Genomic DNA, 57,671 nt, shown 5'->3' with positions numbered 1-57,671 from the left:
TGAAATGCTGATTAACAAACAGGATTGACCGGTAGAGATAGAACAATGGAAAGACAACAAGAAATTGAAGAGCGCTCCCGGGATTTAATAAGAAAGGCCGATGAAAAAGAAAGGCAAGAATTGAAACGTTTTAAACTGCGATATGGTATTTTTTTTTGGTTTTTCTTTTTCTTGTGCCAGCTGGATGTTTTTTTGTGCAATATGAAGATTTTCGTGATATGCAGCCCGCCACTCCAGAACAACTGAAAAGTATTATTCATGACACACCTTGCGCGGCTGAGGCTTTTCGGATGGTTCTTCAAGCTAATACTGTCACTTCGTCAGCGACATTAACTTTTGGTGACGCCAAAAAAATGGCCTCAGAATGCAAGGATAAAGAAGAGGTTAAAGCAGTACGTGAAAAACAACTTAACGCACTGAACTCTATGAGCAAATAATCAGGGGGTGGATATGATGCTGTTTTTTAGAAAGTATGGATTTTTGTTTATCCCTCCAGTCTACTGGCTCATCTATCTGGGAGCCAGGCTGACTTACAATGGACTGGCAGGAGAGTATTCTCCTGATTTCTTTCAGGGTATTCGACATGAAGGCATCTATATTATCTGTAGTTTGTGTATCTTTTATTTTTTCTGCTTAGAGGTGGAAGTTAGTGATGGGGAGTTCTCAGCGAACATTCTGTTCCTGATTGTTTTCTTTCATGTGGTTTTATTATTTATCACTCTGCTTATTTGTTTGTGGCAAGGGGCGATGTTATTGGATGCGATCTTTATGGGTCAGATTATTGCCTCCATGTGTTTATTGTTTTTCATTCCTGTGCTTTCCATTATAAGAAGGAGTTTCTAGTGCGGCTATGAATATTCTTCTTGCCATTTATTACCCTTGTTATTTTGAAATGCTTTTAAAGGAACGACCGCATGAGTAATAACATCATTGATACCGTCACCCAGGCTGTGAATTCACTCGTATCAGCACTGAAGCTGCCCGACGAATCCGCTAAAGCCAATGACACGCTGGGTAGCATGAATTTCCCCCAGTTCAGCCGTATTCTGCCCTATAAGGATTATGATTCCGCGACCGGTCTGTTTATTAATAACAAAACCGTCGGTTTTATGTTTGAGGCGCGTCCTTTACCCGGTGCGGATAAAAGTATCGTCGCCACACTGGAGCATTTACTGCGCAGCAAACTTCCCCGGGGCGTCCCGGTCAGTTTTCATCTGGTCTCCAGCAAACTGGTCGGCAATGATATCGACTATGGTCTGCGCGAATTCCGCTGGAGTGGTAAACAGGCTAAGAAGTTTAACGCCATTACCCAGGCCTACTACCTCCGGGCAGCGGAGACGAAGTTCCCCCTGCCTCCTGAACTGGATTTGCCCCTGACGCTGCGTAACTACCGCGTGTACATCTCCTGCTGCGTACCCAGGAAGAAGAACTCCACCACGCAAATTGTGGAGATGGAGAACCAGATAAAAATCCTGCGGGCGTCACTGGGCGGTGCCTATATTCCGACGCGTATCCTTGATGCTGCCGGGCTGGTCGAACTGATGCGTGAGCTGATAAACCCGGACCCGCACGAGATGTACCGCGTACCGTATAAGCTGGACCCCTATCAGGATCTGAACTATCAGTGTGTCGATGACAGCTTTGATATGCAGGTCACCGCCGGTCATCTGAAAATTGGCCGCCTGGGGCGCGACGGGAAAGAGTGCGTGACCCGGGTGACGAGCTACCATCTGGAGAGTGATCCGGAAATGGCCTTCCTCTGGACCGCTGCGGACAACTACGCCAACCTGCTTAACCCGGAGCTCTCCATTTCCTGTCCCTTTGTCATCACGCTGACGCTGATGGTGGAGGACCAGGTGAAGACCCAGAACGAAGCCAACCTGAAGTTCATGGACGTGGAGAAGAAAAGCAAAACCTCCTACGCGAAGTACTTTCCGAACGTGATAAAGGAAATGCAGGAGTGGGGCGATATCCGCCAGCGACTGGCGACCAACCAGACCTCCCTGGTGTCCTATTTCTTTAATATCACCACGTACACCGCAGACAGCACAGAGGCCTCTCTCGCCGCTGAACAGCAGGTGCTCAACAGCTACCGTAAAGGCGGTTTCCAGCTTATCCCGGCCCGCTACCATCACCTGCGTAACTTTCTGGCCATGATGCCGTTCAAGTGTGGTGAGGGCCTGTTTAAAGAGCTGCAGGCGGCAGGCGTGGTTAAGCGGGCGGAGACGTTCCAGGTGGCTAACCTCCTGCCGATCGTCGCTGACAGCCCGCTGGCGCCGGCGGGACTCCTTGCGCCCACCTACCGAAATCAGCTGGCGTTCATCGACCTGTTCTACGAGGGAATGAACAATACCAATTTCAACATGGCGGTCTGCGGGACGTCCGGGGCAGGTAAAACTGGTCTGATTCAGCCCCTCATTCGCAGTGTGCTCGACTCAGGTGGGTTTGCCTGGGTGTTCGACATGGGGGATGGCTATAAGTCCCTGTGTGAAAACATGGGGGGCGTATATCTCGATGGCGATACCCTCAAGTTTAACCCGTTCGCCAACGTGCTGGATGATGCTCACTTCGACATGTCAGCAGAACGTATACGCGATCAGATGTCGGTCATGGCCAGTCCGAACGGCAACCTGGATGAAGTCCATGAAGGCCTGCTTCTGCAGGCAGTGCAGGCGGCCTGGTTAAGCAAACGTAATCATGCACGCGTTGATGACGTAGTGCAGTTTTTACAGGACGCGAAGGACAGCGATGAATATGCTGATTCCCCAACAATCCGGGGCCGTCTGGACGAGATGATAATCCTGCTCGATCAGTACACGGTAAATGGGATCTACGGGGACTATTTCAACTCAGATAAACCAACACTCCACGAAGATGCCCGGATGGTGGTACTGGAGCTCGGTGGCCTGGAGTCGCGGCCATCTCTGCTTATCGCTGTGATGTTCTCATTGATTATTTACATCGAGAACAGGATGTATCAGTCACCGCGTGGCCTGAAAAAACTGAACGTCATCGATGAAGGCTGGAAGCTCCTTGATTTCAAAAATGAAAAAGTGGGTCAGTTCATCGAGAAAGGCTACCGTACCGCGCGTCGACATACCGGCGCATACATCACCATCACGCAGAACATCGTGGACTTCGACTCCCCGACCGCCTCCAGCGCCGCACGTGCAGCGTGGGGGAACTCATCGTACAAGGCCATTCTGAAACAGTCAGCGAAGGAATTTGCCAAGTATAACCAGCTGTACCCGGATCAGTTCAGCAAGCTGGAGAAAGACATGATTAACGGCTTCGGTTCGGCAAAAGAGCAGTGGTTCTCCTCTTTTATGCTCCAGGTGGAAGCGAACTGCTCCTGGCACCGCCTGTTCGTCGACCCGCTCAGCCGGGCGATGTACTCCTCAAAAGGCCCGGATTTTGAGTACATGAAAGCGCGCCGGGAAGAGGGGGTCGATATCCACGATGCGGTGTACGGCCTCGCGTGTCGCAACTTTAAAGAAGAAATGGCTGAGCTTGAATCCCGAATACCGGTGAATGACATGGAGGATAAACAGTGATGAAAAACTACACCGAACAACCGGTCAGTACGACCTCTCATACCTTTCGCCGGATACCCGTCATCGTTGCTCTCGTGCTTTTCGCCCTGGCAACCAGCGCGTTTCTCTCACGCGTGGTTCTGGAGTACTCCACGCCTCGGGTGGTGGCTTTTGATATGAAGAAGACGCTCGACAGCTTTATGGACAGTGTCAGTCAGAAGCAGCTGACAGAGGCGCAGTCAAAAGCGCTCTCTGATCGGTTTAACGACGCGCTGGAGAAGAGTCTGGCGGAGTATCAGCAGCAGCATCATGTGGTCATTCTGGTTTCACCTGCCGTGGTTCAGGGCGCGCCCGATGTGACCCGCAACATCCAGCACGACATTGCCCGCCGGATGAAAGGAGAACAGTAATGTTACGACTGAAAGGCTGTCTGCTCGCCGCCTGTCTGCTATCGCCGCTGACTCAGGCGGCTGATCTCGGTACCTGGGGGGATTTATGGCCCGTCCGGGAGCAGGACATGCTGCAGCTCATCACGCAGCGTCTGCAGTCACTGCAATCCTCTGGCCAGTGGGACCAGACGATGGATGCGTTTAAGCAGCGGGTTATCGAGAACAGTCAGCGTCCGGCGCCGGTGGAAGGCATTAAGCGTGCGGAGAAATACGAGCAGCGCTGGTTTGATCCCAGCATCCGCCTGACCGAAGACCTGAAGGACAATGAGGGGCGGGTGTTTGCCCGCAAGGGCGATGTGATGAACCCGCTTAAAACCGTACCGTTTGTCCAGACTCTGTACTTCATCAATGGTGACGATGCCGACCAGCTGGCCTGGATGAAGCGTCAGGTGCCGGAAACCCTGATGAGCAAAATTATCCTGGTGCGTGGCAGTATCCCGGACACCTCCGCAGCGCTGGACAGCCGGATCTATTTCGACCAGAACGGCGTACTGAGCAAGCGATTTGGCCTGACGGCGGTCCCGGCGCGGATCACGCCGGCGCCCTCCGGTGAACGGCTGAATATTGAGGTGTTTCCCGTCCGTTGACCCGTACGATTCCGTATTACGATTATTTGTCAGGTGATTATATGACTATTACCGAGATTGCTCTCGCAGCATTAATTGTTGTTCAGTGGCTTACGGTGGTTCGACAAAATAAAGAAATTAACCACCGACGTGAATGTGAAAGACTTCTGAAAGAAAGAATTGACGATTATGAAATACAGAAGGGGCGGTATTGTCGGTATGTTGAAGGAAAAGCAAAGTATCTCATCAGCGATATGGAAAAGGATTTGGATGAGCTTTTTCTTTTAAAACCACATGATGAGGACTCGTTCTGGCGTAAGGTTTACAGGCTGGAGTTTATTTCCAACGTGCTGAAGGAGTTCGCTAAGGGACAGGATTTAAAAAAGCAGAAAGAAATAATCGATGGTGTAAACAACATCTGGGAAAAATTCAGGGGAAGGGATAATCAATGAGAAAAATATCATTTTTGTTTATCCTCCTGTTTTTTTCGTTAGTCCCTCAGGTACATGCAGATCCGTCGTGTGAAGGTCGATTCGTCAACCCGATCACCGATGTGTGCTGGCGCTGCATATTTCCTTTATCACTCGGCAGCGTGCAGGTTGGTAAAGGCGATCTGCCTGATACCAGCAATCCGGGTAGTCCCCTGCAGCTGTGTCCGGCGCCGCCACCGCTTTTTGTTCGTCCCGGCCTGGCCATCGGGTACTGGGAACCGATGGCCATGACGGACGTCAGCCGTTCGCCAGGCTGTATGGTCAATCTGGGGGGCTTCAGTATCAATCTCGGCAAGACCGGCATGGGGACCGCGAGAAAGGACGATAAGCAGGTGAACGGCGCCTTCTATCACGTTCACTGGTACAAGTACCCGCTGACGTACTGGCTGAACATCATCACTTCGGCAGGGTGTCTGGAAGGCGGAGACATGGATATTGCCTATCTGTCCGAGATTGACCCGACCTGGGTGGACAGCAGCCTCACCACCATCCTGAATCCGGAAGCCATCCTGTTTGCCAACCCCATCGCGCAGGGCGCCTGCGCAGCGGATGCGCTGGCCAGTGCATTCCATATGCCACTGGATGTGCTCTTCTGGTGTGGTGGAAGTCACGGCTCACTTTACCCGTTTAACGGCCAGGTCAGTAATGAGTCCAGCCCGCTGCAGTCGTCGGTACTGGTCAGTGAGCGTATGGCCTTCAAGCTCCACCGGCAGGGACAAATTATGGAGAGTATCGGGAAGGACAAGGCAGTCTGTTACGAATATCCCTCCCCGATCATCCCGAAAGAGCGCTGGCGCTATCAGATGGTGAACATGTATCCGGACAGTGGTCAGTGCCATCCGCTTGGACGCAGCGTGATGCGCTGGGAGGCCGGCAAAAATCCACCCAACACCCGCAAGAACTACGGCTATCTGATGTGGCGTAAACGCAATTGTGTCTTTCTCTGACAGGAGTCTCTCATGAAATTAATGAATCTGTTTATGGTCATGCTTTTGCTGAACGGACGAGCAGTGTTGGCTGAAACTTCCTCGGTTACAGACAGGGAATGGCTGAAGCAGCAGGAGAACCTCAGCGAACAGCTGCGCCAGCATCCGGATAAACAGCTGCAGCAGGAGCTTGAGGCGCAAATCAGCCGTAATCCTCTGCCCAAATCTGACCGCCAGTTTATCGATAATCTGGTCAGCCAGCAGAAAGCGGCGAATCAGGAAAAGCCGGCAGAAGGGGCGCTGTACTTTGTCTCCTTCTCGATACCTGAAGAGGGGCTGAAGCGGATGCTGCACGAAACCCGGCTGTATGGTATTCCGGCGACACTGCGCGGGCTCGTCAATAACGACATGAGGACTACCACTGACGCGGTGCTGCAGCTGGTGAAGGATGGCGTGACCGACGGGGTGCAGATCGACCCGACACTGTACACGCAGTACGGCATCCGGAGTGTGCCGTCTCTGGTGGTGCGGTGTCAGGCCGGGTATGACGTGGTACGCGGTAACATTCACGTCAAACAGGCGCTGGAGAAAGTCGCACAAACCGGTGACTGCGCACAGGTGGCCCGGCAGATGCTTGATGCGCCCTCGAATGCCGCCGGGAGCCTGCCATGAAAGATAAACCGTACTTCATGGCGTTACCGGAAATGGTGAGGGATGAGGGAGGGTGGAAATGAAGACGGTTATTTCCGTGCTGACCGCGCATTTTTTTGTCCTGAGCGCCTTCATCTGGCTGGCATCCCCCGCCTGCGCTGACAGTGGAAGTGACTATAAAGCCGGTTCGGCTTTTGCGAAACAGGTGCAGGGCAATGGTCTGAACTCACTAAAAAATTTCAGTGGTGAGCAAAACCTGCCGGGGTATACCGACAACCCGGATCAGATAAAATACTACGGCGGCGTCACTGCCAGCGGAGACAGCTCTCTGAAAAGCGATTCAGCCCTGGAGTTCAGCCAGGGGGATACCGGCAAAACGATTACGGAGTCGTTTACGAACCGGCCACCGGATCAGATATCTCAGGATGCGCCGTTTATTCAGGCCGCAAAGGATACAGAATCCCGTGCCGACAGCATTGTCGGTGATACCGGACAGTCCTGTACCGCCCAGGTTGTGAACCGCAGCGAGTTCACAAACCATACCTGCGAACGTGAACTGCAGGTGGAAAATTTTTGCACACGGGAAGCGACCCTGAAGGATAACGCCACCACGCAGAAAGTTAACCGAACCTATCAGCAAGTGGTGACGCTGAATTATGCCCGGAGTACCCGGCAATGGAGTGGCAAACTGACGATCCCGACCAACGGTCGTCTGCTGAATGCCTCGGTGGATGGTGAGCCTCTGGTCATCCCCTGGATTGAAGAATGCGACGCCGAAGGGAAGGTGCGGGATAGCTGCAAGAGTGCAGTCAGTGAAAGTCTGACTCTCTTTGAACGAACGTTACCCATTGATGTGATCAGCTGGCCACGATCAGAATCGATATGTTCAGGCGGCCAGAACACGCATTGTACGAAATATACCTATGACGGGCAGGGGAATATTCATCAGTCGTTTGGTGTGGACAAAGCGGTCACTGCAGGGCAGAACTTTGCCGTAAGCAAAATATCACGAACCGTATCATCGGCCAGCCAGAAACCCGTACAGGTCACGGTCACCCTGGTGATGGAGGAAACCGAAACCGTCTACGCACCTGAAGTCATCTGGGTTGAAAGCTGTCCGTTCAGTAAGGATGAAGGAAAAAAAACGGGCGAGGAATGTATCAGTCCGGGAGGAACGCGAACCATCACCCTCGGAGGCAGGGATTACTCGTTCACGGAAGCCTGCTGGAAATATAAGGATACCTGGCTCACGCAGCCGGCGGACAACGGCTCCTGTGAAAGCCTGATGAAAAATACGGCCTGTACTCTGTCATCCCGCCAGTGCGCCTTCTCCAGCGAGGAAGGCACGTGCCTGCATGAATATGCAACGTATTCCTGCGAAACCAGGACGAGTGGCAAGCAAATGATCTGCGGCGGTGATGTCTTCTGCCTTGATGGTGAATGTGACAAAGCCACGTCCGGGAAGAGCAATGACTTTGGGCAGGCGGTGTCTGAGCTGGCGGCACTGGCAGCCGCGGGGAAGGACGTCGCGGCACTGAACGGGGTGGATGTCCGGGCCTTCACCGGAAAAGCGAAGTTCTGTAAGAAATTTGCTGCCGGCTTCAGTAACTGCTGCAAAGACAGCGGCTGGGGCCAGGATGTGGGGCTGGCACGCTGCAGCAGCGAGGAAAAGGCGCTGGCCAAAGCGAAAAAAGACAAGCTGACGGTCAGTATCGGGGAATTCTGCTCTAAAAAGGTTCTGGGTATTTGCCTGGAGAAAAAAAGGAGCTATTGCCAGTTCGACTCAAAACTGGCGCAGATCGTTCAGCAGCAGGGAAGAAACGGTCAGCTGCATATCGGTTTTGGCGGCGCCAGCAGTCCTGACTGTCGGGGCATTACCGTCGCGGAACTCCAGGGGATTGATTTTAACAAGCTGGATTTCACCAACTTTATGGACGACCTGATGAAAAATCAAAAAATACCGGAAAACGATGTGCTCACCAATAAGACCAGAGAACGAATTAAGGAAATCATGAGTCAGCAATCCGCGCAATAAACCATGCTGCCTAATAAAGAGACCGATAATCATGAAAATGAATTTTCACAAAAAGCCTGTTATTGATTTTGTCCTGAGATTAACGCTGACAATAATCATTATTTCTCCGGTGATTTATTTCTCCTGGGATGCCGTTAAAGGGACATCGGGGAGTGATTATGTTGAAAGTGTGGTCTTTATTCTCTGCATGGGCGGTGTCGGGCTTATGAATTATCTGTTTTTTTCGGCGCTAACCAGACTTTTACAGAAGGGAAAATAAAGGAGCAGGGATGGAAGAGAGAAAATCGTATGGAATGGTGGTGCTGTTTGTCAGCGTGTTTGTTGTTTTTCTGGTGAGCATTATGTCGTACAGCCTGTGGCGGGACAGACAGGTTAACGCATTTATGACCACCAACCGGGCCTGGGGGATCCAGTGCGACACTGTTTCTCAGGCCGCGTGGGTGGTCAGGGACGGGGAGCGGGTGGACCTTCAGATAAATCATCTGCCTCTGTACTGCAGCGGTTACCGCTTTGAAGCCCGTGATGATGCAGGAAAGATACAGCGCCAGCTCGATAAATACAGTGTCTATCAGCATCTGTCACGCCAGTCGCATTAATTCATAAAAGGGTATTTGCCATGCGAACAATACATGCCGCCATGCTGGCGGGGTGCCTTTGCTGCGCCCTGATGCCGGCTTTCGCCAAAGATGCGGGCTGGCAGTGGTACAACGAGAAACTGAAGCCTCGTGATGAGGAAAGGCAAGCCGCACCAGCGGCACCACCGCCGCAAATGGATATTCTGGAGAAACTCGCCACACTCCAGGCGGCCACCAAACGGTCGCTGTACGAAGCCATTCTGTATCCATCGTCTGAAAACTTCGTGAAGTACTTCCGGCTGCAGAACTACTGGACGCAGCAGGCAAGTTTGTTCTCGATGAGTGCGAAGAAAGCTATGCTGGAAAACCCCGAACTCGATTACAACCTGCAGTACAGCCACTACAACGGCACGGTAAAAAACCAGCTCGCCGCTGACTATGCCGAACAGCGACAGGCTATCTCCACCCTCGCACAGCACTACGGCGTGATGTTCTTCTACCGGGGCCGGGAAGCGATCGATGGCCAGCTGGTCCAGGTGATTAAAAATTTTCGCGAAACCTATGGCCTGAGCGTGATACCGGTGTCGGTTGACGGAGTGATTAACCCCATGCTGCCCGACAGCCGGACGGACCAGGGCCAGGCAGAGCAGCTTGGCGTGAAGTTCTTCCCCGCGATGATGCTGGTTAACCCGAAAAGTGGCCAGGTGAAGCCTCTCAGTTACGGCTTTATCAGTCAGGACGACCTGGCGAAACAGTTCCTCTATGTCTCCAGCGACTTTAAACCAAACTTTTGAGGTGCTTATGCATTATGTCACAACGGTATATATTGCTGCGTTCCTGGCTATTCTGTTTGTCACGTTCACTGGATATATATTCGCTCGTAATATTAACGTTTCAGAGTATTTCAGGTGCACATTCGTTGTCATACTCATACAAAGTATTTTCATTGGTTATGTGGCAAAGCAGGGTGTGGCCTGGGACGTAGTATCATTTATGGCTGCCAGTATTCAGTGTTGTACGCCTTTGCAGACCATGTTTATTCATCGGGCCATTTATACCCGGCAGGCCTGTAAGGTGATATTCAGAGTTTGTATTATGGCTGGAATGCCATTACTTGCGTGGTTGTCGATAGCTTTGAGATTTCAGTGAACAGGTTTTTTTGTGAATATCTCATAGACCTTTATTAATAAATTCACATGCACACAAAAAAACCATATTATGAATATGAAGCCTGATGATTTTTTGATGATGCTTTCGGTATAATCAAATATGATAAACATCATCCAGAAAAATATAAAAATCACAACCAGTGCCAGAAATGCTATGAAAATTACATCAGCGATATCTTTGGCCGGGAGACAGAATGAAATTGCATATAGCAATGTAACAATTGCTGCGTTCCCCAGTAATGTTTCACGAATGATATCCCTGATAGTCAACAAGGTGTCTTTAAATTTTTTGTTATCCATTTTCACTCCTGTCATTCCTTTTGACTTTCTGGTGTGTACAGCTTGCTGTATTCAGTTAAACACAAATGAGAACTCAGATCCAAAAAATTGAAAGAGGTCATATGCGAAAAATACAATTTCCCGATTTAGATATTACCGGGATGTGGGTGCTGGCCGTGGGCGTGTTTTTCCACCTGATAGCCAGGCTTGTCAGAAAACAGCCTGAAATGGCCGTGCAGGCCGCTGAAATTCTGGGATTAGGAATGGTGGTGTTTGGGGGATACCGCATTCTTAACGCCCTCATTGCTGAAGCCGAAAAAGAGGAGAAAGCCTGTGAAAAGCAGCCTGAAGAACATCGCTAAGACGCCGCTGGCGGCACTGGCTCTTTCCCTTGCTCTGGCCGGGATGGCACAGGCGGGAACGCTCGATGAGGTGAAGTCGCTCTGGGATCCGCGGGGAATCTCCGGTAGTGAAACGGCTTCCCCGCAGAGCGACACTCCCCAGGCGGTGAGCGGGGCATCTCAGTCACGCTGGTTACGGCTCAGCAACGGAAAGCAGGTGGACCTGCGCGACTGGAAAGTGGTGCTGTTCATGCAGGGACACTGTCCCTACTGTCATAAATTTGACCCGGTGCTGAAGCAGCTGGCCGGACAGTATGGCTTCTCCGTGTTCTCTTACACCATTGACGGACAGGGTGATGACGCGTTTCCGGAGTCTCTGCCGGCGCCTCCTGACGTGATGCAGACCTTTTTCCCCAATATCCCGGTGGCCACCCCGACCACGTTTCTGGTCAACGTGAACACCCTGGCAGCGTACCCGATCCTGCAGGGTGCCACGGATGCACAGGGCTTTATGGCCAGAGTGGATACGGTATTTCAGATGATGCACTGAGTCTCTGTTATATCCGGTCTTATCAAGTGATTAAGGAAAATAGCCATGAACAAATATATAAGTTCGACGGGACTGTATGCGTTTTTATTTCCAGCCAGTTTAAAAGCACCCGGACAGACAGCAGCAGAAAAAATAGAACAACTGAAGCCGGAATTTATCCACCGGGAAAGGCGTCTGGAAATCTATCTGGAATTATTCATTGTGTTTCTCACTGCAGGTGCTCTGCTGTTATGGATAATGAGATTTTTATTTAATCTCTGCGTGGCTGACTGGATAGCCAGCGGTGACCTGCGAGTAAAAGACCTGTGGAATATTATGATGTACGCCATCCCTTATGCGCTAATCGCTGTTGGGGTGGGGTTCTTTGTTGCCGGAGTGACATTAGCGATCCGCAATTTTTTCAGTTATCACCTTAAGTCCCTTTTTATTCTGAGAAACGACAGAGTTAAAAATAATGCTGTGCGTAATGGAGGACAGGATGCGAATTAAACTACTGTCACTTTTCTGCGGTGCCGCGCTTGGCCTGTCATTTAGCGCCGCCGCCGATGTGAATGGCGACATGAATAACTTCTTCAATAAGCTGGGGTTTGCGTCCAATACCAGCCAGCCGCAGGTCTGGCAGGGACAGGCTGCGGGCTACGCCTCCGGCGGTTCGCTGTATGCCAGAACGCAGGTGAAAACGATCCAGCTGGTCAGCATGACCCTGCCGGATATTAACGCCGGCTGCGGCGGCATCGATGCGTACCTGGGGTCGTTCTCCTTTATCAACAGCGAGCAGCTGCAGCGCTTTGCCAAACAAATTATGTCCAACGCCGCGGGCTACTTCTTTGACCTTGCCCTGCAGACCACGGTTCCGGAGATCAAAACCGCGAAGGATTTCCTTCAGAAGATGGCGAGCGACATTAACAGCATGAACCTCAGCTCCTGCCAGGCCGCACAGGGCATTGTGGGCGGTCTGTTTCCACGGACCCAAGTGGCGCAGCAAAAGGTCTGCCAGGACATTGCCGGCGAGAGTAACATTTTTTCGGACTGGGCGGCTTCCCGTCAGGGCTGTTCGGTGGGGGGGCAGATGGACAAAGTGCAGGATAAAGCCAGCGATAAGGACAAGGAGCGTGTGATGAAGAACATCAACATCATGTGGAATGCCCTGTCCAAAAACCGGCTCTTTGACGGCAATAAGGAGCTGAAGGAGTTTGTGATGACCCTGACCGGGACGCTGATTTTCGGGGAGAACAGTGAGATCACGCCGCTGCCGGCACGCACCACTGACCAGGACCTGATTAAAGCCATGATGGAGGGCGGCACGGCTAAAATCTACCACTGCAATGATTCGGATAAGTGTCTTAAGGTCGTTGCTGATGCCACCGTGACCATCACCTCCAATAAGGCGCTGAAAAGCCAGATTTCCGCTTTGTTAAGCAGTATCCAGAATAAAGCAGTGGCTGATGAAAAACTGACGGATCAGGAGAAAGGGTTTATCTCCAGCACCACCATTCCGGTATTCAAATACCTGGTCGATCCGCAGATGCTCGGGGTGTCTAACTCACTTATTTACCAGCTGACGGACTATATCGGCTACGACATTCTGCTGCAGTACATTCAGGAACTTATCCAGCAGGCCCGGGCGATGATTTCAACCGGTAATTATCCCCAGTCGACAATGGATATGATCATGGAAAACCTCAATCAGGCGAGTGTCCAGATTGCCGCTTTTCAGTCCCGTGTTCAGGTTCAGCAGGACGCCTTGCTTGTGGTTGACAGGCAAATGAGTTACATGCGCCAGCAGGTCTCTGCCCGCATGATGACCCGCTACCAGAATAACTATCATTTTGGGGGGAATCTGTAATGCTTGAGGTATATGCCATTGCTGGCGGTGACTGGTTACGGGGCAACCTGAACGCGATTGCGGCGTTTATGGGGACCGGCACATGGTCGACCATAGAAAAGATGTGTATCGCCATCTCGGTACTCATTGTGGCGGGGAACTGGGTAAAAAAACACAACGTGATGGACCTTATTGGCTGGGTCTTTTCCCTTACCCTGGTCTCTATGCTGGTTGTCATTCGCACCCCTGTGCAGATCATCGATTACAGTAACGTTGCGCAGGTCTATGAAGTTGATAATGTACCTATTGGTCTGGCCATTCCGGCGTCGCTGACAACGCGGGTGGGAAACGCTCTTATCCAGAGTTATGAGATGGTCTTCGCGCTGCCGGACAGTGTCACGTACAGTAAAACGGGGATGTTATTTGGCAGTAATCTGGTCGCGAAAAGTACGGATTTTTTATCACAAAATCCTGAAATTACGACGCTGTTCTCCGATTACGTACAAAACTGTGTGATGGGCGATATTTTCCTTAATCATAAGTACTCTTTTGAGGAATTACTGAATTCACCTGATCCGTATACCCTGATTTTTGCAAACCCGAGCCCACTGCGTGGCGTGTTTGATAAAAACAACCAGTTCCAGACATGCGAGGAGGCCTCACGGGATCTGAAATCGGCTCTTGCGCTTGATACTCAGACAGGCGGTAAAACCTGGAATTACTATGTTCGTCAGCTGTTTGGCGGCAAACCTAATCCCGATCTGCTTTTCAGCCAGATGATTGGCGACAGCTACAATTACTTCTACAGCTCGGGACAGAGCGCCGGGCAGATTATCCGCCAGAACGTCACGATGAACGCCCTGCGCAGCGGGATCCAGAGTTATGCAGCCCGCAGCGGCGATACCGCCAGTCTGGTCAATATCGCTAACACATCATCCCTTGAAAAGCAGCGGCTGGCACAGGCCACAATGGGGCACCAGGCGCTTCGCGCACTTCCGCTGACGCAGACCGTTATCATGGGGATAATGATTGGGATGTTCCCGATCATGGTGATGGCCGCCATGTTTAATATGATGACGCTGCAGGTGCTAAAGGGGTATGTGTTTGCGCTTATCTGGCTGCAGACGTGGCCATTACTGTTCGCCATCCTGAACAGCGCAATGGCCTACTATGCGAAGCAAAATGGCGTCCCGGTCGTTCTCTCTGAGTTGTCGCAGGTTCAGCTCAAAAACTCGGATATTGCGACCACCGCGGGCTATATTGCCGTGATGATACCGCCTTTGTCGTGGGGGATCGTGAAGAGCATGGGAGCAGCCTTCTCCAGTGCCTACAGCCATTTTTCTTCTTCCGGGCTTGGTGCAACATCGCAGGCGGCTTCCGGCGTGGTGGATGGCAATTACTCGTTTGCCAACATGCAGATGGAGAACGTCAGCGGCTACAGCTGGGGTACCAACAGCACAACCAGTTTCGGACAGATGTCGCGGCAGCTGGCGAATGGAGGCATGAGCACGCAGACGCGGGATGGCTCGATGGTCTGGGACAGTGGTGGTGCAATGTCAAAACTGCCGGTGGATATCAACGTCGGTCGTCAGATAGCCAGTGCGCAGCAACAGATGGCCCGTGAGTCTGATGTCCAGGCTGAAAGCGCGCTGCATGGCTATAACAGCAGCGTGACAAGTGCCTGGAATAGTCTGCAGCAATTTGGTACCAATAAAGGAAACAGCGCCTCAACAACGACCGGAGCTGATACTACCGAGTCTTCGCAGGACTCGATGGCCAGAAGCAAGATGTGGAATGCGGTTGTTGCTAATGCGAAAGCCAACAGCATCAGTAATGAGGAGTCTTTCCAGCAGTTGATGGATGATTCAGCTAAAAGTACGCAGGGCGTTGATTTATACGGATCTGGTAAGTGGAGTTCAGGGGATCAGCTGTTTGGTAAGCTAGGTAAATGGGGAACTGGATTATCTGCTGAGGCCGGAGTTAAAGGCAGTGCGGGTTGGACCCACAGCTCAGGTAATACAGATAATGTTGGCACTTCCGGTCGTGAATCGAATGACAGCCGACATGATACCAGCAGTCAGGCGGCCAAAGACTTTAAGGAAGCATCCGATTACTTTACCAGCCGCAAAACCACCACATCGGGCAATATTACCGATAATAATGCCAGCTCGCGTGTTGACCAGTTTGCCGCGTCACTCTCCAGTGCCAAAAACAGCTATGACCAGTATACAAGCAGCCGGACACGCAGCCATGAGTACAGTGAGATGGCATCACGCACAGAGAGCATGACTGGCCAGATGAACGAAAACCTGACTCAGCAGTTTGCGAACTTTGTTCAGCATCGTGCTCCACAGGATGCCGAGGCCATTCTGACCAATACCAGTTCTCCTGAAATTGCGGCGCAGCGTGAAGCCCTGGCGCGTGAATTCGTCAAAGAGCAGGTAGAACCCAGGGTTGATGCTGCGTATCAACAGGGTCGTGAAAGCATCGGACAGAATATGGCTGGGGTGTCAGGTGGTGGTGACAATGGATCGGTAATGGCCGACTACCGACAAAATTCTGGTCGTATCGATGCTATGACGCAAGATTCGGGTATTAAGGATAATGTGGATCAGAAAGTTGGTGGGATGATTACAGAGAATAAACAACAGCAGCAGGAAACCCGCGAAAACATACAACGGCAAGGCGAAGAGGTGAAAAATGAGAATGCTGAAATGGAAAAGGACCATAAAACAAAAGCAAATGAGTTTAAAGGTGATTATAATGAAAGAAAGAGTAAGGTGAAATCTTTACCAGGAGCTGACTCGCCTGCTGAGTTAGAGGAAAAAGCGGCGAAAATTCAAAAGGATTATCTTGATGGTAAAAGGTAAAAATGATGATTACGAACAAACTACTTATTGAGGAAGTGGAGGAGCTGAAAAGTCTACTTTCACAAGGGAAGGCTGAAATTCCATCTTTTTGGGAGTGCCTTTGGCCAGGCGTAGTGTTAGTTGTATGGAATATGCTTTGCGCTGTAATTAGTGTGGATGCTGTTTATTTGTCCGGAAAGTATATGTTTCATGTTTTGGTTTTTCCTGTCGGGGTCAGTATCATTATGCTCCTGGGTATTGCCAGTTCACGCTCTCTCTTTTTGTCAGTTCCTAAAAACTTTAGAGAAAAATCGAATATATATCGCTTTTTTTCTAAGAAGCTTATGATTTATGCTGTTGTGTACATGGCAGTGATTATGTTATTAGCTATTTGTAATAGAGTGGTTTATGACTCGCCATTTTCTTTTGCATTTATGGTTATTTTAACGTCTGTTTTTTTTGGTTTTGTCATGAACCTGGATTTTGGACGCTATCAGCTATCATTGCTCACCTCTGCAATAAACTCTTTCCGAGCGGAAAAGTTGGGGGGGTAATCACCCAGATGCAACCTATCAATTATGGTGGTTTATTAACAGGCTAAAAGTTTCTTTTTGTTATTATTGGCTGTCTAGGTTTTAATTGATTTTTACATCTCGCTTAAAATTCGTATATAGTGAATGCGCATTCCGACATTATAAGAGAATGTGTATTCACTCGTATTGATTATGTCACAAGGATTCAGGATGAAGCTTAATAAAGTCATGGCTGTGATGGTCGTCAGCTCTGCGCTGGTGTTATCTGGATGTAGTGCAATGGGAACCGCTATTAAAAAGAGAAATCTGGAAGTAAAAACCCAGATGAGCGAAACAATCTGGCTGGAACCTTCAAATAATAAGACGGTTTATCTGCAAATCAAAAATACCTCTGATAAGGATATGAGTGGCCTGCAGGCAAAAATTGCCAGCGCCGTCACTTCAAAGGGATATCAGGTCGTCAGTAACCCGGATACGGCGGGCTACTGGATCCAGGCGAACGTGCTTAAGGCCGATAAAATGGACCTTCGTGAGTCTCAGGGCTGGTTAAGCCGGGGTTATGAGGGCGCTGTGACTGGCGCCGCTCTAGGGGCAGGGATTACCGCTTACAACTCCAGTTCTGCAGGGGCGACTCTGGGAGTAGGACTTGCAGCCGGTCTGGTTGGTATGGCTGCTGACGCGATGGTGGAAGATGTGAACTATACCATGATCACCGATGTTCAGATCGCGGAAAGAACCAAAACTCAGGTTCAGACTGATAACGTGGCCGTATTGCGTCAGGGAACATCCGGCGCAAAAGTGCAGACAAGTACGGAAACGGGTAATCAGCACAAATACCAAACTCGCGTCGTCTCTAACGCTAATAAAGTTAACCTCAAGTTCCCTGAAGCCCAGCCTGTTCTTGAAGACCAGCTGGCAAAATCGATCGCAAATATTCTGTAAGTTTTCTACTCCACGGCCCGGGCACTCCGGGCCAGACTGGCATCACCTTTCTGGTGTGTCAGAATTAATTCGTCAAATAATCTGTTAATTCCAAATCTGAACGGTGAACAGTTGCGCAATTTATTTGTGCATCTGTGAGGCGTTGCCGCCTTCGGCGGAGTCTTTTCTTTTTTATTTGATCAGAGGTTATTTATGGCAATATCTGAACCTGTCAGGTCTCTTGAAACACATAAGCTGATGCCTGGCGATATTTATCCACATCCTGCTGTGAGGGAGGCTTATTCCCTGTAACCCCGTGAGGTCTGTTTCCGCTGATTAGTTTGTCCTTTCGACCCTAATAATTTACTGACGGATTAGTGCCATGAGTTTCAATGCCAAAGATATGACGCAGGGCGGTCAGATCGCCAATATGCGCTTTCGCATGTTTGGTCAGATTGCCAATATTATTTTCTACGTGCTGTTTATTTTATTCTGGGTGCTGTGCGGACTGATGCTGATGTACCGGCTCAGCTGGCAAACCTTTGTGAACGGCTGCGTATACTGGTGGTGTACGACGCTGGGTCCGATGCGCGATATTATTCGTTCCCAGCCGGTATACACCATTCAGTATTACGGCCAGTCGCTGGAATATACCTCAGAACAAATCCTGGCCGATAAATATACTATCTGGTGCGGAGAGCAGCTGTGGACCAGTTTCGTCTTTGCTGCCGTGGTTTCTCTTGTTATCTGTATCGTGACGTTCTTCATCGCCAGCTGGGTGCTGGGCCGCCAGGGGAAACAGCAGAGTGAGGATGAGAATACCGGCGGGCGCCAGCTTTCCGATAAGCCTAAAGAAGTGGCCCGCCAGATGAAGCGTGATGGTATGGCCTCTGATATTAAAATTGGCGACCTGCCTATTCTTAAAAACTCCGAAATCCAGAACTTCTGCCTCCACGGTACCGTGGGTTCCGGTAAATCAGAAGTAATCCGCCGGCTACTGAATTATGTCCGTGCCCGGGGTGATATGGCCATCATTTACGATCGCTCCTGTGAGTTCGTCAAAAGCTATTACGACCCGTCACTGGATAAAATCCTCAACCCGCTGGATTCGCGCTGCGCTGCCTGGGATTTGTGGAAAGAGTGCCTGACGCTGCCGGACTTCGACAACATCTCCAACACCCTTATCCCGATGGGTACCAAAGAAGACCCGTTCTGGCAGGGCTCCGGTCGCACTATCTTTGCCGAAGGCGCGTATCTGATGCGTGAAGACAAGGATCGCAGCTACGAGAAGCTGGTCGATACCATGCTGTCTATTAAAATCGACAAGCTGCGCGCTTATCTGCAGAACACGCCGGCAGCGAACTTGGTTGAAGAGAAAATTGAGAAAACGGCCATCTCCATTCGTGCCGTGCTGACCAACTACGTCAAGGCTATTCGCTACCTGCAGGGCATTGAGAAGAACGGCGAGCCATTCACTATCCGGGACTGGATGCGCGGTGTCCGTGAAGACCGACCCAATGGCTGGTTGTTTATCTCCTCCAACGCTGACACCCATGCTTCCCTGAAGCCGGTTATCTCGATGTGGCTGTCGATTGCCATCCGCGGCCTGCTGGCGATGGGGGAGAACCGTAACCGGCGCGTGTGGATTTTCGCCGACGAGCTCCCCACGCTGCACAAGCTGCCGGACCTGGTCGAAATCCTCCCTGAGGCGCGTAAATTTGGTGGCTGTTATGTGTTCGGTATTCAGTCCTATGCCCAGCTGGAAGACATCTATGGTGTTAAGCCTGCCGCCACGCTCTTTGACGTAATGAACACCCGGGCCTTCTTCCGCTCCCCGAGTAAAGAGATTGCGGAGTTTGCTGCCGGTGAAATTGGTGAGAAGGAAATCCTCAAAGCCAGCGAGCAGTACTCTTACGGTGCTGACCCTGTGCGTGATGGTGTATCGACCGGAAAAGAAAAAGAGCGGGAAACGCTGGTCAGTTACTCCGATATTCAGACGCTGCCTGACCTGTCCTGCTATGTCACGCTGCCCGGACCGTATCCGGCCGTGAAACTGGCCCTGAAGTACAAACCACGTCCAAAAATTGCCGAGGGATTTATTCAGCGCCGACTCGATACGCGTGTTGACGCCCGACTCAGTGCGCTGCTTGAGGCCCGGGAAGCTGAAGGCAGCCTTGCCAGGGCGCTTTTCACGCCGGATGCGCCGGAACCCGGGCCAGCTGATACAGACAGTCACGCCGGTGAACAACCTGAGCCGGTCAGTCAGCCTGCGCCAGCAGAAGTGACAGTATCTCCGGCACCGGTAAAAGCGCCGCCGACAACAAAGAGTCCGGCAGCGGAACCTTCCGCCAGGGCAGCTGAGCCTCCCGTCCTGCGGGTCACGACCGTACCGTTGATCAAACCAAAAGCAGCCGCAGCGGCCGCTGCTGCCGCAACAGCATCCTCTGTCGGTACCCCTGCTGCAGGCGGGACAGAACAGGAGCTGGCGCAGCAGTCCGCAGAGCAGGGGCAGGAAATGCTGCCGGCCGGTATGAACGAGGACGGTGTCATCGAGGACATGCAGGCGTATGACGCCTGGCTGGCAGATGAGCAGACACAGCGGGATATGCAGCGGCGTGAGGAAGTCAATATCAACCGCAGCCACCGCCACGATGAGCAGGATGATGTCGAGATTGGGGGGAACTTCTGATGATGTCGATTGGCTCCGTTAAATCGGCGGGCAGTGCCGGTAATTACTATACGGATAAGGATAATTACTACGTCATAGGGAGCATGGACGAACGCTGGCAGGGTAAGGGGGCTGAAGCGCTGGGGATCGACGGGAAAGCCGTGGATAAGACGCTGTTTACGGAACTGCTGAAAGGGAAGCTGCCGGATGGCAGCGACCTGACCCGGATACAGGACGGCGCCAACAAGCACCGGCCCGGTTATGACCTGACCTTCTCGGCCCCCAAAAGCGTGTCGGTCATGGCGATGCTGGGCGGCGATAAACGCCTTATCGATGCCCACAACCAGGCGGTAACCGAAGCGGTGCGGCAACTGGAGACGCTGGCCGCGACCCGGGTCATGACGGATGGTAAAAGCGAAACGGTGCTGACCGGAAATCTGATTGTGGCGAAATTCAACCACGACACTAACCGTAACCAGGAACCTCAGATACACACCCATGCCGTCGTCATTAACGCCACGCAGAACGGGGACAAATGGCAGACTCTCGGCACAGATAAGATCGGTAAAACAGGTTTTATTGAGAACGTGTACGCGAACCAGATAGCGTTCGGGAAGCTTTACCGGGAGGCGTTCAAACCCCTGGTAGAGAAGCTTGGCTATGAGACGGAAGTCGTGGGCAAACACGGGATGTGGGAGATGAAAGGGGTCCCTGTGGAGCCCTTCTCCACCCGTACTCAGGAGGTCAGGGAGGCCGCAGGACCCGATGCCTCCCTGAAGTCCCGGGATGTGGCCGCGCTCGATACCCGCAAGTCGAAAGAAGCCATCGATCCGGCAGAGAAGATGGTGGAGTGGATGAACACGCTGAAGGAGACCGGGTTTGACATCCGGGGGTACCGTGAGGCCGCCGATGCGCGAGCCGCAGAGCTGGCCCGTGCACCTGCCGCGCCGGTGAACACTGACGGTCCGGATATCACGGATGTGGTGACGAAAGCGATTGCCGGTCTCAGCGACCGCAAGGTGCAGTTCACGTATGCCGACCTGCTGGCACGCACGGTCGGCCAGCTGGAGGCGAAGGACGGTGTGTTTGAGCTGGCGAGAAAGGGCATCGATGCCGCCATTGAACGGGAGCAGCTTATCCCTCTCGATCGCGAGAAAGGCCTGTTCACCTCAAACATCCACGTACTCGATGAACTCGCCGTCAAAGCCCTGAGTCAGGAGGTGCAGCGCCAGAATCATGTCTCAGTCACGCCCGATGCGTCTGTGGTGCGCCAGGTCCCTTTCAGCGATGCCGTCAGCGTGCTGGCGCAGGATCGCCCGGTAATGGGTATCGTTTCCGGCCAGGGCGGTGCAACCGGCCAGCGGGAGCGGGTGGCCGAGTTAACCCTGATGGCCCGGGAGCAGGGGCGTGACGTCCATATCCTGGCGGCCGATAACCGCTCACGTGATTTTCTCGCCGGTGATGTGCGTCTGGCCGGGGAAACGGTGACCGGTAAATCCGCCCTGCAGGACGGGACGGCGTTTATTCCGGGCGGAACACTCATCGTGGATCAGGCGGAGAAGCTGAGCCTGAAGGAAACGATTTCCCTGCTCGATGGCGCGATGCGCCATAACGTGCAGGTCCTGCTATCCGACAGCGGGAAGCGCAGCGGGACCGGCAGCGCGCTGACGGTGCTGAAGGACAGCGGCGTGAATACGTATCGCTGGCAGGGTGGCCATCAGACCACAGCCGACATCATCAGTGAACCGGATAAAGGAGCACGCTACAGCCGGCTGGCACAGGAGTTTGCCGTCAGCGTGCGTGAAGGGCAGGAAAGCGTGGCCCAAATCAGCGGGACGCGTGAACAGAGCGTACTCAACGGCCTTATCCGTGACTCCCTCAGACATGAGGGGGTGCTGGGTGAGAAAGACACGACCATTACATCCCTGACGCCGGTGTGGCTGGACAGCAAAAGCCGGGGCGTGCGGGATTATTACCGGGAGGGGATGGTGATGGAACGCTGGGATCCGGAGAACCGGACGCATGATCGCTTTGTCATTGACCGGGTGACCGCGAGCAGCAATATGCTGACCCTGAAAGACCGGGAAGGGGTCCGTCTGGATCTGAAGGTTTCCGCGGTCGACAGCCAGTGGACGCTGTTCCGGGCAGATACACTGCCGGTGGCAGAGGGGGAACGTCTGGCGGTGCTCGGGAAGATACCGGACACACGCCTGAAGGGCGGGGAAAGCATCACGGTGATGAAAGTGGAGGACGGGCAGCTGACGGTACAGCGGCCGGGGCAGAAAACCACGCAGACCCTGGCCGTGGGCGCGGGCGTGTTTGACGGTATTAAAATCGGCCACGGCTGGGTGGAAAGTCCCGGCAGGTCGGTTAGCGAGACGGCAACGGTCTTTGCGTCGGTGACGCAGCGTGAGCTGGATAACGCCACCCTCAACCAGCTGGCGCAGAGCGGAAGTCATCTCCGGCTGTACTCGGCGCAGGATGCTGCGCGCACGACTGAGAAGCTGTCGCGGCATACCGCCTTCAGCGTGGTCTCAGAGCAGCTGAAGACCCGATCCGGAGAGACGGACCTGGATGCGGCCATTGCGCAGCAGAAGGCCGGACTGCATACCCCGGCAGAACAGGCCATTCACCTGTCCATCCCGCTGCTAGAGAGCCAGGACCTGACCTTCACCCGCCCCCAGCTGCTGGCGACGGCACTGGAAACCGGGGGTGATAAGGTCCCGATGTGGTCTATTGAGATGACCATTAAGAAACAAATCAAGTCCGGACAGTTGCTGAATGTCGGTGTCTCCCCGGGCCACGGTAACGACCTGCTGATATCCCGTCAGACCTGGGATGCCGAGAAAAGCATCCTGACCCGGGTGCTGGAAGGCAAAGACGCGGTGGCCCCCCTGATGGACCGCGTGCCGGCCAGTCTGATGACGGACCTGACCGCCGGACAGCGGGCGGCGACCCGGATGATTCTGGAAACCCCGGACCGGTTCACGGTGGTTCAGGGGTATGCCGGGGTGGGGAAAACCACCCAGTTCCGGGCAGTCATGAGTGCCATCAGTCTGCTGCCGGAAGAGACCCGCCCGCATGTCATCGGTCTGGGGCCGACGCATCGTGCGGTCGGGGAAATGCAGAGTGCCGGCGTGGACGCGCGCACGACGGCGTCGTTCCTCCACGACACGCAGCTGCTGCAGCGCAATGGCCAGACACCCGATTTCAGCAACACGCTGTTTCTGCTCGATGAGAGTTCGATGGTGGGGTTGTCAGACACGGCGAAAGCCCTGAGCCTGATTGCGGCCGGGGGAGGTCGCGCAGTGCTCAGCGGAGATACCGACCAGCTGCAGTCCATTTCGCCGGGCCAGCCGTTCAGGCTGATGCAGCAGCGCAGCGCCGCCGACGTTGCCATCATGAAAGAGATTGTGCGCCAGGTGCCTGAGCTGAGACCAGCGGTCTACAGCCTGATTGACCGGGATATAGATCGTGCTCTGGCCACCATCGAGCAGGTCACGCCGGAGCGAGTACCGAGGAAAGAAGGCGCCTGGGTGCCGGGCAGTTCAGTGGTGGAATTCACGCCGACGCAGGAAGAGGAGATACGTAAGGCGCTGAGCAAGGGGGAAAGCCTGCCGGCAGGCCAGCCCGCGACGCTCTACGAGGCACTGGTGAAGGACTATACCGGACGGACCCCGGAGGCACAGTCGCAGACGCTGATTATCACCCATCTGAATAATGACCGGCGGGCACTGAACGGTCTGATTCATGAAGCGAGGCGGGAGAACGGGGAAACTGGCAGGGAGGAAGTCACCCTGCCGGTGCTGGTCACGAGCAACATCCGTGACGGTGAACTGCGCAAACTGTCGACCTGGACAGCTCACAAGGGGGCGGTGGCGCTGGTTGATAACGTATACCACCGTATCGACAATGTGGATAAGGATAATCAGCTGATCACCCTGACTGACAGTGAAGGAAAGGAGCGATATATCTCTCCCCGTGAAGCCTCTGCTGAAGGTGTGACGCTTTATCGCCAGGAAGAGATCACCGTGTCTCAGGGGGACAGAATGCGTTTCAGCAAGAGTGACCCGGAACGCGGCTATGTGGCCAACAGCGTCTGGGAGGTGCAGTCTGTTTCGGGTGACAGTGTCACGCTTTCTGATGGCAAAACCACCCGCACGCTGACTCCGAAGGCGGATGAAGCACAGCAGCATATCGACCTCGCCTACGCTATCACGGCTCACGGCGCCCAGGGGGCCAGCGAACCGTATGCCATCGCGCTGGAGGGTATGGTGGGGGCGCGAAAACTAATGGCCAGCTTCGAGTCTGCTTACGTGGGATTGTCCCGCATGAAACAGCATGTGCAGGTCTATACCGACAGGCGTGAGGGCTGGATAAAGGCCATCCAGCATTCACCTGAGAAGGCGACGGCGCACGATATTCTTGAACCCCTTAACGACCGGGCGGTGAAAACCGCAGATCTGTTGTTCGGGCGGGCAAGGCCACTGGATGAAACCGCCGCTGGCCGGGCAGCCCTGCAGCAGTCCGGTCTGGCACAGGGAAGTTCACCGGGAAAATTCATTTCTCCGGGGAAAAAGTACCCTCAGCCGCATGTGGCGCTGCCGGCATTCGATAAGAACGGGAAAGCCGCCGGTATCTGGCTCAGCCCGCTGACCGATCGGGACGGACGGCTGGAGGCTATCGGCGGAGAGGGAAGGATTATGGGCAATGAAGACGCCCGGTTCGTGGCGCTGCAGAACAGCCGCAATGGTGAAAGCCTGCTGGCCGGGAATATAGGAGAGGGGGTCAGAATGGCCCGCGACAATCCCGATACCGGGGTGGTGGTGCGGCTGGCCGGTGATGACCGTCCCTGGAACCCCGGGGCCATTACCGGCGGGCGGGTATGGGCTGAACAGGCGCCGGTGGCTCCGGTACCGCAGGCCGGGGCTGACATTATCCTCCCGCCAGAGGTTCTGGCGCAGCGGGCGGCAGAAGAACAGCAGCGCCGCGAAATGGAAAAACAGGAGGAACAGACTGCCCGGGAAGTGGCCGGGGAGGCGCGTAAAGCCGGCGAGCCGGTGGAGCGGGTGAAAGAGGTTATCGGGGACGTCATCCGCGGACTGGAGCGTGACCGGCCGGGCACGGAGAAAACGACGCTACCGGATGATCCTCAGTTCCGGCGCCAGGAGGCGGCGATTCAGCAGGTGGCCTCAGAAACTCTGCAGCGTGATCGTCTGCAGGCTGTGGAGCGGGACATGGTTCGTGACCTGAACCGCGAGAAAACCCTCGGGGGCGACTGACGCGCCTGTGGCTTGTCTGCTCCGGCAGCCTCCCCGATTAAAATCGGGCAGTCTGCCAGAGCGCTAAAAGGAAAAAAACATGAGAGCACAACACACATTTCTTGGCGCGACAGACAGCTGGCTTCAGCGCCTGCTGACCTGGACACCGGGACAAACGGATATGATTAAAACGGTCGCACTGGTACTGATGGTGATAGACCACACTGGCTTACTGCTGGCCGGAAACAATGAAGTGATGCGCCTGCTGGGACGCGGTTGTTTTCCACTGTTCGGACTGGTGTGGGGAATGAACCTGGCCAGGCACCAGGAAATCCGCCAGTCGCAGCTGAATCATCTCTGGTGCTGGGCGATGATCGCTCAGGGGGCGTTTATCCTGGTGGGCTATCCCTGGTACATGGGCAATATCCTTTTTTCATTCGCTGTCACGGGGCAGGCGATGCGCTGGTTCAGCTTACGGACCCGTAACGATATGCTTCTGGCTATCGCTATTGTGATCGCCTGGGTGCCGTTGTCCGCGGACAGCTATGGCCTGGCTGGCGTCTTTATGCTGATCAACAGTTACCGGCTGTGCCGCGCCACGGAAGCGGTGGAAAGAACGGGCTATGCTTTACTGTGGGCGGTAATGGTCCTGCTGTTGAATCTTCATGATGCCGGGCAGTCTGTTGCTGGTCTGGCGATCGCCCTTCTTGTCGTGAGTGTGTGCTCTGATATCGGGAAACAGGTTAAACGGTTCTGGCCACCCCATTTTTTTGTATTGTTCTATGCTGTTCATCTGGCAGTGCTGGGGATTGTGGCTGCATAACGAGCCAGAGATTAGCCGGTTGCCTGCAGGGAGGATGATCCGGCCGGCAACCTGGCGTATCTTACTGGCCTTGTGTTAACTGCAGGAATACCTCAACCTATGACGGAAGAAAAACGACCCACGCTCAGTCTGAAAAAAAAGCCAGCAGAACAGTCGACTGGTACTGAGCCTGAAAGCCCACGCATTGTCAGGCGCAAGCAAGTGGTTAATGTCACCACGCCGCCGGCATGGAAAGTCAAAAAAGAGAAGCTGGCCAGGAAAGCGGAGCAGATCGCTTCGGCTAAACCTGTTCCGCCTGAACCCGCTAACCCAGAAAAAACCAACAGGAAAATTCGTTACCTTCGCTTGCCGGCGTTGCAGGTGGCCATTGATACCCTGCAACCCTGGTGGCCCGCACTTTTTGATGGTGATAAGCCACGTCTGCTTGCGACGGGGATCCGCGAAACCATATTTAACGATATAGCTTCCCGCGGGATACCGCTGTCCCATAAGCAGGTCATTAAATGTCTGAAACGGATTACTCGCTCTGAACAATACCTGTCATCGATGATCGCCGGTGCTGAACGCGTTGACTTAAATGGTACTCCGGTGAGTGTCGTGACTCCGGATGAAGAGCAGTATGCGAAGCTGAGAATGGAAAAGCAGCGCCGGCAGCAGGCAAGAATTCAGAGCGATATGGTTTAATTTTATTTAAAGCCTCTTACTTTATCTGTTTATCCCCTTCAACACTGCCAGTGTTATTTAATAATGCTGGCAGGGTGATAATATTTGTATTTCTTCCTTTATTATTTAACAAGGATATCTATGAATATCAAAACTGCTTTAATTGCGGTGGCTGTCTCCTCTTATATGTTAACCTCTACCCTGGGCCAGGCCAGTGAACATTCTTCTGTATTCACCCCGGAGCAGGAAAAAAGAATTGGTGAAATTGCAGCAGATTATATGCGTGCGCATCCTGATATTCTTATTCAGATGAGCGAAAAGCTGCAGGCAGAACAGCAGGAAAGGGAAAGTCGCGAGTTGAAATCAGCTGCGCTGGCACAACAAGCCAGAATTCTGTCTGATAAAAACATCCCATCATGGGGACCCGCTGAAGGGACGGTCATGGTCGTCGAGTTCTTCGACTATCAGTGCATCTGGTGCAGCAGACTGGCACCAGAACTGGAAAAAGTCATGAAGGCTAACACGAACGTGCGGTATTACTTCATGGAGTGGCCAGTGTTTGGCAGCCGCTGGCCGGAATCACTGCTCGCTGCGAAGACTGGTCTGCAGGTCTGGAAAGAGAAGGGGGCAGAAGCATATTTAACGTATCATAATAATATCTATGGTACCGGGCTGAATGAAGGCAGACTCACGCAGGAGATTATTGAAAAACAATCCGGGAAAATAAATTTTAATCAACACACCATTGAAGCAATCAATAATACGTTGAAGAATATAAATCAGATCGCCACAACAACAGGCTTAACCGGCACGCCGGGTGTAATTATTATGCCGCTCAATGGAGCGACAGAGGATAACACCACCGTCTTTTCCGGGATGACAGAAGCAGAGAATATTCAGCAGGCAATCAATAAAGCACAGGGGAAATAAATAATGAAATACTCAGTATTGTCTGGTTTTCTGGCAGTGACTTTGTTCGCTTCCGGTGGGGTGATGGCTCAGCCAACTGTACAGGCGGGGTTTTCTCCTGAAGGGTCGGCGCTGCAGCTGGTACTGAATACGATCGTTACTGCGCAGCAAAGTATTCGCTTGATGGGCTACAGCTTCACTTCACCGGAAGTAACGCGAGCACTGATCCAGGCGAAACAGCGGGGTATCGATGTCAGAGTGGTACTTGACTGGAAAGCCAACAGCGCGAAAGGGAGTGCAGGTGTGGCGGCGATGAATCTGCTGGCCAATGCCGGTATTCCTGTACGAACCGTCAGCCAGTTTAAAATCATGCACGACAAGGTGATCATCACTGACGGCCGAAACGTGGAAACGGGGTCGTTCAACTATTCCCGCGCTGCGGCGAACAGCAACTCCGAAAATGCCCTGGTCATCCGGGATTACCCTGCGCTGGCTGAGACCTACCTGAAGCACTGGCAGTCCCGGTGGGAGATGGGGAGGGACTGGTCGGGATCATATTAAGTTTTTCTTCTAAATCAACATTTCAATCTACTGAAAGATACCGCTGCGCCAACAACGTTATCTTTCATTTTGTAATTTAGTCTTCGCCGACCTACGGTTCCTGTAGTATCTTTGTTCAAGTATTCAGTCAGATGCTTGAGGAGGCAGAGATGTCACAGGTCGTAAACGTAATTACTTCCTCACAAAAACCTAAACGTCCATATCGGAAAGGAAACCCGGTATCAGCGAACGAACGCCAGAAGGCTTCCCTGGCGAGGCGTAGTAATACCCATAAATCTATACATGCGCTCATTCAGATTCCGTTAAAAGAGAAACTGGCTCAGTTTGCTGAGGAGGAAGGAATTACGCAGGCTCAAATGATTGAAAAACTGATTAAACTTGAAGCAGAGCGCCGTGGAATCGATGTGTAAAAATTCACATTCTTGATCCGGTTGGCTATGAGTGCTAGATTACTGATCGTTTAGACATTGCTGGTTGGCCACGCCTTAAAGTGGCAGGGAAGTGGTTCTGCTGAGGTATAACCCCGGAATCAGAAAGCAAAAACCCCGATAATCCTCACTAAGTTTGGCGACTGGAGAAGATTACCGGGGCTCACTTAAAACTGCATAGAGATTGTTGCTCTATGCAGGGAGTATAGATTTATGCTCAGAAAAGTTCAAGACCTTCTGTGCTCACTCCTTCCGCGCAACATAAGCGCAGGAAGCGGTGACTGATCTCCTTCAAAACCACTATTCACAGGTTAAAAACCCGAATCCGGCATTCACGCCGCGTGAAGGGAAAAAGACTCTGCCGTTCTGCCGTAAGCTGATGGCGAAAGCCGAAGGCTTCACGTCTCGTTTTGATTTTTCCATCCATGTGGCGTTTTTGCGTTCGCTGGGTAAGCGTCACCGGATGCCACCATTGTTGCGCCGGCGTGCAATTGACGCGCTACTGCAGGCAATGTGTTTTCACTATGATCCGCTGGCCAATCGCGTGCAGCGCTCGATTACCAATATGGCCATCGAGTGTGGACTGGCCACCGAGTCCAGGATCGGCAACCTGTCAGTCAGTCGTGCTACCCGGGCGCTGAAGTTTCTGGCCGAGCTGGGGCTGATCACCTATCAGACGGAATATGACCCGCAGATTGGTTGTAACATCCCGACCGATATCACGTTCACCCCGGCCCTGTTTTCCGCGCTCGACGTTTCTGAAGTTGCTGTGGTGGCCGCGCGCCGCAGCCGTGTGGAATGGGAAAACCTGCAGCGCAAAAAGCAGAAACTGAAACCGCTGGAGATGGACGAACTGATCGCTAAAGCGTGGCGGTTCGTGCGTGAACGTTTTCGCAGCTACCAGTCTGAACGCAAAAGTCACGGCCGGAAGCGGGCAACCGCCAGGCGGGATGCTTCACGGCAGCGTAAGGATATCGAGACGCGCGTGCGTCAGCAACTGACCCGGGAGTATGCCACCGGCCGCTTCAGGGGCGATCATGAAGCGCTCAAGCGTGAGGTTGAGCGTCGTGTGCAGGAGCGCATGCTGCTGTCGCGCGGGAACAACTACACGCGACTGGCCACTGTCCCCATATAACATTACCTTCCTTAAAAAATCCGGCCGGCGCCGGAGGCTTTCGCACGCCTGTTGGCCGGCTACTACGTATTATCTTATCTTCAGGCCTGCTTTCCTCACCATAATTCCGGTCTTCCTGGCGTCAACGTGGCCTTAAATGTTATCGCCGGCGTCACTTCTGACGGCCGATTTCTGTTATCCACATATAAGTGCAAGGGAGTATTTCATTAGGTTACAACCGTGATACGCACAAAGCACATGCCGTCGGTCTTTCAGGGCGCGTGGTTCCTTTTAAACATCAGCTCTGTATCTCTTTTAAAGATCCTTTAATAAATCCTGTAAACCCATAACCTGTTCATCGCCTGCCCTGTTGACAGGCTCAGGATAATGTCCGCCCTTGCAGCGACCTGACGGTCGCGCCGGTTCGGCAACATCAGAGAGAGCTCCCATCGCTTCGCGACGGGCCCCCGCCGGAAAATTAAATTAGTTACAGCATTCAAAAGGAAATCCATCATTAAACCGGCGCCGGTTTGCTGGCCAGGAGCCCCTCCCCACCACTGAAAAGCGCCGCCGCCCCCGGCCGAAGGCCGGGAGTAGTGTCGCTTTTAATGATGGGTGTTGTAACTATTCTTCTTCATCGCTGTGGGTGGAGCTGCGGTCAGTTGTCTGGTACACGCTCGTAAGCGGCCCTGCGGCCCGCTAACGCGGAGATACGCCCCGACTGCGGCTATCGCCTTGCCGGGACCACTCCGACCGCGTACAGCAGCTCCTGATGCGTTATCAGTGGGTATGGCTTATCAGGGCGGGGATAGGGATTGGCAGAACCTGTCAAATCGTAGCCGGCTACGCCGGGCTTCGGCGGACTGACTTCTGAGGCCTATTTTCATCCGGTGCACCGCCTTTTATGCCGCCTGGCGGCATCCCTGCGCTACGAGAAATGACAATAGTTCTCATTAAATTGTGATATTTTAATGGATATTTAATTACAAACAATTACATTAGATTTCACAACATTTCAGAAAACGGAGTTTTTGATGTCGTGTTTATCCTCTGCCAGGTTTGGGCTTCTGCTGGCTGGTATGATATCCGCAGGCCTGTCGGCAGCCACACTGAGCCCTGCTGACCAGAATGCTATTGAGCAGCAAAAGAAGGCTTTACTGGAGCAGACGCAACAGCAGCGCGACATGCTCCGCTATTCCACTCCCGCCCCCTCACTGCCGGAAACTCCCCCTCCTGAAGCGGCCGGGCCGTGCTTTGAACTCCGGTATATCCAACTGGAGAACGTCACGGCTCTCCCGCTATCTGCACAACGTAAACTGATAAGGCTACCGGCGGAAGGATGTATGACCCTCCAGGATATCCGGCAGCGGGTCCGGGATGTCACCCAGGATTACCTTTCCCGGGGATTTATCACCTCACGCGCCTGGTTGCCGGAACAGGATATTTCCGGAGGCACCCTGGTCATTGCCGTCACGGAAGGGAAGGTGGAAACCCTCACGCTGGATGGTCATCAGGAAAATGCCCTCAGAATGGTCTTTCCCCGGGCGGAAGGACAAATACTGAATCTCCGCGACACTGAACAGGGGCTGGAACAGCTCAACCGTCTGAACTCCCGGTCACTGACCGTTGATATTCTGCCGGGGAGCCGGGAGGGATTTTCCCGGGTAGAGCTGGTACCGGTCAGTCAGCGTTTTCCCGTCAGTCTGGATGTGGGCGCAGATAACAGTGGTCAGAAAAGCACCGGCAGCGGGCAGATGAATGCCCGTCTGACGGCAGACAATCTACTGGGTCTGGCACATACGTCACCCGAAATATCGATCGATGGATACCAGATGAACGTACTCGTACCTTTGTTAAAATGAGTACGCCTGAGGCAGTTATTGACTCGGGTAAAAACAGCTTCATTAATGCTGATTTGTTACTGAACGATGCCAGTATCCTTAAAGCCAAGGGCGACATCATCCTGACAGGGAAAACGTTTGTTTCCAGTAGCTATCCTGTAGGGATCAAAGAACGATTCAATAAATTCATTCCGGATACTGAAGCCTATAAGCAATATGATCAGCTGGGCTGGCCTTATCCTCCGATGAGCTATCTTGATAGTGGTGAAAAAGGATATAGCTGGAGCCCGCAAAGTCATTTAGCCAGTAAAGTCATTGCTGGTGGAAATTTTGTGGCTGACTTTTCTGATCGTATCGAAAGTAATGAACCCTATGATACCAGTGTGCAGTATTCCGGAGTGATGTCGCGCCCGGATACCATTACGGCGAAAAACATTTTCTTGCATGCAGGGCAAATTATCACCACCGATGTGATGAAAGCCGCGGGAGATATCACCCTTCAGTCAGAAAAAGGTATCAAGGTCGCACTGGCACTATTGACGGCCGGGAAGGATCTCTCCGTAGTGGCGGGTGGCGCGGTGGAGTCCTGGCAGAGTGAACTTAAGGGACAGAATATCACTCTCGTCAGCCGCAATGGCGACGTGAACTCGCATACCAGTGAACAACCGAACTATTTCCATGCAGATGGTGTGCGTTGGCTAGGGAGCATTGAAGCCAGTCGTGATCTGTCAATTTCTGCGGGTGGGAATATTCTGCTGAGAAATACGCGCCTTCCGGTTCAGAGTCAGAATATTTCTCTGGTTGCGAATGGTGATATCACCCTGGATAAAAATGAAGCGATGCTGGGCCATGAACAGCCAGGCGTCGTCCTGACCCAGGCCCGCAAACAGGAACTGTTTAACCGGATGCTGCCCGGAGAGCCGCTGCGTGCTTCCGGGGATATTACGCTCAGCGGCAAGCACCTGAACCTCAATGGCGCAAGTCTTGATGCCGGGGGCAATATCAGTCTTACGTCAGCCGCAAATACGGACCTGAATATGCGGAGTTTCAGCGGCCGTTACAGCGATTTTTTCCCGGACAACCGGATACCCGAGTTACGCAGCCATCTGAAAGCCGGAGGTAACCTGCTGATCAGTTCAGCGGCGGATATCGGCCTACAGGGAGCGGATATTTCGGCCGGGAAAACGGCGACCCTCCAGGCAGGGAGACTTATCTGGCTGGGAGCCTACGGCTATGGCGTGACGGACAGCGGCAATGACAACAACCGGGATGAGTTGAATGTCCTGACCCGTCTTCAGGGCGTGAAGGGCATCACTCTGGCGGCAAACGGCGGTATTCAGGCTAACGGCAGTACCCTGACATCGGATGGCAATATCACGCTGACCTCCGGCGGAAATATGCAATTTCAGTCCGCGCGGGGAACCGTTTATCGTGAATCTGGTAACAGCTGGACGGAAACCGTCAGCCAGACCGGAGTGACGCTGAATGCGGGCGGTGCCCTGACGGTGATTTCTGGCGGCAGTATCCTGTTCCAGGCATCGCGCCTGCTGGCGAAAGGCACGATGGACGTGGCGGCGAAAGGTGGCTGGCTCTATGCGCAGGCGATGGAAGAGTCCAGCCATTATGAGAAACAAACCACCAAACGGAAATGGTGGGGACAGAAAACCACGGTTAAGCAGACAAAGCATACGACCACCAATCGGGTGACGGAGTTTACTGCCGGAGGCAATCTTAACCTGCTGAGTCGCGATGACAGTACCTATGAAGCCAGTAAAATCGAGGCGGGGAAAAATGCGACGCTGACCAGTACCAACGGAAAAGTCAATTTCCTGGCAGTAAAGAATACGACCTTCGAGCAGACCGTCAGCACCTCGAAAGGCTTTTATATTAAACAGGCAAATAAGGGCTACAGCGAAGGGAAATGGGTCCTGCCTTCCGTTTACGCCGGCGGTATGCTGACGGTGGATGCGGCAGGCGGCATCAGTGCTGATGTTAAAACCAAAAATGGTCAGGCGCTGCAGGGAGCCATTACCGCACTCGGCGTTCAGCCGGGTACCGAATGGCTAAATGGGTTGAACACCCGCAATGACGTACAGTGGAACGTGGTCAAGGATGCCTACGACAGCTGGAACTATAAAAGCCAGAGCCTGAATCCGGCTGTCGCCGCGGTGATTGCGATAGCGGCTGCTGCAGTGACTGCCGGAACGGGGCTCGCTGCTTTGGCTGGAAGCGGCGCGATTACGGCAACCGGCGTCACGGGTGCAACGGCTTCCGCGGCAGTGTATGGCTCAGCCTATGCGGGTATGACATCCCTGGTTTCCCAGGCTGCCGTCGCGCTGGTTGAAAACCAGGGTAATCTGTCCAAAACCCTGTCTGCACTGGGAAGCAGCAGTTCGGTCAAATCGCTGGCCACCTCCATGGCTATAGGCGGGGCGCTGGCCGGATTCGATGAGGTGATGAACGTCAGTGTGTCGCCGGACAAGGCGCGTCTGCCGGCTCTGACAAAGGATGAGGGGTGGAGCAAGGTTGTCCAGCGTGTGGCCGGGCAGTCGGTTATCAGCTCCAGCCTGAACACCGGCATCAATGGCGGCAGCTTTAAGGACAATCTGGTCAATGCGCTGTTATCAAATATTGGTAATCAGGTTCAGGCCGAAGGCGCAGGGCTGATTGGGGACAACGGTGAAGTGTTAGGCGTGGCCGGAAAATCGGTCAGCCATGCGGTCCTTGCTGGCATCAGCGCGGAAATCGGGCGGGGTGATGGTAAAGGCGCGGCCGCTGGCGCCCTGGCGGCGGAACTGGCCGGCGTCGTGATGCAGAGCACGCTGTTCGAACCCGCTAATCTGAATGAGCAAGAGCGCCAGTTGCAACGTCTGCAGGAAGCGCTAAACGGTAATGAGGCAAAAGAGCAAACGGCCCGCGTGATTGGCGCGTTGACCGGCGCGCTGACCACGCATACGCCCGAAGGCGCATACAGCGGTGCGGACAGCGCGCAAAATGTTTACCGTTACAATATGACGGAGCATATGTTGCAACAGTATGCCCTGGATAATCAGCGGGATATTCTGGCGGCAGATAAAGGGGATAAGGAAGCAGCTAAACGCGTTCAGGCCCGGCGGGAAGCGGCGATTATCGTGGCAGCTGCAAGCGGTGGAGGTATGGCACTGACCGCAGGTGGGATGACCCTGGTAGGTGCGGCCCCCGAGCTGGTTCTGGCGGCAAGATTGGTCATCGCCGGTTGTAAAACAAATCCTGCGCTCTGCCTGAATCAGGCGGGTATTTATGCGGCAGATATTGTGGCACCAGAGGCCATCATTGGTACAGGCGCTGTAACGACCGGCAGCACATTGATTCTGGGTAAAACTGAAGACAGCCTGAAAAAGCTTTCACAGCAGTTAGTGAAGGCCTACGATGAACTGAATATAACAAAAACACTAAATATTCAGCCTGTTGCCGGATTTATTAAAGGCGAAACGGTTGCAGGTACCGGTTTGTCAACGAAAACGGCAGATTATGTCAAAAGCCTGCAAAAAGATAACACTGCCAAACTAGTAAGTATTTTTAACAAACAAAACCCTAACGCTGAATTAAATGTTTTTGGGAAGTCGTTACAACAAGTTTTGGGGCCTGGAGGGAGTGATACCAGAGGTAAAACTAAAGTTTTTGCTTCAGAAAAATTAACTGAGGATGAAATTATTAGCTTTGCTACATCTCTAACTGGTGGAATACCATTTAAAGAGCAGATTCTTCCAGACGGTAGGCTGATGTATGCAAAAATAAACGATAATCAAACAATCAATCTTCGAGAGTTTTCAGCTTCCGCAGAGAAAACAGGAGCAAGGTGGACAATTGATATCATTGGTAATCCCGATATTAAAGCTGCCTCCAAAACATCATTAAACAGATTTGAAGTAAAATTTAGATAGGAGAGGATGTAAGGTGACGTATTTAACCGAAAAACAATACCAGGAAAGGAAAGAGTTTCTTCGAGGAGCTTCTACTACCATGCTATGGAAAAATATCGACCCCGAAAGTGTTGATGGCGTCTATAAGCTAACTTATAAAGAAGAAAAATCGCTTTATATCTGGTTTATTAGGCGTTTGCTGGAGGATGGTGAGATCAAACTTGCTCGCCATGGAAAGTTCCTCTCAGGAAGCATCGACAAACAGATCGAAGCTTTTGAAATGGCATTTCCCAAAACTGAGGATGATATGGATTGTGATGCATTTGAAGGATTTTGGTTTTTAAGTGAAAACTGCCCAGCGGGTATTGTCTGGATTCACGAAAACGGTTACCAGGATTGGACTTAGGTGTATTATCTCAGGAGCCTGTCAGTAATTCTGTGTAACTGCCAATGTATTAAAGGTGATCGCTCAGGCGGTCACCGAACTCGATAATAGGGGTCAGTTTGGAGATCTGAAATTTTTGTATGTTAAGCGCATTATTTAACCAACCACAATTCGTAACCGATTGATTTTGCGTCAGCGGTTATCGTATTTAGGTTATCCGATTAAGGTCAAAACCCCAGAAAATGCCGTATAGCGCGGGAGTACATCCTATTGCTATAGGTAAGTCTGTTCAACAAGCAGGCTTACCGAATGGAAGGGACTTCCCCTGGATATGCTCCTGATTAAACATTGTGCAATCATGAGGTAAACATAGCCCAGAGGGATTCGTTATGACCATCACTACTGTCGGTATCGATCTTGATAAAAATGTGTTCGCTGTTCACTGCGTTGACCAAAATGGCAGAACTGTTCTGGTTAAACCCAAAGTATCGCGTGCTGCACTTCCTGAGCTGATTGCAGGTTTACCTCCTTGTGTTATCGGGATGGAAGCATGCTCCGGTGCTCATTACTGGGCAAGACTGTTAACAGACGAAGCACACGACCACCAACCGGGTGACCGAGTTTACTGCCGGGGGCAACCTCAGCCTGCTGAGCCGGGATGACAGTACCTATGAAGCCAGTAAAATCGAGGCGGGGAAAAATGCGACGCTGACCAGTACCAACGGAAAAGTCAATTTCCTGGCAGTAAAGAATACGACCTTCGAGCAGACCGTCAGCACCTCGAAAGGCTTTTATATTAAACAGGCAAATAAGGGCTACAGCGAAGGGAAATGGGTCCTGCCTTCCGTTTACGCCGGCGGTATGCTGACGGTGGATGCGGCAGGCGGCATCAGTGCTGATGTTAAAACCAAAAATGGTCAGGCGCTGCAGGGAGCCATTACCGCACTCGGCGTTCAGCCGGGTACCGAATGGCTAAATGGGTTGAACACCCGCAATGACGTACAGTGGAACGTGGTCAAGGATGCCTACGACAGCTGGAACTATAAAAGCCAGAGCCTGAATCCGGCTGTCGCCGCGGTGATTGCGATAGCGGCTGCTGCAGTGACTGCCGGAACGGGGCTCGCTGCTTTGGCTGGAAGCGGCGCGATTACGGCAACCGGCGTCACGGGTGCAACGGCTTCCGCGGCAGTGTATGGCTCAGCCTATGCGGGTATGACATCCCTGGTTTCCCAGGCTGCCGTCGCGCTGGTTGAAAACCAGGGTAATCTGTCCAAAACCCTGTCTGCACTGGGAAGCAGCAGTTCGGTCAAATCGCTGGCCACCTCCATGGCTATAGGCGGGGCGCTGGCCGGATTCGATGAGGTGATGAACGTCAGTGTGTCGCCGGACAAGGCGCGTCTGCCGGCTCTGACAAAGGATGAGGGGTGGAGCAAGGTTGTCCAGCGTGTGGCCGGGCAGTCGGTTATCAGCTCCAGCCTGAACACCGGCATCAATGGCGGCAGCTTTAAGGACAATCTGGTCAATGCGCTGTTATCAAATATTGGTAATCAGGTTCAGGCCGAAGGCGCAGGGCTGATTGGGGACAACGGTGAAGTGTTAGGCGTGGCCGGAAAATCGGTCAGCCATGCGGTCCTTGCTGGCATCAGCGCGGAAATCGGGCGGGGTGATGGTAAAGGCGCGGCCGCTGGCGCCCTGGCGGCGGAACTGGCCGGCGTCGTGATGCAGAGCACGCTGTTCGAACCCGCTAATCTGAATGAGCAAGAGCGCCAGTTGCAACGTCTGCAGGAAGCGCTAAACGGTAATGAGGCAAAAGAGCAAACGGCCCGCGTGATTGGCGCGTTGACCGGCGCGCTGACCACGCATACGCCCGAAGGCGCATACAGCGGTGCGGACAGCGCGCAAAATGTTTACCGTTACAATATGACGGAGCATATGTTGCAACAGTATGCCCTGGATAATCAGCGGGATATTCTGGCGGCAGATAAAGGGGATAAGGAAGCAGCTAAACGCGTTCAGGCCCGGCGGGAAGCGGCGATTATCGTGGCAGCTGCAAGCGGTGGAGGTATGGCACTGACCGCAGGTGGGATGACCCTGGTAGGTGCGGCCCCCGAGCTGGTTCTGGCGGCAAGATTGGTCATCGCCGGTTGTAAAACAAATCCTGCGCTCTGCCTGAATCAGGCGGGTATTTATGCGGCAGATATTGTGGCACCAGAGGCCATCATTGGTACAGGCGCTGTAACGACCGGCAGCACATTGATTCTGGGTAAAACTGAAGACAGCCTGAAAAAGCTTTCACAGCAGTTAGTGAAGGCCTACGATGAACTGAATATAACAAAAACACTAAATATTCAGCCTGTTGCCGGATTTATTAAAGGCGAAACGGCTGCAGGTACCGGTTTGTCAACGAAAACAGCAGATTATGTACGTGATATTCAGAAAGTTAATACTAGCCAGTTAGTTAAACTCTTCGATAAATCACAACCAGATGGTAATATTAATATTTTTGGCAAGTCCATAGCACAAGTGTTGGGCGATGGAGGAAGTAACAGGAAAGGAACAACAAAAGTTTTTGCTTCAGAAGCACTTAATGAGAAAGATATCTATACTTATGCACAATCAATTACTGGAGGCATACCTCTTATCGAGGTGAGAAACGCAAAAGGTGTTGTGTACTACGCTAAGTATGACGGAAAAATTATAAATTTGAGAAATTATTCTACTAGTGCGCAAGAGTCTAAAGCTCGATGGACAATTGATATTATAGGGAATAAAGATATAAATAAAGTTTCAAACCTCTCTGACAACAAGTTTGAAATCAAGTTTAGATAGGGGGTTATATATGATTACGAATGATGAATATGAAAAAAGGAAGGAAGCCCTTGAAGGGGCATCAATGGTTACGATTTGGGAAAACATTCACCCAGCTAGCCTATCAGGTAAGATAACGCTGTCATTTGATGAAGAGAAAGAGTTATTTTTCTGGTTTATCGAGCGTTTGATGTATGAGGGGAAAGTAAAGTTTGGAAACGGGGGCGTGTTCTGGACTGGTACAATAAAAGAACAGATCTCTAAATTTAGAGAAAGTTTCCCAAATTCGCCTGAAGAGATGGAGTGTGGCGCTTTTAATGGGTATTGGTTTTTATCTGATGCTTGTCCTGCGGGGCTTGTCTGGATTCACGAAAACGGTTACCAGGATTGGACTTAGGAGGGATCGCTTGGCAAACGGAATTTATCTGTATTAGCTCAGGCCTGATCTGACAGTTACCGGTTATTTATACAGGTGTCTGACAGATTACATCTGACTTAAATTTTTTTTTGGCCCAGTTTGGGGTTCTACGACGGAACCTCAAATTTTTTCGTCATCTCAGTTTCAGCCCGGTACCAGCGCATCCAGGTCAATAATCTCATTGTTTCTCTTGATGTGTAATGCCCGTTCAGCAAAATATGATGCCAGGTGAGATCCGGGGCAGAGCCTCAATGCCTTTGGTGTGATCTTCCTAAAGATCATGAATCTCAACAAGCTTCTTGCAGGTTAATGTCGGGCCAGAGTTGGCGTAACATTCGCGGATGATCCGCAACGCACGCTCAGCGAGGCCAGGCATCACTCTCGTTTATTTCGGCTTCCTCGTTTCTGCGGCTCTTACCTGTTAAGCCGTCTGAAAGGGAACCGGAGGTTATCGGCCATCGGAAACGCGCTGGTAGGGATGTTCTTCATTGGATTTGCAGCTCGGCTCGCAAGCGCAACTTCCTGACCAGACAGCTAAACCGCCGTTAGTCGGTTTTTTTACGTTCTTTGCTGAACGGGAGCGGCTCACACTGCTTCAGAAGTGGTGGCTGATCACCACAAACGGTTAGATACAAGCTACCGTGTTAAGTTCCCTAGTGTCGCTGAAATAGTTGATGAACATCCCCCTAAGCGTCAGCAGCAAGCTGCCGCTGCCAAGGCCCCGGAAATCACGCCCTTTACGTCGTAAACGCCGTAAAGCCCGCTCACCGGGGTTAAAAGGGATTACTTTTACTTCTTCATTGCTGTGAGCGGGTTAAGGCTAATCAGGGCAGGGGGTAGGGTGGCAGAGTTTATAGCCAGGTAACCGGCTACGCCGGGCTTTCGGCGCCATTTGACTCCACAGACACATGTAACCTCATCTGGCGCCTCCATGCCGCTGACGCGGCATCCAGAAGTTTCCCGATGCTGTAAGTCTTAACGTCTGCTTTGTGCCAAAAGCGGAAGTAACTAACAGCAGTCTGTGTGAAAATACGGGGAGCAGGTTAGTACTCCTTAATTACGCCCAACTGGTCGATGTTGGTGATGTGGAAAACCACGATAAGAGGTGTCAGAAATCGACTTTAATACATCCGGTCTCAAAATGGTCGATTAAGACTCTATATTTCAGACTATTAGTCTCTAAAAGTGGTTTTCCACACGGTTGACCTTCAAACAACATTAAGTATTGATTCAATCCTTTTTTTTGCCTGACTGGTCAGGCGCTTAATTCCAAGCGAGCGGGTCATTTCCTGTATCTTATTGTCACCTTTAATACTCAGCGCCAGTGCGCGTAATTCCTCACTAGGGATCGCGTCAACCTGGCGAATGTCGTTATCCGTGGCAGGCAAACGAAACGCATTCCAGTCAGCACGTTGCTCAGCGGACAGCCAGACGAAGTTTTCACCTGAGTGATCGGCTGCAAGGTGATAGTGTTGATCCACAATTTCCATTACGCGTTCACGTATCAGTCTGCCAGCGCGAGTGAAGCCGTGTATACGTGCGATGCGTTGCACAAGCGTTGTATCCAGAACGGGTGATTCACTTGTTACCACCGCTTCAATGAGGGTTTTAAGTGTCTCATCATATTCAGCGATATAGAATTGTTCTGCATCTGTCCTGTCGTGCCATTCCTGAAGATCGTTAACGACATACTTACCGGCATGCGCTGGCTTGTTGTTATTCTGAGAAGCTGTAGATGCATACTTCAACTCAGTGCCACCATCATTTTCGCTTACTTCGGCGGGAGGCGTGATGATAGGGTTTACTGACGTGGATATTTCTTCATCATTAGCGACAGGTGTAATTTCAGATACCAGTATGTCTTCACTGGCATCATTGGTTACGTGACCGATGACTGGCGTAATCTGCTTTTGTTTTTCTGCTTCAGCAATCAGTGCGGCTTCCGCTGCTCTGGATTCCTCCAGCAGGCGATTTATTGCTGTATCCAGCCTGTCGAGTGCACCTTCTTTATCAATCCACCATTCAGTTGACCAGAGGCGCAGTAATTTCCAGCCCAGGCCCTGTAGGATAGCGCTGCGGACTTTATCGCGATCGCGTGCTGTTGCTGCGCTATGGTAAGTGGCACCGTCACATTCAACACCGACAAGATAGTCGCCAGGCTTATCCGGATGAACGATCCCCAAATCAATACGGAAACGGGATACGCCAATTTGCGGGACAACATGCCAGCCTTTTCTCCTCAGACCATTTGCTACTGCCTCTTCAAACGGTGAGTCATAACCGCCTACAGACCCACGTACTGCCTGAGAAAGAGCTTCAGGGCCGCGCTGGGCAAACTCAATAAAGTGTTTGAGGTCAGCAACCGCGCGGGCGCTGGTCCGATTAAGGTCGATGAAGGAAGGATCGAACGAGCTGAAGACCATCATTTCCTGTCGCGCACGTGTGACGGCAACATTCAGCCGGCGCCAGCCTCCCTCGCGATTAAGCGGGCCAAAATTCATCGACATTGTATTTGCGCCCGGCTCAGTCGGGCCGTACCCGATGCTAATTATGATCAAATCGCGTTCATCCCCCTGAACCGTTTCGAGGTTTTTAACCACAACAGGTTCTTCCAGTTCAGACTGGAAGAAGGGTTCAATTTCAGGGTGATGCTGTCTGGCACGGTCCAGCAGATCGCTGACTAGCTTTTGCTGTTCAGTATTCAGCGTGATAATGCCTATCGATCTGCCTGATGCAACGAACTCTTTATCAGTCAGTCGCTTCACCGTTTCAGCGACGATCGCTTCTGCCTCGACCTGATTATGACGTCCTTTCCCTTTAGAGTAGACGCCTGTAACCTTGCACCACTGGACAGCACTTTGCTTTGTTTCGGAAGCGGGGAACGTAATCAGGTTGCTGTCATAATAGCGATGGTTGGAGAAGGTAATCAGGCTTTCATGACGGCTCCGGTAATGCCAGCTCAGGCTGTGGTTATACAGGCCGGCAGCAAGACACTCATCCAGAATGCTTTCCATATCTTCTTCAGTATCATCGTCCGTGTCATTAGCTGCACGATTAAAGAAGCTGGTTGGCGGCATCTGGCGGGGATCACCGGCGATTACCACCTGTTTGCCACGCGCCATGGTGCCGATAGCATCCCACGGGGCAATCTGCGATGCCTCATCGAAAATCACCAGATCAAACAAGGCTTGGTCGGAGGGCAGGAACTGGGCGACTGAAAGCGGACTCATCAGCATGCAGGGGGCAAGTTTGGCCATGGCATCGCCCATTTCGGCTGCCATCTGGCGTACCGGTTTATGACGACGGGATTTCTGTAGTTCATGTTTAAGCAGTGCAAAACCACTCTGCTTGCTGACCTCATTTTTTGCAGGAATGACGCCACATAAACGAGCACGGATATAGCGTACTGTCAGTTTGGCCAGACGATCGGTTTGAGCACGGTAAGCCTCAATATCACTCATGTGCTCAGCCGGCACAAAATTGTGCAGCAGCGGCTCTGAATCGATCATCCACGATGCAAACCAGCGGCAATAGGCAGTTTCAAAAATCTCTGCAGCGCTTATTTCTCCTGAGTTAACATGGATCAGCGCGTTGATCACTGGCTGCAGGCCATGTGAAATCGCTTCCTCACGTACACGGCTCCAGTCACTCCAGGCTTTAAGAGCAGACTGATGTTGCAGGATATTGAGTGCGCAGTCACGCAGTGCCGGGAGCGATGGTTTGTCCTCAGCTGGTTTTATCAGATTGCAGAAGCTAACCTGTGCATCATTGAAATTGGCGATTGCTGTGCGCAGTTTCCGAGTCAGGGCGGAGATAACACCCTGCGAACCGAGAAGGTCATTGGCATCAATAATCAGATTTTTTACAGCAGTGCGGATCTCGACCAACTGCTGTGGCGAAGAAGCAAAACCACCAAGCGAATTGCGGATAGATTCTGCAAGTTCCAGGGTGGTCTGCAACTGTGCAACGTTGGTATCCAGCCCAGCCCATCCCGGCAGGGATAAAGTGACAGAGTTAAGCTCGGTCAGACGTTGCAGCAATGTCTGCAGAGTTTCAGCAATGGGGAGATCAACGGATAAGTCGGGAGCTGACGTTAGCGAGTATTGTCGGATAACTTCACCAATGACTTTCTTGCGGGCACTGGTCGCAAAGAACCAGAATTTTTTGTCAGCGACGTCAAGTGCGTTTCTGATCTGCGGAGCATTAACGTACTGCCAGCTGTTACCAGGGTAGGTAACTGACAGATTAGCCTTTGTCACTTCAATCTCTTTCAGGAGGTGAACGGCTTTATTCGCTGACTCTATACGGCTTGTGGCATCCGGTGCGAACATGAAATTCAGATCAATGCCGTAAGCTTCCGTCAATAATTCACAGAATGAAGTTAGTTGCGACAGTCTCTCGGGCTCAGTAGAGTCCAGAGTAACTCCCGTCGCCTTCAGTAATTCCTCGGTGGCGTTTTCAAGGTGATCGATGATTGCAGGCAATGAATTTGCTGCAGCAATGAGAGAAGACTGCCACCCATTGGTCCAGTCAGGCTGCGTGATGAGGTCAAAATGATCGCCGTGCTGTTTCCAGGTATCACGGTTCAGCTCCAGACGTTTTACTATCTCTCTGAACTGAGTCATCTCTGAAGAAGAATGCAAAGTCGATGCAGGCCAGCTAAAGTGCGGCGTGGCGCTACTTGCATCCCTGATAACCGTGCCCATTGCCTGATGGAGCGTTAAGCCATTTGGCCAGCGCAGATGGAGCAAACGGACAACCTCATTGAGTTTGTCTCGCAGGTGCTGCACCTTGGCCGCTTCTTCCTTCCACTCCGAGGTGGTCAGTAGATCACGCGCATCCCATGCCCGCTCTAGCTGTTTCAGAAAATCCATCTTGGACGTTTTGCTCGAGTGCAGTTCCAGACAAAATTCACCGAGTCCCTGAGCCTCAAGCCTGCGATAGACCACATCCAGTGCCGCTTTCTTCTCAGCAACAAAAAGTACGCGCCTTCCCAGCGCAAGATTATGCGCGATCATATTGGCTATGGTTTGCGACTTACCGGTACCGGGGGGGCCATCCAGAACAAAATCCCTCCCTTTTGCAGAGGCTACAACGGCGGCGATTTGCGAGGAATCTGCAGGCAGCGGTAGGAAAAGATCCTGCGTATTGACGTTGTCATCGAGTTCCTCAACGTTGATGACTTCTCCGCTCTTATCCAGAACGGCATTGTCCTGGCCGCGTTCGATGAGATACTTTACCAGCGCACTTTGCATCAACTGAGGTGCCCGATCGATTAGATCTTTCCACATCAGATATTTGGCAAAAGAGAATGTGCCAATCACGACATCACGGGTGACTTCGAAACCGGGTATGTCGCGCACAGCACGCCGTACCATATTCCAGATGCCATCCACATCAACACCACTTTCATCGGTGGGCAGATCGCCATCGAGGCCGTTAATTGTCAGAGCAAAGTCATTATGTAGCAGTTCAAGCAGAGTAAGGTTGAAGCGGGGCTCTTCTTCCAGCAAACGCATGGACACGCCCGAAAGTACACTTTTACGGTCAAGCTGAATCGGCAGTAGTATCAGTGGAGCTGAGTAACTTTTGGGATCATCAGCGGATTTTTTCCATTTAAGGAAGCCCACAGCGAGGAAAAGAGTGTTGGCACCACCTTCCTCCAAATCACTTTTCGATTTTCGATAGAGGTCGATTAGGGATGACTCGAGGCGGTATTTTTCCATTGCGGAGACGACTTCACCGCGTTCCAGCGCAATCTGGGCGTATTCTTCCCGCAGGTTCTCGTTTGTGAGCTGCTGATAAAGTTCGGCATCGCGGCCTCCACTCTCTAGATCAGGGAGCGGGACAATGCGAATGCGTTTGCCTTCAGCTAGCTTATCTTCAAGATGGCCCGGATTCGCACAGATCAAACGAATGCCTTTAGCGCTTTCAGGCAGGTGTAACAGGCGGTTACGGGTGGTTAAGTCCAGAAGTTTTCGTTGCCATTGTACAAGCCGGCCCCCAGCTTCTTTTTCGCCAGCTGTTTCAATATCAATGTCAACATCAGGGAGAGAGGGTGCGTCCTCAAACCCATGAGAAATAACCTCCTCAGCATCAGGCTGTTCTTCAAGGCGAGTGACACCCAGAGCCAGTGGCCGAATTTTCTGCATCCGCGCGCGACGCGAATCAATGGCTGCGTGAAAAACATCCTCGTTAAGATACTTTAACGCTTCATCAGATGCCTGAGTAAATGAAGGCGGGTGGGCTCTGGTCGCGAGAGTTGTCTCAAATACGACCATTTCTTTTAGGTCGACACGTTTGCGCACCGCAGAGACGTCTTCTGTCACTAGCTGCGAAAATTCCTGTGGTTGTAACCAGACGCCAGCAAACGCATGACCTTCACTGAGCATTAGCAGTGAATTCAAACCAATCTGTTCCAGTGCTGAAGCAAATAATAAGGTTGTATCCAGACAGGTCGCGACTTTTCCTTCCAGAATGATGCCTGGTGTGCGAATTTTCTGGCCATTCCGTTCAAAGCTGGCTGGGGGAAGGGCATAACTGATATTGAGGTTGCAGACAGCAGTCCAGAGAGCTGAGGTAATTTCCCAGACACGAGTTCTCGACTTGCTTTCATAACCATCAAGAGCGTCATTCTTGCCTGCACGGCGAAGGACATCAGAGGCTGCCTTGAGTACACGATCTACCGCCGGATCATTAGGAATGATAAATGAAGGGAGCAATTCAATCATTGCGCTGCCGCCCCATTCATTTTTCGCAAGTGCCTCAAGCGAATAATGAGTAATGAAGATTTCTTCCTCACCCTGGCACAAACTTATGGTGACTTCGCAGAGTACGCTTTCGGTCAGTTCGGCGAGCCATTTGGCGTTAAGTTTGACATCCCGATCCCTGATATCCAGTGAAGTACCGGGAAGCAGGCGGTCGATATTCCATTTTTTATCTTCGAGCACGGCTGGCGCGGTCCGCAGATGCAGCGTCAGATCCTGAAATGTCTCTTCGGACTCATTATGCAAGATGAGCTCACGTAACAGCGGAACTGCATTCTGGTGTGATGTGAACCCCAGCTTGTGCGCGATACTCACCTGCGCTTTTATACCCATGAAACTAGTTCTCCTTAAGAGGAAATCACTCAAATATGCACAGTAGTGCTGACGACAGGAGACGCATTGAACAGGCAGAAAGCATCAGCAATTTGATTACTCTGGCGGCGAGTATCAGAACAGGCGCGCAAGCACAGAAAGCATCATTCGCGGATTAGGTTGGGGGCGAAAGGTAGTGATTGTAAAAATCAATGCACGCTTCCTCTACCGTCAAGAGGTCGTCCCTAAGAATCATCTTAGTATTTTGCTAACACTAAAGTATAACGCGAACTTGATCTATAGATTAGGTCAGCCCAGTAATCTGAGGTGGGATAGCAATTTCAGAAAGATTTATGTTTTTGATAAATATATTTTTTTCTTTCATCCCTCGATTCACTTGTAACGATGAACAACAAAAAAAAACAAGAAAAGATGATGTTCGATATAATATTTTGAAAAATTCCTGGATAACAATTGAATATATCTCTTGACCTGTTCCCTGTTGTTGAACAAGGCACTATTTTAATCATACCTTTGTCAAACTGTGAACTTCCGCTATTCGCTCATAACGGACTGCGCTCACTTATTGCAGCGAGCGTTACCTTGTGTTTAATGCCAGCCTGGTATAGTCAGGTTGACAGTACCGGTTTCAGGTCTTCGTCATTAAAAACGGTTCCGGTCTTCAGGACGCCATAACACCAGTGCACCAGTTTCCGCATCAGCGCGCCAATGGCCACCATTTTAGGTTTACCCCGCAGGCACATCTCATCGTAAATATTACGCATTCGCTTATTGTAGATTTTTCCGCCCAGGGCGGACATGTAAAGCTTCGCTCTCAACTGAGGGGGGCCGATTTTCGACATCCGCGGCCGGCGCCGGACCGATGTGCCTGAGCGTTTCTCGATCGGCACCACGCCCAGAAAGGCGGCAGCCTGCTCAGCCGATACAAAGTTATGGCTGCGAAGCACGACCAGCATATGCATCCCCAGCTGGGGACCAACCGATTTAATTGAGGTCAGCAGTGTATAATCACGCCTCAGTGCAGGGCTGGCTTTGATATGTGCTTTTATCTGCCGCTCGATATTACTTACCTCCTCGCGCAGAAGCTGCGCCATACGCCTGCAGGAACTGATAATATCTGCAGGTGTGTCTGTCGACAGGTATTTTTCCAGCCTGTTCTCCTCACGCAGGGCATCACCCAGCAGAACATCCCGCCGTCGCAGGAGTGCACCGAGATATCTGATTTCGGGTGCCGGCGGCTCCCAGCGGTGTGGCTTCTTAAGGAATGCGTAACAGGCCAGCATATACGCATCCACCTTATCCGTTTTTGTCATGATTCCCATGCCACGCGCAAACTCCCGACTACGGTGAGGGTTGGCCAGAGAAACCCGGAAACCGGCATCATGTAATTCAGTGGCCAGCCGTTCGTGATAAACACCGGTAGCTTCCATTACCACATGAACATCTTCCGGACTGCAATGTTGGAGCCTGAGCCAGCGAAGAATATTTTCAACTGAATGTCTGTTATTCTGGATGTTACGGGTTTTTATGCGTCCTTTGATACCGTCATAAAGCATGCAAAGATCCAGGGTGTTTTTACTTACGTCAATGCCGACTGGAAACATGGTCAAACTCCTCTCACATAAACCGTCACGCCTGTTCGCCTTGTACATACGGAGTCGAGCTCCCGGTAACCGTTCAACCTGATGTGCTGGCGTGAAAGGTGAAGCGGAGGGCCATATGCTGCAAATCAAGGTTCAGCGGTGCCGACTTTTCTGACCTTAAGGGAAGGGGGCGGCTCACTCTGCTTCAGTGGTGGTAGCTAATCACCACAAACTGTTAGATACAAGCTACCGTGTTAAGTTACCTGGTGTCGCTGAAATTTTTTGTGAACATCCCCCTAAGCGTCAGCAGCAAGCTGCCGCCGCTAAGGCCCCGGAAATCACGCCCTTTACGTCGTAAACGCCGTAAAGCCCGCTCACCGGGGTTAAAAGGGATTACTTTTACTTCTTCATTGCTGTGAGCGGGTTAAGGCTAATCAGGGCAGGGGGTAGGGTGGCAGAGTTTATAGCCAGGTAACCGGCTACGCCGGGCTTTCGGCGCCATTTGACTCCACAGACACATGTAACCTCATCTGGCGCCTCCATGCCGCTGACGCGGCATCCAGAAGTTTCCCGATGCTGTAAGTCTTAACGTCTGCTTTGTGCCAGAAGCGGACATAGCTAAGGAAATAGATTAAGGATTATGGCATCATTAATCAACAGAATATGGTAATTAACCACTCTATAACTAATACGGGATTTTCGGAGTAAATATGGAATTTGAGATTATTCATGAATTCTTACGGAGAATGAAATTTCACCTTATAGACCGTGATAAAACCATGCATTTTCATGGTAAGTGCCCTCACTGTACAACTACGATTGAGTATCATGAAGTTCACACATCTTCAACTACAATTCCAGGAAGCAGCATCATTATTCCTGATATAGAAGAGGATGGAGTGATGATTGGGACCTGTGATAAATGTGCTGGAATATTTAAAGTTAATATCGTAAATCCAGACTACTCTGGACCTAGTAGCGGTTGGGAGAAAACAGATTTTTATATAAACTCTGACAATGATGAAGCCAAACTGTTAAAATACAAAGATCTACCACTGCTAACAGACTTCATTGATAAAAACACTGTATTAACAGAGAGGAATACGGATTACGATTTTTACAACCACCCTCTTTACATATGTGATGACTGTGAAGAGAATCTGGAAATAATTTCATTTGAGCTTCTAAAGAGTAAATGGGAAGTAATAGCAAAAAAACACTGGGATTTCACAAATTGGTCCCTCTCTCAATCTAGAGGGCCGGCTCCAAATAATATCATGATTAAGTTTCCTTTTGAATGTAAATGCGGAAAAAAACATGATGCAAATTTTGTAAGTCGATACCAAGAAAATAACTCATTCGAAGCACAAGCATTCTCAATTGTGAATATATTTGGTTCAAGAGAACTATCAGATGTGATTTTTGGCGTTTATTCGAAAACCACCATAATGACATGGCTTTATAAATTGATTGCTAGGTGGAATTTCCTTTATGCGAAAATCTACATAATATCTCCTTTTGTTGGCCATCAGTTCCTTAAAAGCCAAGGGAAAGTAGATTCTTGGCTTAATTTGCTAAACCGTTTAAATCCAGAAAATACCTCCATGTTAGTAAGGAATGGTCAATCTAAAGTGTTTAAAGAGTCCTTTTCAAAAACAAATGAAATAAGCTATGAGCAGATGGAAAGTTTTAACTTGGGATCCAAGTTGATTGGCGAATTAAAAAATAAAAATGACTTTCATGCCAAGATATACTGCGCCATTAGCAATGGGAGATGTGAAATAATGAATGGCTCAAGTAACCTGGTTGAAGGAAAATCATATGAAGTAATTAATTTTGACGTGATAGACTCTTACACAAAAACATTTGAAAAATTTTTAAAGCCTCTAGGCATTGATAATATATCGAATGATTTATCAAGTTTGAGATCAAATGAATATTCGCTGATCTTTGATGAAAATAATTCATTCAATGCATTTACCTATCATCTTTATCCCGAGGATTACATCAACTTTTCAATCTTTAACATCAATCCCAATTCATCGCGATGATGAAAAAAACTGCTAGTTAAGCGTGTGAGTCGCATGCCGATTCCTCGCTTACAGCGGATCTTCAACTTAGTAGCTTGTCGCTTCGTACAGTGAGTTCAACCAATGGATGCAACACTTTTATTCAACAGTTGAGCTCACACTAGATCAGACAAGATAATCTCTCATCAATGACGCCAATTCATCATTAGAAAGCTCAAGGCAATAATTGGTCATTCTGTTATATAAATTCCTTGCATACAGTGCAGTTTCAGAAAGTTGTCTATTCTTATCAAAAATTCTATGAAAATACTCAAGGCGAGTATATGCTTCCGGATGTGCACCTTTAGTTGATGAAATATTTATAAATGACCCGAATCTATGACGTATGATCTCCTCCATTTCTTCAATGAAGTTCATATGTTCAAAAAGAAGCTCGACCGCCTCAATTGCGTCCGCATAAACAATGACTGAATGCTTACTTCGTGGTTCGTCATTTCCTTCCGTTATAATCGACGAAGCCATAAGTACATTTGCTAATGTATCGGCTTCATATTCAAACTGCTTAATTTTGTTCTGACGTTCAACATAATCCTTTATCAAACTGACTCGTTGAGGGTGTTCAAGGATATGATGGGATATTTCATGTAGGATTATGAAATAAAGTTGATAATCAGTGAAGGTTTTTACTTTCCAGCTCGATTTACCAAAAAGAAATTGTGGATAGAAATACCTTGGGCTACATGATGTTAAAAAATACAAGACGACTGGAATTATCTCAGGTAACGCACGCTTCGCTCTATTCTCCAGGCTATAAATCTCTGTTGACTGGAAGTGATAAATAAATCGGTTAAGTTCATGAAGGATCCCATTGAGTCCAAAGTTGGCTGTAACGTATTTTGGTAATGACTCCAACTTACTGATAGTGTTTTATGTTCAGATAATGCCCGATGACTTTGTCATGCAGCTCCACCGATTCTGAGAACGACAGTGACTTCCTGCCCAGCCTTGCCAGATGCTGCCTCAGATTCAGGTTATGCCGCTCAATGCGCTGCGTATATCGCTTGCTGATAACGTGCAGTTCTCCCTTCAGGCGTGATTCATAAAGCGGCCAGCCATCCTTCATCCATACCACGACCTCAAAGGCCGACAGCAGGCCCAGAAGACGCTCCAGCGTGGCCAGCGTGCGTTCACCGAATACGTGCGCCACAACCGTCCTCCGTATCCTGTCATACGCGTAAAACAACCAGCGCTGGCGTGATTTAGCGCCGACGTAACCCCACTGTTCGTCCATTTCCGCGCAAACAATGACGTCACTGCCCGGTTGTATGCGTGAGTTTACCGACTGCGGCCTGAGTTTTTTAAGTGTCGTAAAATCGTGTTGAGGCCAACGCCCATAATGCGTGCACTGGCGCGACATCCGACGCCATTCATGGCCATATCAATAATTTTCTGGTGTGTACTGGGCTGAGAGGCGGTGTAAGTGAACTGTAGCTGCCATGTTTTACGGCAGTGAGAGCAGAGATAGCGCTGATGTCCGGCAGTACTTTTACCGTTACGCACCACGCCTTCAGTAGCTGAGCAGGAGGGACAACTGATGGAGATGTAAGCCACGGGAGCACCTCAAAAACACCATCGTACACTAAATCAGTAAGTTGGCACCATTACCTCCATAGCCTGCTGAAAAAGCAATAATATCAACTTGGAAGTGTTTTTAGTAAAAGATGTATCAAGCTGAACATGCGCTGATATAGATATTCGATATGAGCACTTTCCTGAATCTTGATCTGTTTCATTTCGGTATGGCGAATGAAATAACTATTTCCAATATCTGTAAGTGCTTTTGCCTCTATTTCTAAAATCGATCTAAATTCCGATGTATGGGCTGCCGCATCAAGTAACTTCTTCACAGACTCTCTTTTGTCAGTTGGGTAAGATATGCTTTTGAGCCGCTCCCAAAAGTCCCAAAGCTCTTTAAGTGCATCATAACGAATGGTGACATCATAGTTGATTATTTTTTCATTCGCGCGCATGAGCATGCTGCGTAACTCTTTCTCTACAGGAATGCTTATGCTTGCCATCATTTGCTTCAGTTCCGGGCTTAGCATTCGAATGATATCACCTGATACAAGAAGCTCGTAAGCAAGGCCGTTTCTGGCAAATATTGTGTTTACCTTTTCCCTAAATTCTTCTTTACCAGCTTCAATTTGAAAATCGTCAAAGTGGTAATGCCTGAAATAGCTGTGATAGCCCCCTTTAACAGGCATGGCCACATGTTTATAGCAGAACTGGAGTAAATCCATTACATCCAGATAGTTTGGAACAAAAGGTATCATCTCCCTAGACCAAGATGACGATTCCTCTGATTCAACTTCTGTTGCCAATGGCCAGTCAAGATTTGGTATCTCAGCCTGTAACGAGGCTTTGAGGTCTTTGACCTCGGTGCCTACGCATCCCTGCCCATCGGGACATTCTTCAGGAAAGTCTTTACCGAAGTATCCGTTGTTTACCAGAACATTAATGTATGAAACAAGCCCAGCCCAGACTTTAGTTGTTACTTCGTTATTTATCCGTTGAACGGGGCCTCTTTCTTTGTCGCTGAAGTATTCCACATCTGCTCCTGTAGGTTTAATGACCTCACAAATTTATATCTGAATGTGCTGTCGGGCAAGCTGAAGTGGTCAACAAAAACTGGTCACCGCGTTAGAGTTTTTCCAGTATCGGTTTTCTGATTCGTTTGGTGGTAACCCACCATTATATTCGTGCGGTCTTAGTGCGCTGTAATATCCAACGATATAGTCCGTTATTGCGTGGGCTGCATCGCTGAAGCTTACATAGCCCGTCGCCGGCACCCATCGTTCTTCAGACTCCTGAAGAAGCGCTCCATTGGGCTGTTATCCCAGCAGTTTCCACGCCGACTCATACTCTGCCTGAACCGGTATCGCCACAGTAACTGCCGGAACTGCCTGCTCGTATAATGACTGCCTTGATCGCTGTGGAACATCACCCCGACTGGCTTACCACGGGTTTCCCATGCCATTTCCAGTGCTTTCATGGTGAGCCTGCTGTCCGGCGAGAACGACATGGCCCAGCCCACTGGTTTTCTTGCGAACAGGTCGAGAACAACGGCGAGGTACGCCCAGCGCTTACCCGTCCAGATATAGGTCACATCACCGCACCACACCTGATTTGGTTCCGTTACGGCGAACTGTCGCTCAAGATGATTCGGGATAGCAACGTGCTCATGACCACCACGCTTATACCGGTGAGTCGGCTGCTGGCAACTGACCAGCCCCAGCTCTTTCATGAGTCTGCCAGCAAGCCAGCGCCCCATCTGGTATCCTCTCTGGGTTGCCATTGTGGCGATGCTTCTTGCTCCGGCAGAGCCGTGGCTGATGCCATGCAGTTCAAGTACCTGACTGCGTAATACAGCCCGTCTGCCGTCTGGCTTTTCAGGACGGTTTTTCCAGTATTTGTAGCTGCTGCGATGAACCCCGAACACATGGCAGAGAGTGGCCACAGGATAACGCGCCCTGAGTTTCCCGATTATCGAGAACTGTTCAGGGAGTCTGACATCAAGAGCGCGGTAGCCTTTTTTAATATTTCATTCTCCATTTCAATACGTTGTAGCTTTTTCTGAGCTCTCGGATTTCAATTTGTTCCGGGGTAATGGGTGAGGCTTTTGGTGTTTTTCCCTGCCGCTCATCACGTAATTGTTTCACCCATCGCGTCATTGTGGAAAGGCCGACATCCATAGCGCTGGCTGCATCTGCCACGGTATAGTTCTGGTCAACGACCAGTTGAGCGGATTCGCGTTTAAACTCTGCGCTGAAATTTCTTTTTTTCATTATCGCACCTGTGTTGTTCTGAGGTGAGCATATCACCTCTGTTCAGGTGGCCAAATTCAGTAAACCACTTCAGGCGAGATCAGAATAGCGCTGAGGTCTTCCCCGTGATGAAGGCGTTGCCGACTCATACCAGGCCTGAATAGCTTCATCATCCAGCCAGAAAGTTATGGAGCCACGGTTGATGAGGGCTTTATTGTAGGTGGGCCAGTTGGTGATTTTGAACTTTTGCTTTGCCACGGAACGGTCTGCGTTGTCGGGAAGATGCGTGATCTGATCCTTCAACTCAGCAAAAGTTCGATTTATTCAACAAAGCCCCTGGGAAACGGAAAGCGCCAAAAAAATCCGAGGAGAAACACGGGAATGACAATGGTCATGAAGAGGTCGAAGAGGCCGAAACACCGCAGGCAGAACAGGCAGCAGCCACTGCTACATCATCGACTGATGCGCCAACAGGCGAACTCAGGAACCAGCCCGCAGACACACCCGCTGATCAGAGTCCTGGTATAGCCGATGAGTCTGCCCCAGATGATTCTGGACAGCGCGATAGTGTGGCATCTGACGATAACGGCAGCAGCGATGATCGCGCCGCTGGTAATCATGAGGTGAGCCAGGAAGCGCAGGAATATAAAGATGATGCGGTGTTTCCACCTGAGAAACCAGAGCCAGAGGAAACCACAGGCCGGATTATGGCTCCGTTGGATGATCTTCGCCACTGGTCGTATGTTGGTGATGATGGCCTTGCCGACTACGGCGTAATGTGGGGTGTTGAGGGTATCGCCCTTGATAATCTGATTGGTGAACACCTCAAGATCAGAGAAGCAGAAGCTGAAAAAAACTTTTTAAATCGTAGAGGATAAATGATTGATAAACGTAAGGCGCTGACCGCCACCCAGAATACAGACCAGAACGAACCAGCGTCACCAGGTGACGTTAACGAAGTTAACCCGCGTAAAGCGGGCTGTACCGAACCAGAGCCACTCCCAGATCCAGAATTACCCGACCTGACTCGCCTGTACAAGCGGCGTTGCCGTGATGGCGATATCATGCAGAAGTGCAAACACCTTTTAATCGCTGGAATGCTTCCTGGAAAGGTCGCGCTAATGCTTCGTCTGCCGCTGGAAAAGGTACAGAACCTTTACGACAACAGCTATAACCCGCGATGCAGGCGCTTTGCTAAGGCCAATTCCTACCAGAACTCCCGACTGGCCTTTACCAGTTTTAACGAGGGGGCTGATTTAAGCGCCATATGTACGGCGCCGGGATTGTCGCTGTACTGGGTGGTGATGTCACTCAGGCAGAATGGCGTCACCGATGCCGCAATGGCTCCACGGTTCCCGCCATACGACGATGCGCTATGCGTTGAATACCGCCGTGTTATAGCTCGAAAAGCCGCGAGCAAATTTAAGCCTATCCGGTTAAACCCGGTTCGCCGCGTTAGTCCAGTGTCACGAGGTGACGTTAGCGGAGCTAACCCGCGTAAAGCGGGCTGCATTAGAAAAAGCCAACAGGCGAGCCAGTAAGCAACAGCCTGATAGTTCCAGAATTGAACCTCTTAGAAATCTTACCTTACCTGCCCATCATCTGGCTGGCGTATCGCTGCGCCCGTGACGGGCTGGCCCTGTACAGGAACCATAAGAATGAAAACAACATTGCAAAAAGTCAGAGATGGCATTGCCGCCGCGCTTCTGGGGAAAACTCCAGAGCAACTGGAGGAAGAACAGCGGCAGGACGCTGTAAAAAGCGCCGTTGATGACTATCTGATCTGCCATCCAGACTGGAAACCAACAACAGCGCCCGCCGTTGCGCCAGTAACCTGCAAAAAACAGAAGTCCAACCGCATCAAAAAGAGTCTGGGTGCTGGGGCTAGTGTCTTTACACCTCATGTTATGGATGAGGAAGCGCTCCGCCGTGCGCGTGAAGCAGCAGGAGCATTCCAAGCGGCTGATCCTGATCGCTACAGCGACATTATCAGCACTGTATCCACCTGAGAGGAGGCTGGCAGGCTTCCTTTGATGCTCGATGTCTTACTACCACCTAATGCTATTGAGAATATCCACTATCTGAATCTGTACCTGCGGGCTTGCATTTGTTTTATAGGATGTTGTGAACATGGCGGCTTGACCGTTTACAGGTACTTGGTAAATAAACACATCCCACAATCCATTTGAATTCAAATCAGTTCGCTGATAACCGATCGAAAGTGCGTCTTTGTTGGATATTTTAGTAATGGAACAATAAGCATTTCGTGTTAAAGCCATCCCTTGCTTTGCCAAACCTTTAGCAAGGCCATCATTCATGCTTTTGCAGAGATCATCCAGTTCTGCTCTACTTACCGCTTTAAGGTCTTCGGCTTTCAGGCTCTCACCCGTGAAGGATGCCCTGAAAACTCCTTCATTTAGATTTGCATATTGGCTTGAGTTCGCTGCAATTGTAGTGTTGCTCGGCGTTTCATTCGCTGTTCCTGATTTTTTCTTTATTCCCATGATTTGATTATGAGTTAATAATGACCAACTTTCTGGTAGTTCAACACTAATGCCACTTCCAACGATATATCGATGGTAACCAGGTCTTGGTACATCATTGACAGTGTTCGATACAGTGGAAGCTGAGGACAAGGTGGGCTCTGCCTTGTCAGATACTGATGTATCTTGCTTTGTTTGTGTAGCGCTGGAATCGTGTGATTCTCTTTTAATATCATGCTCAGTCTGTATGCTATTCGCATCATTAATAATAAAAAAAAGGACTTTGATTGCGATGAATATGCCGATGAACATCAAAATTCTTTTGAGTGTTTTCATGTGTTGTGCTCGAGAGGTGACTGTTTTCATTGATGCAAATTATTAGATATGACAGAGTTTTGATTAGCAATAGGCTGACAAAAATAATCATTGTGTAGCCATCATCTTTGATGTGACATTTGTTGATAATGATTATCATTCGTGTTAAATGTAAGAGCGGAATGATTAATAGAATCGAAAGAGCCTACTGCGAACTACAGCCAATTGAACGTAATTTAATCTCCTCTCAGGCGCTGGCTCCTTGATACCTTGCATGGGCCATCTTTGCTTTCCAGCGCCGCTTATTCCCATGCCGTGGTATTAGCCTTCCGCGATGGGTTTTGCCACGGTCTAACAACCGCAATAAGTCCCGGCTCTCCTCCGGGCCATCTTGCCATGATGTTAACTGGCACGAGCGCGGCGCGTTTGGGGTTTCTCCCCCCATCAATGGGCGTTGCCGCCGCTCCCTTATTCCAATCTCTCAGAAAAATAACGATAAAGATCCTCGTTGTTCCTCAGGGGCGGTATCTCCGCCGCCCGCCTTTTTTCTGATGCAGATACAAATAAAGGAAGGTCGCCACTGGGCGACCTCTTTTGTACTCGCACGCCGTCAATTCTGACGATACGGCCCGAAAGGCCAAAGCCTACAGGCCAGCAAACCACTTCAACGTCCGAGCATTTGGAAGAGCGGAGACTGATGGTGCAGTGGTGGGCTGATTACCTTTATATAAATGCACAGGGCTATATAACGCCCTATGATTTTGGTAAAAGCCCTATTTAATTGATGTTACTTCAAACAGGGTCGTAAGACCCTGTATATCATTTTTTCCATATTTTACTGTATCCTGGAGAATCAGATTCA

44 protein-coding genes and 9 pseudogenes (2 of these 53 cut by a window edge) are annotated in these 57,671 nt (G+C 51.0%); 43 read left to right on the top strand and 10 right to left on the bottom strand.

The window, feature by feature from the left end; all coding sequences use genetic code 11:
• From AC3EMD_RS27945 to traF, 13 genes are all read left to right on the top strand, one after another.
• On the top strand, positions 1-3 hold the 3' portion of the coding sequence (locus AC3EMD_RS27945; RefSeq protein ID WP_046622833.1) for a hypothetical protein. Its footprint begins 402 nt before the window's first position; 3 of the gene's 405 nt are visible here — the last part of the coding sequence; its start codon lies off the left edge, out of view; it ends in the stop codon at positions 1-3.
• A 191-nt stretch (positions 4-194) separates the two neighbouring features.
• Positions 195-437, top strand: coding sequence for a hypothetical protein (locus tag AC3EMD_RS27940; protein WP_071885119.1), 243 nt, complete (start codon positions 195-197; stop codon positions 435-437).
• A 7-nt stretch (positions 438-444) separates the two neighbouring features.
• Positions 445-843, top strand: coding sequence for a hypothetical protein (locus AC3EMD_RS27935; protein WP_004153071.1), 399 nt, complete (start codon positions 445-447; stop codon positions 841-843).
• 71 nt (positions 844-914) lie between these two features.
• Positions 915-3,554 (top strand): type IV secretion system protein TraC, encoded by a 2,640-nt coding sequence (traC, locus tag AC3EMD_RS27930; protein WP_046622834.1) that lies wholly within the window; start codon positions 915-917, stop codon positions 3,552-3,554.
• Complete coding sequence (gene trbI, locus AC3EMD_RS27925) at positions 3,554-3,943, top strand: type-F conjugative transfer system protein TrbI (RefSeq protein WP_046622835.1); 390 nt, start codon at positions 3,554-3,556, stop codon at positions 3,941-3,943. Before traC ends, trbI begins: the two co-directional genes overlap by 1 nt.
• Positions 3,943-4,569: a type-F conjugative transfer system protein TraW gene (gene traW / locus AC3EMD_RS27920; RefSeq protein ID WP_046622836.1), complete on the top strand. Its 627-nt coding sequence runs from the start codon at positions 3,943-3,945 to the stop codon at positions 4,567-4,569. Before trbI ends, traW begins: the two co-directional genes overlap by 1 nt.
• A 41-nt stretch (positions 4,570-4,610) precedes the next feature.
• The gene (locus AC3EMD_RS27915; RefSeq protein WP_032445235.1) at positions 4,611-5,000 is read left to right on the top strand and encodes a hypothetical protein; all 390 of its coding nucleotides are present in this window, start codon (positions 4,611-4,613) and stop codon (positions 4,998-5,000) included.
• Complete coding sequence (gene traU / locus AC3EMD_RS27910) at positions 4,997-5,986, top strand: conjugal transfer pilus assembly protein TraU (RefSeq protein WP_046622837.1); 990 nt, start codon at positions 4,997-4,999, stop codon at positions 5,984-5,986. The genes AC3EMD_RS27915 and traU overlap by 4 nt, the downstream gene beginning before the upstream one ends.
• A gap of 12 nt (positions 5,987-5,998) precedes the next feature.
• Entirely contained in the window at positions 5,999-6,637 is a 639-nt protein-coding gene (trbC, locus tag AC3EMD_RS27905) for a type-F conjugative transfer system pilin assembly protein TrbC (protein ID WP_046622838.1), read from the top strand.
• Positions 6,638-6,695: 58 nt separating this feature from the next.
• On the top strand, positions 6,696-8,651 hold the full coding sequence (traN, locus tag AC3EMD_RS27900; protein ID WP_302074204.1) for a type-F conjugative transfer system mating-pair stabilization protein TraN: 1,956 nt from the start codon (positions 6,696-6,698) through the stop codon (positions 8,649-8,651).
• Between the two features lie 31 nt (positions 8,652-8,682).
• Complete coding sequence (locus AC3EMD_RS27895; RefSeq protein WP_046622840.1) at positions 8,683-8,910, top strand: conjugal transfer protein TrbE; 228 nt, start codon at positions 8,683-8,685, stop codon at positions 8,908-8,910.
• Positions 8,911-8,920: 10 nt separating this feature from the next.
• A complete protein-coding gene (locus AC3EMD_RS27890) occupies positions 8,921-9,247 on the top strand; it encodes a hypothetical protein (RefSeq protein ID WP_042937346.1) in 327 nt (108 codons plus the stop codon).
• Positions 9,248-9,267: 20 nt separating this feature from the next.
• Entirely contained in the window at positions 9,268-10,020 is a 753-nt protein-coding gene (gene traF / locus AC3EMD_RS27885) for a type-F conjugative transfer system pilin assembly protein TraF (protein ID WP_046622841.1), read from the top strand.
• A 348-nt stretch (positions 10,021-10,368) separates the two neighbouring features.
• Here traF and AC3EMD_RS27880 read toward each other — a convergent pair whose 3' ends face one another.
• On the bottom strand, positions 10,369-10,695 hold the full coding sequence (locus AC3EMD_RS27880; protein ID WP_052749784.1) for a hypothetical protein: 327 nt from the start codon (positions 10,693-10,695) through the stop codon (positions 10,369-10,371).
• Between the two features lie 101 nt (positions 10,696-10,796).
• Between AC3EMD_RS27880 and traQ the strand changes: the two genes are divergently transcribed.
• From traQ to AC3EMD_RS27755, 25 genes and pseudogenes are all read left to right on the top strand, one after another.
• Complete coding sequence (gene traQ / locus AC3EMD_RS27875) at positions 10,797-11,036, top strand: type-F conjugative transfer system pilin chaperone TraQ (RefSeq protein ID WP_046622843.1); 240 nt, start codon at positions 10,797-10,799, stop codon at positions 11,034-11,036.
• Positions 11,008-11,565 carry a type-F conjugative transfer system pilin assembly thiol-disulfide isomerase TrbB gene (trbB, locus tag AC3EMD_RS27870; protein ID WP_116995264.1) on the top strand — a complete coding sequence of 186 codons (558 nt, stop codon included), beginning with the start codon at positions 11,008-11,010 and terminating at the stop codon, positions 11,563-11,565. The genes traQ and trbB overlap by 29 nt, the downstream gene beginning before the upstream one ends.
• A 45-nt stretch (positions 11,566-11,610) precedes the next feature.
• Positions 11,611-12,054, top strand: a complete 444-nt coding sequence (gene trbF, locus AC3EMD_RS27865; RefSeq protein WP_046622845.1) for an F-type conjugal transfer protein TrbF — start codon at positions 11,611-11,613, stop codon at positions 12,052-12,054.
• A complete protein-coding gene (gene traH, locus AC3EMD_RS27860; protein ID WP_165451080.1) occupies positions 12,032-13,411 on the top strand; it encodes a conjugal transfer pilus assembly protein TraH in 1,380 nt (459 codons plus the stop codon). Before trbF ends, traH begins: the two co-directional genes overlap by 23 nt.
• A complete protein-coding gene (traG, locus tag AC3EMD_RS27855; RefSeq protein WP_302074203.1) occupies positions 13,411-16,260 on the top strand; it encodes a conjugal transfer mating-pair stabilization protein TraG in 2,850 nt (949 codons plus the stop codon). Before traH ends, traG begins: the two co-directional genes overlap by 1 nt.
• 5 nt (positions 16,261-16,265) lie before the next feature.
• Positions 16,266-16,793 carry a conjugal transfer protein TraS gene (locus tag AC3EMD_RS27850; protein WP_047665858.1) on the top strand — a complete coding sequence of 176 codons (528 nt, stop codon included), beginning with the start codon at positions 16,266-16,268 and terminating at the stop codon, positions 16,791-16,793.
• 189 nt (positions 16,794-16,982) lie between these two features.
• A complete protein-coding gene (gene traT / locus AC3EMD_RS27845; RefSeq protein ID WP_004152629.1) occupies positions 16,983-17,714 on the top strand; it encodes a conjugal transfer complement resistance protein TraT in 732 nt (243 codons plus the stop codon).
• A gap of 192 nt (positions 17,715-17,906) precedes the next feature.
• A pseudogene (locus AC3EMD_RS27840) lies at positions 17,907-18,002 on the top strand (hypothetical protein); the annotation flags it as partial.
• Positions 18,003-18,075: 73 nt separating this feature from the next.
• Entirely contained in the window at positions 18,076-20,382 is a 2,307-nt protein-coding gene (traD, locus tag AC3EMD_RS27835) for a type IV conjugative transfer system coupling protein TraD (RefSeq protein ID WP_047665855.1), read from the top strand.
• Positions 20,382-25,643 (top strand): conjugative transfer relaxase/helicase TraI, encoded by a 5,262-nt coding sequence (gene traI, locus AC3EMD_RS27830; RefSeq protein ID WP_302074202.1) that lies wholly within the window; start codon positions 20,382-20,384, stop codon positions 25,641-25,643. The genes traD and traI overlap by 1 nt, the downstream gene beginning before the upstream one ends.
• A gap of 79 nt (positions 25,644-25,722) precedes the next feature.
• The gene (traX, locus tag AC3EMD_RS27825; protein WP_023320111.1) at positions 25,723-26,445 is read left to right on the top strand and encodes a type-F conjugative transfer system pilin acetylase TraX; all 723 of its coding nucleotides are present in this window, start codon (positions 25,723-25,725) and stop codon (positions 26,443-26,445) included.
• Positions 26,446-26,544: 99 nt separating this feature from the next.
• Entirely contained in the window at positions 26,545-27,129 is a 585-nt protein-coding gene (locus AC3EMD_RS27820; RefSeq protein WP_016528909.1) for a fertility inhibition protein FinO, read from the top strand.
• 120 nt (positions 27,130-27,249) lie between these two features.
• The gene (locus AC3EMD_RS27815) at positions 27,250-28,038 is read left to right on the top strand and encodes a DsbA family protein (protein ID WP_047665803.1); all 789 of its coding nucleotides are present in this window, start codon (positions 27,250-27,252) and stop codon (positions 28,036-28,038) included.
• A 3-nt stretch (positions 28,039-28,041) separates the two neighbouring features.
• Positions 28,042-28,578: a phospholipase D family nuclease gene (locus AC3EMD_RS27810; RefSeq protein ID WP_047665802.1), complete on the top strand. Its 537-nt coding sequence runs from the start codon at positions 28,042-28,044 to the stop codon at positions 28,576-28,578.
• A 149-nt stretch (positions 28,579-28,727) separates the two neighbouring features.
• Entirely contained in the window at positions 28,728-28,988 is a 261-nt protein-coding gene (locus tag AC3EMD_RS27805) for a replication regulatory protein RepA (protein WP_047665801.1), read from the top strand.
• A gap of 231 nt (positions 28,989-29,219) precedes the next feature.
• Positions 29,220-29,291 (top strand): RepA leader peptide Tap, encoded by a 72-nt coding sequence (gene tap / locus AC3EMD_RS27800; RefSeq protein WP_071786674.1) that lies wholly within the window; start codon positions 29,220-29,222, stop codon positions 29,289-29,291.
• Entirely contained in the window at positions 29,284-30,141 is an 858-nt protein-coding gene (gene repA, locus AC3EMD_RS27795; protein WP_047665800.1) for an incFII family plasmid replication initiator RepA, read from the top strand. The genes tap and repA overlap by 8 nt, the downstream gene beginning before the upstream one ends.
• A 574-nt stretch (positions 30,142-30,715) precedes the next feature.
• Positions 30,716-30,987, top strand: a pseudogene (locus AC3EMD_RS27790) (hypothetical protein); the annotation flags it as partial.
• Between the two features lie 167 nt (positions 30,988-31,154).
• Positions 31,155-31,982: a POTRA domain-containing protein gene (locus AC3EMD_RS27785; protein ID WP_367187631.1), complete on the top strand. Its 828-nt coding sequence runs from the start codon at positions 31,155-31,157 to the stop codon at positions 31,980-31,982.
• A 293-nt stretch (positions 31,983-32,275) separates the two neighbouring features.
• Positions 32,276-35,884: pseudogene (locus tag AC3EMD_RS27780) on the top strand (DUF637 domain-containing protein); the annotation flags it as partial.
• A gap of 79 nt (positions 35,885-35,963) precedes the next feature.
• Entirely contained in the window at positions 35,964-36,269 is a 306-nt protein-coding gene (locus tag AC3EMD_RS27775) for a DUF596 domain-containing protein (RefSeq protein WP_049011000.1), read from the top strand.
• Between the two features lie 368 nt (positions 36,270-36,637).
• Positions 36,638-36,847: pseudogene (locus AC3EMD_RS27770) on the top strand (IS110 family transposase); the annotation flags it as partial.
• A pseudogene (locus AC3EMD_RS27765) lies at positions 36,834-39,077 on the top strand (DUF637 domain-containing protein); the annotation flags it as partial. The pseudogenes AC3EMD_RS27770 and AC3EMD_RS27765, both read left to right, overlap by 14 nt.
• Positions 39,078-39,087: 10 nt before the next feature.
• Positions 39,088-39,453, top strand: a complete 366-nt coding sequence (locus tag AC3EMD_RS27760) for a DUF596 domain-containing protein (RefSeq protein WP_040107964.1) — start codon at positions 39,088-39,090, stop codon at positions 39,451-39,453.
• A 395-nt stretch (positions 39,454-39,848) separates the two neighbouring features.
• Positions 39,849-40,000: pseudogene (locus tag AC3EMD_RS27755) on the top strand (leucine efflux protein LeuE); the annotation flags it as partial.
• Positions 40,001-40,682: 682 nt separating this feature from the next.
• On the opposite strand, the gene proA reads toward AC3EMD_RS27755, so the two are convergent.
• Together proA and AC3EMD_RS27745 are read right to left on the bottom strand one after the other, a co-directional pair.
• On the bottom strand, positions 40,683-46,574 hold the full coding sequence (proA, locus tag AC3EMD_RS27750; RefSeq protein WP_302074231.1) for an anti-phage protein ProA: 5,892 nt from the start codon (positions 46,572-46,574) through the stop codon (positions 40,683-40,685).
• Positions 46,575-47,182: 608 nt separating this feature from the next.
• Positions 47,183-48,178 (bottom strand): IS110 family RNA-guided transposase, encoded by a 996-nt coding sequence (locus AC3EMD_RS27745; RefSeq protein WP_302074230.1) that lies wholly within the window; start codon positions 48,176-48,178, stop codon positions 47,183-47,185.
• 689 nt (positions 48,179-48,867) lie between these two features.
• Between AC3EMD_RS27745 and AC3EMD_RS27740 the strand changes: the two genes are divergently transcribed.
• Positions 48,868-50,208: a hypothetical protein gene (locus AC3EMD_RS27740; protein ID WP_302074229.1), complete on the top strand. Its 1,341-nt coding sequence runs from the start codon at positions 48,868-48,870 to the stop codon at positions 50,206-50,208.
• Positions 50,209-50,352: 144 nt separating this feature from the next.
• Here the strand turns inward: AC3EMD_RS27740 and AC3EMD_RS27735 are convergent, their stop codons facing one another.
• From AC3EMD_RS27735 to AC3EMD_RS27715, 5 genes and pseudogenes are all read right to left on the bottom strand, one after another.
• Positions 50,353-50,946, bottom strand: a complete 594-nt coding sequence (locus AC3EMD_RS27735) for a phage exclusion protein Lit family protein (RefSeq protein WP_488516913.1) — start codon at positions 50,944-50,946, stop codon at positions 50,353-50,355.
• A gap of 154 nt (positions 50,947-51,100) precedes the next feature.
• Positions 51,101-51,798, bottom strand: a protein-coding gene (locus AC3EMD_RS27730; RefSeq protein WP_302074227.1) for an IS1 family transposase whose coding sequence is annotated in 2 segments (ribosomal slippage) — positions 51,101-51,549 and positions 51,549-51,798 — 699 coding nt in all. Because the reading frame shifts where the segments join, the coding sequence is not laid out codon by codon here.
• 83 nt (positions 51,799-51,881) lie between these two features.
• Positions 51,882-52,796: an AbiJ-NTD4 domain-containing protein gene (locus tag AC3EMD_RS27725; protein WP_302074226.1), complete on the bottom strand. Its 915-nt coding sequence runs from the start codon at positions 52,794-52,796 to the stop codon at positions 51,882-51,884.
• A 69-nt stretch (positions 52,797-52,865) separates the two neighbouring features.
• A pseudogene (locus AC3EMD_RS27720) lies at positions 52,866-54,032 on the bottom strand (IS3-like element ISEc52 family transposase).
• 72 nt (positions 54,033-54,104) lie between these two features.
• Positions 54,105-54,314: pseudogene (locus AC3EMD_RS27715) on the bottom strand (transposase); the annotation flags it as partial.
• Positions 54,315-54,580: 266 nt separating this feature from the next.
• Between AC3EMD_RS27715 and AC3EMD_RS27710 the strand changes: the two are divergent.
• From AC3EMD_RS27710 to AC3EMD_RS27700, 3 genes are all read left to right on the top strand, one after another.
• Positions 54,581-54,889 carry a hypothetical protein gene (locus tag AC3EMD_RS27710; RefSeq protein ID WP_148675066.1) on the top strand — a complete coding sequence of 103 codons (309 nt, stop codon included), beginning with the start codon at positions 54,581-54,583 and terminating at the stop codon, positions 54,887-54,889.
• The gene (locus AC3EMD_RS27705) at positions 54,890-55,552 is read left to right on the top strand and encodes a hypothetical protein (RefSeq protein ID WP_302074225.1); all 663 of its coding nucleotides are present in this window, start codon (positions 54,890-54,892) and stop codon (positions 55,550-55,552) included.
• 117 nt (positions 55,553-55,669) lie between these two features.
• A complete protein-coding gene (locus AC3EMD_RS27700; RefSeq protein ID WP_049156930.1) occupies positions 55,670-56,020 on the top strand; it encodes a hypothetical protein in 351 nt (116 codons plus the stop codon).
• A gap of 39 nt (positions 56,021-56,059) precedes the next feature.
• Here the strand turns inward: AC3EMD_RS27700 and AC3EMD_RS27695 are convergent, their stop codons facing one another.
• Entirely contained in the window at positions 56,060-56,830 is a 771-nt protein-coding gene (locus AC3EMD_RS27695) for a hypothetical protein (RefSeq protein ID WP_049010506.1), read from the bottom strand.
• 646 nt (positions 56,831-57,476) lie between these two features.
• Between AC3EMD_RS27695 and AC3EMD_RS27690 the strand changes: the two are divergent.
• Positions 57,477-57,590: pseudogene (locus AC3EMD_RS27690) on the top strand (hypothetical protein); the annotation flags it as partial.
• A gap of 38 nt (positions 57,591-57,628) precedes the next feature.
• Here AC3EMD_RS27690 and AC3EMD_RS27685 read toward each other — a convergent pair.
• Positions 57,629-57,671, bottom strand: the final stretch of a protein-coding gene (locus AC3EMD_RS27685; RefSeq protein WP_074422160.1) for an ATP-binding protein. It continues 1,679 nt past the right edge of the window; 43 of the gene's 1,722 nt are visible here — the last part of the coding sequence; the start codon falls outside the window, past its right edge; it ends in the stop codon at positions 57,629-57,631.

It is taken from the genome of Klebsiella sp. PK18, assembly GCF_057784655.1.
Note: the sequence above shows the minus strand (reverse complement) of the source record. Positions and strands in the feature narration are given on the sequence as shown.

What these genes read in the sequence shown, in the direction of transcription:
- traC (WP_046622834.1), top strand. Translation starts at nt 915, where the DNA reads ATGAGTAATAACATCATTGATACCGTCACCCAGGCTGTGAATTCACTC.
- trbI (WP_046622835.1), top strand. Translation starts at nt 3,554, where the DNA reads ATGAAAAACTACACCGAACAACCGGTCAGTACGACCTCTCATACCTTT.
- traW (WP_046622836.1), top strand. Translation starts at nt 3,943, where the DNA reads ATGTTACGACTGAAAGGCTGTCTGCTCGCCGCCTGTCTGCTATCGCCG.
- AC3EMD_RS27915 (WP_032445235.1), top strand. Translation starts at nt 4,611, where the DNA reads ATGACTATTACCGAGATTGCTCTCGCAGCATTAATTGTTGTTCAGTGG.
- traU (WP_046622837.1), top strand. Translation starts at nt 4,997, where the DNA reads ATGAGAAAAATATCATTTTTGTTTATCCTCCTGTTTTTTTCGTTAGTC.
- trbC (WP_046622838.1), top strand. Translation starts at nt 5,999, where the DNA reads ATGAAATTAATGAATCTGTTTATGGTCATGCTTTTGCTGAACGGACGA.
- traN (WP_302074204.1), top strand. Translation starts at nt 6,696, where the DNA reads ATGAAGACGGTTATTTCCGTGCTGACCGCGCATTTTTTTGTCCTGAGC.
- AC3EMD_RS27895 (WP_046622840.1), top strand. Translation starts at nt 8,683, where the DNA reads ATGAAAATGAATTTTCACAAAAAGCCTGTTATTGATTTTGTCCTGAGA.
- AC3EMD_RS27890 (WP_042937346.1), top strand. Translation starts at nt 8,921, where the DNA reads ATGGAAGAGAGAAAATCGTATGGAATGGTGGTGCTGTTTGTCAGCGTG.
- traF (WP_046622841.1), top strand. Translation starts at nt 9,268, where the DNA reads ATGCGAACAATACATGCCGCCATGCTGGCGGGGTGCCTTTGCTGCGCC.
- AC3EMD_RS27880 (WP_052749784.1), bottom strand. Translation starts at nt 10,695, where the DNA reads ATGGATAACAAAAAATTTAAAGACACCTTGTTGACTATCAGGGATATC.
- traQ (WP_046622843.1), top strand. Translation starts at nt 10,797, where the DNA reads ATGCGAAAAATACAATTTCCCGATTTAGATATTACCGGGATGTGGGTG.
- trbF (WP_046622845.1), top strand. Translation starts at nt 11,611, where the DNA reads ATGAACAAATATATAAGTTCGACGGGACTGTATGCGTTTTTATTTCCA.
- traH (WP_165451080.1), top strand. Translation starts at nt 12,032, where the DNA reads ATGGAGGACAGGATGCGAATTAAACTACTGTCACTTTTCTGCGGTGCC.
- traG (WP_302074203.1), top strand. Translation starts at nt 13,411, where the DNA reads ATGCTTGAGGTATATGCCATTGCTGGCGGTGACTGGTTACGGGGCAAC.
- AC3EMD_RS27850 (WP_047665858.1), top strand. Translation starts at nt 16,266, where the DNA reads ATGATTACGAACAAACTACTTATTGAGGAAGTGGAGGAGCTGAAAAGT.
- traT (WP_004152629.1), top strand. Translation starts at nt 16,983, where the DNA reads ATGAAGCTTAATAAAGTCATGGCTGTGATGGTCGTCAGCTCTGCGCTG.
- traD (WP_047665855.1), top strand. Translation starts at nt 18,076, where the DNA reads ATGAGTTTCAATGCCAAAGATATGACGCAGGGCGGTCAGATCGCCAAT.
- traI (WP_302074202.1), top strand. Translation starts at nt 20,382, where the DNA reads ATGATGTCGATTGGCTCCGTTAAATCGGCGGGCAGTGCCGGTAATTAC.
- traX (WP_023320111.1), top strand. Translation starts at nt 25,723, where the DNA reads ATGAGAGCACAACACACATTTCTTGGCGCGACAGACAGCTGGCTTCAG.
- AC3EMD_RS27820 (WP_016528909.1), top strand. Translation starts at nt 26,545, where the DNA reads ATGACGGAAGAAAAACGACCCACGCTCAGTCTGAAAAAAAAGCCAGCA.
- AC3EMD_RS27815 (WP_047665803.1), top strand. Translation starts at nt 27,250, where the DNA reads ATGAATATCAAAACTGCTTTAATTGCGGTGGCTGTCTCCTCTTATATG.
- AC3EMD_RS27810 (WP_047665802.1), top strand. Translation starts at nt 28,042, where the DNA reads ATGAAATACTCAGTATTGTCTGGTTTTCTGGCAGTGACTTTGTTCGCT.
- AC3EMD_RS27805 (WP_047665801.1), top strand. Translation starts at nt 28,728, where the DNA reads ATGTCACAGGTCGTAAACGTAATTACTTCCTCACAAAAACCTAAACGT.
- AC3EMD_RS27785 (WP_367187631.1), top strand. Translation starts at nt 31,155, where the DNA reads ATGTCGTGTTTATCCTCTGCCAGGTTTGGGCTTCTGCTGGCTGGTATG.
- AC3EMD_RS27775 (WP_049011000.1), top strand. Translation starts at nt 35,964, where the DNA reads ATGCTATGGAAAAATATCGACCCCGAAAGTGTTGATGGCGTCTATAAG.
- AC3EMD_RS27760 (WP_040107964.1), top strand. Translation starts at nt 39,088, where the DNA reads ATGATTACGAATGATGAATATGAAAAAAGGAAGGAAGCCCTTGAAGGG.
- proA (WP_302074231.1), bottom strand. Translation starts at nt 46,574, where the DNA reads ATGGGTATAAAAGCGCAGGTGAGTATCGCGCACAAGCTGGGGTTCACA.
- AC3EMD_RS27745 (WP_302074230.1), bottom strand. Translation starts at nt 48,178, where the DNA reads ATGTTTCCAGTCGGCATTGACGTAAGTAAAAACACCCTGGATCTTTGC.
- AC3EMD_RS27740 (WP_302074229.1), top strand. Translation starts at nt 48,868, where the DNA reads ATGGAATTTGAGATTATTCATGAATTCTTACGGAGAATGAAATTTCAC.
- AC3EMD_RS27705 (WP_302074225.1), top strand. Translation starts at nt 54,890, where the DNA reads ATGATTGATAAACGTAAGGCGCTGACCGCCACCCAGAATACAGACCAG.
- AC3EMD_RS27700 (WP_049156930.1), top strand. Translation starts at nt 55,670, where the DNA reads ATGAAAACAACATTGCAAAAAGTCAGAGATGGCATTGCCGCCGCGCTT.
- AC3EMD_RS27695 (WP_049010506.1), bottom strand. Translation starts at nt 56,830, where the DNA reads ATGAAAACACTCAAAAGAATTTTGATGTTCATCGGCATATTCATCGCA.